The following is a 52,411-nucleotide window of genomic DNA, read 5'->3' on the forward strand; positions in this document are numbered from 1 at the left end:
ATAAAATGAGCCATGCCATTATCTTTCTCGCTTTCATATCTGCTTCCCGTGCCAATCAGGAATCCGCAGTAAACAATACCGCTTTTGGCAGTGGGAGTAAAAACGATACGCAGTCCGTTGGGCAACTCATAGAGATAAGTACCATCCCCATTATCATATTTTTTCCATAAACTATCCATCGATTCAGCCAATTATCTGTCAGAATTTACCCAAACAATTTTAAATTTTGAGTGCGAAGTTAGTGTTAATCAGCATGATTGACTGACTTTTTTTTAACACTTGTCTGATTTATCCACAAAATTAACAGTATTTTTGAGGTTGTTATGAAAACAATAATTGACCAAACAGGAAATGAAATCAGGGTGGCCGATGAAATTGAAAGCCTTGTTTCATTGGTACCTTCATTGACAGAGCTTTTGTTTTTCTTCAAAATGGATGAAAAAATCAAAGGTGTAACCGATTTTTGTGTTCATCCTGTCGATAAGGTCGCCCTCAAAACGAAGGTGGGAGGGCCACTCAATTTCGACATTGACAAAATTGAAAGTCTCCGGCCTGATATAGTATTTGCATCGAAAGGAGAAAACAGTAAAGGGCTGGTCAATAAATTAATGGAGAAAGTGCCTGTTTTTATCTGTGATATCAATAGTCTTGAAGATGCATTCAAAGCTATAGAAAAAATCGGATTTATATGTAATCAGACCGATTTGGCTCAAAACCTGACACAAAACCTATCGATAAGTTTTGACAAACTGAAAGAACCGACTGGTATCAGTGTCATTTATCTTGTTTGGGAAAAACCTTTTATCGTAGCGGGAAACAATACCATTGTTCATGATATTCTGACCAAAACCGGTATTAAAAATGCCTTTGGAGGGATTAAAGGTTATCAGAAAATCACCAACAAGCAATTAACTGAAGCTCAGGCAGATATCGTTCTTCTCCCGTCTGAACCTTTTCAGTTCGGGCAACATCATATTGAACAATACAAACAACTTCTCCCCCATTGTAAAGTACTTCTCGTTGACGGACAGTATTTCTGCTGGTATGGCAACAGACTTTTACTGGCTGTCAACTATCTGAAAAACCTGAAGTTACTCATGCAATCGATTTGCAAAAAGCTTTAAACTGTAAACAAAAGAAAATGAGACAATTATATAAATCATTTCATTACCCGCCTGTAACACTGATGCTGGTTACGCTTGTAAGCAGCATTTCTGCACAGGATATCCAACAGGGTATTCAAAAATTCCCCCTTCAAAAAATTGTCAATCTACAAAACATTGACCATGATTATTATTTTTCACTGATAACCACAGAAATGCCTGTACCCGGAGATGAATTAACATATCTCGAAAAAATCAAAAAGAATATTCCGCCAAAAGATTACAGCAGCAGAAGAGAAAACACGCTGGTATTAAATGAAAAACCAGCGGTATTGATCAATTTTGAAGGAAATAAATTTCACGGACATGTACCAAACGACAATCATCTGGCTGTTTCAAATGAAGGCAAAATTATTTCGGTAACCAATTCCATCATTCATTTTTATTATAACGACAGTCAGATTCATTCCCCTGTATCGCTCGACACCTTTGGTGCACTTATTCAGCATCCCCACGGGAAATATGACCCACGTGTGATTTACGACCCGAAAAGAGACCGTTTTATCATCGTTTTTCTGAATGGATTTACCGATCAGACAAGTTTTATTTATGTAGCCTTTTCTGAAAGCAACGACCCCTTAGGCAACTGGCATTTATATACGCTCCCGGGCAATCCTCTTCAGGACACAAGCTGGTCGGACTTCCCCATGATTGCTGTCAACAATCATGAACTTTTTCTGACCATTAACCTTTTGAAAAATATCAGCGGAAACGAAACATGGAAAACCAATTTCAAACAAACACTTATCTGGCAGGTTGACCTGAACAGCGGATTTTCTGGCGATTCGCTTCTGGCCAAGTTTTACGATAATATTGATTTTGAAGGAAAAAGACTAAGAAATATCTGCCCGGTTCCTCATTATACAGGTGCATCTGGTGAAAATATGTTTTTTCTCTCCAACATGAACTTCAGCCAGCAGACCGATTCATTTTTTCTGCTCGAAATTACCGGAAAAATGGACAATCCGTCAACAAAGCTTAACATTCATTACATAAAGGCTGATAATAACTACGGAGTAGCTCCTTCAGCCGACATGCCTTTCAACCGCCTGCTCGAAACCAATGATGCACGCATTCTCGATGCTGTCGTCTTTCCTGACAATTCCATCCGCTTTGTCGGAAATTCCATTGATTTCAGCAACAATAAAGCAAGTTTTTATCATGGCAAACTAAGTAAATCAGGCAACAATTATCAGATAAAACTTGACATCATCCATCATCCAAAACTTGAATTTGGTTATCCCAATATTGAATATACAGGAGATGGCAGCAATGATGAAGGCATTATTCTGGTAAACCACAGTGCGGATAGTACCAATCCCGGAATATCGGCATTCTTTTATAAAAATGGAGATTTTTCAGAACCTGTCGTGGTAAAGGAAGGCCAAACCACCGTAACCGTTCAGACCGGAAAAACGCAAAGATGGGGAGATTATACCGGCCTTCAGCGAAAATATAACGAAAATGGAGTCGTATGGGGTTCAGGTTATTTTGGTAAGTTTATTTCTGCTTCACAGCGTGTCAACGGAACATGGATTGCCCAGTTGAAAAGTCCTACTTACTTGTCTGCTCATGAATCTGCTATTTCACATCCACTACTCACATACCCCAATCCTTTTGAAGATCAGGTAATTGTAGAATTTGACAATCGTTATCTCCAGAAGTACTTATTTCAGATTTTCACACAGGATGGCAAGCTGGTCAAGCAATTGAGGGAAGATTATGTCAAACCGGGAAAAGCCAGAATTAGCTTTTATATGGATAATATGCCAAACGGAACCTATCAGTTGGTAATCTCAAACGAAAGAGGAGAAAAAATTGTCAGGTCCCTTCTTAAGAAATAAACTCAGAACGGATAACCAATTCCAAGGTTAAATTGAATATCCCTGAATTTAAAATCCCTGATCACCCATCGGCTTCCTGCATCTTTTGAGGGATCATGCAGCGGAATACCAAAATCAGTTCTGAGGATAAAGTAGCTGAAATCATACCTGAGACCCAGACCTGTACCGGCAGCCAGTTGCCTGTAAAACTGATTCAGGTGAAAAGCTCCACCCGGCCTTGAGTCTTCCTGCCTTAGCGTCCAGATATTGCCAGCATCCAGAAAAACAGCAGCTTTAAGCATTCCAACCAAATCGAAGCGGTATTCGATGTTAGCTTCTAATTTTATTTCGCCTGTACGTAAAAAAGGAATTCCACTTGGATTTTTATATTCTCCCGGCCCGATTCCCCGAAGCGGCCAGGCTCTGATGCTGTTGGCACCTCCTATAAAATATCTTTTTTCAAAGGGCAGAATTTCAGAATTGCCAAAAGGCACGCCTACACCTGCAAAGATGTGTCCGGCTATTGAAGACCAATCGGTAAGCTTCTGGGAATAACTGGCATCTACATCTGATTTAAGGTACTGGTAAAACGGGACTTTAAAAATTTCATAAACAGTTGTGTCACTTGCGCTTTTATTGCCTTCTGCCAAAACAAATAACATCCGGGGAAGATTTCCTGCCGTTTCTATCAGGTTGACTTTTATCCGCCAGATGGCCGAGTATTTAGGGTCTTGCCCTTTGTAAACCAAACCATAACGGAAGGTATTGATTAAATGGGTTTCGTAAGCATTTTTCAGCAATTCATCTTCCGTTGAATCAAGCAAAGTAATAAGCCTGGGGTTTAATATTTCAGTTTTGATTCTTCCAATTTCAATAGGTGTGAGAAAATGCTGAAAATCAGGGCTTTTATAGGAATAGGAATAGGAAAAATTGAGTGACGACCTTTCATAGTCAATGTTTCTCTCAAAATATTGTGACAGACTCAGAAAAGTTCTGGAAGTTGTAAAAATACGGTCAGTGTATGTTTTTGCAAAAAAATATGCTTCCGGAAATGAAAAAGAAGTGGATAGTTCAAACTGATAGTTGTTCGATGATTGTTTTCCCTCAAATACATTTGCCTGAATATCAACAGCCCCGCCAAACCTGACATTCCATAGTACTGCCCTTCGGAACAAATTCCGGTTACGGTAGTTCAGGCTCCCTGAAACTCCGAAATAACGGTAATGTTCTGCTGTAATATTCTTGGTTTCTTCTGTCGTATTTGCCTCTACTTCAAGCGAATACGATTGTTTTTCCATAGGGGTCAGCTTGATAAGACAATCCAGTAAGGATGTATCTGAATATATATCTTTCTTCTCAAAAAAATCAATATCGATAAACTTATAGATTTCCAGATCATTATAATTAATGATTGATTCCTTTACCTTTGACATGTTGAAAGCATCTCCCGGCCTGAATTCAAGCCTTGACAGAATGATTTCGGGCCTGACATAGTAATCTTTTCCAAGAAAATAATAATCCTTGATTTTCAGGGTGTCTTTATTCAGGGTGTCAAAAATGTTGTAATTGGGATTGAAGTTTATCCGGTTAAAAATGTATAACTTGTGGGCTGAGGTATCTCCCGGATTGTTTATAAACAGGTTAATATTGACTTTTTCCTCCCTGATGGAAGAAGTATCGACTTCATAATAGATAAAGTATTTGCTGAACTTAAAATAGCCATAGTCATTCAAAACTTTGGCGATTCTTTCCCTTTCAGCAGTCAGGTTTTCGCTGTCATAAAAATCCCCGCTGCGAATAAAAGACTGTGAGCGGTGAAGTGAAACAAGGCTGTCAATTTTCCTGTCAGGGATGTAGTAATTCACCTGATCTATTTTCATCCTTTTTCCTGCATAAATGTAATAATAGGTTGAAGCCTTGAATTTCCTGAAATACACCCTGTATTCAACCCGGGGTCTGAAATAGCCTTTATTGACAAGATAGTCAAACATCTGAGCGGCTGATTCATAGGTGAGCGTGCTGTCGAGAAAGAGAGGATGAACACCTGTCAGATTTTTAAGTGTACGATTGTACCAGTTGTTTTTCTTTCTGTCAAGATGAAGATAAAGGCCGGTCAGGGGTAAATCAATCCCAATCAGTTTTTTCCTGACTTTTTGCTTCATTAATTCTGAAAGCTCGTATTGCAGGGCACTTTCGGCATTGGCCACTTTAGTTTTTCTCAGAAGATACTGATTTTCATTAAGATACTTTTTTACAGAACAGGAAGATAAAATCAGCAATATTGTCATTGCCACTGTAAATTTGCCCCATAAGCTTTTAGCCGATGCTTTCAAAGTCTCAAATAAATTTTATCAAATCACTCGAACAAAAAAAACAGCGCAAAGCATTTAAACTGTTTTTAGCCGAGGGCGTAAAAATAGTCAATGAATTGCTTATATCCAATTACAAAATCGATTCAGTTTTTGCAACAAAAGAATGGCTAAAAAACAATATCGGCAAGTTATTATCTAAACAAATTGTGAATGTTTTTGAAATTACCGCTGACGAACTAAAAAAAATAAGCCTGCTTACCACCCCTAATCAGGTGCTTGCATTGGTAAAAATGCCGGATGAGTCCGATCCTGTTGAAAGCGACCTGATTGTAGCACTCGAAAGCATCAGAGATCCCGGAAATTTAGGCACTATTATCCGCATTTGCGATTGGTTTGGTATCTCAACCCTTATTTGCTCTCCCGACTGTGCCGATTTTTACAATCCGAAAGTCATTCAGTCAACCATGGGAAGTTTTACAAGAGTACAACTAATTGAATATGAACTTCATCAGTTAAAAAAACTCTACCCTGACCATCATATTTACGGAGCATCTCTCAACGGAAATAATATTGTTCATTGCAAACCGGAGAAAAAATCCGTTCTTGTCATCGGGAATGAATCAGCAGGTATCAGCGAAAGTTTAATGAAACACTTAGATTCATCCATCATGATTCCTCGTTACGGAAAAGCCGAATCACTCAATGCTGCGGTTGCCTGCGGAATTATCGTCAATTATTTCAGGTCAAACCTGCAATAGACTTCATTCAACAACAAATTCATCTTCCTTTCTCCAGGGCGGATCAACAATTACCAAAAAACAAAGCGGTTCATTACCAGTGTTAACAAGATACTGACTGCATTCCGGTGGAATATAATAGGAACTCCCTGAACAAACCTCGACCGGCTGATGATTGATATACATTACACCTTTACCTGAAACGATATAATAGGTTTCAGATTGCTTCAGATAATGATCAAGGGTTTTGCCCTGCGGATCAATCCATGCATAAGCCAGACTGTGATGAGTATTTACAGAATTTCTGCCGGGATGAAAAATTTCCTTTAAAAAACAATGATCGCCCGCTATAATAGCCTCAATATCATTGATATGACGAACTACAGGCTCCCCCTTCATTGAATTAAAAAGATTTTATCTTTTGCTTTATTAAGGGTAATGAGGGTAACGTTCATTTCGAGCGTCTGACTGGCAACTTCCTGAATAATGGTGTAGGGAAAAAGAATTCCTTTTACCGGCTGGTAATTTTTATAAGAAGTTATGATTTCCAGTTTACCTTCAGGGCTTTCAATTTTGGCAACATTCATGATTTTTAAACCGCTTTTAACATCATAATAATCAAAAACAGGATTGCCGCTTCTGGGGGTGATTTTAATTTTATAGGCCTGCGTTCCATCTTCCAGTTCGGCAATGCCAAGAAGCTCAATATTATCTCCCAACTCATTGTATTTCATCTCTTTAAATAAAACAGCTTCGTATTTCATTCTTTCCAGTTGTTCACCCTGAAGTTCCATTTTATTGCCCATGGCTATCACCATTCCTTTCTGTCCATCAAATATTTGCTTCTGAATGGAAATGTCGGGAGTAGCCATTTCAAAATAGAACTTATTAGGAACTGCATTGTGTATCGTAATTACAATGTCATTTCCCTGAATGGAGCTTTTTGCCCATGTCGAAATACTCTTGACCGCATTCAGTTTTTCTTTTCCGCCAATGGCATTGACATAGTTATCTATGACAGTCTGAGGTGTAAGTCCATCGGGAGCAGGTTTCATTTTTTCCAATTGTGGATAAGCATTTAAAAATGCACCTGAAAAGAAAATCAGAATAATAGCTTTTATAGTTCTCATAATTTTTTTTAGGCAAAGGTACTTAAAATGTGAATGTAAATTACCCAAAAACAGGTTTTTCAGGATAGTAATTAACGAATCAATAAAGGTAGAATAAATGGATTAACAAAAACTGCCAAGATCTAAACAAGCTGTAAATCCGGGATTTATAAACCATTTTTACAAAAGTACTCTGATATTCAGAATCATAGACTCAATAATGTAAGGAACTCTTATGCAGATTTTTTTATCAGCCAGAAAAGGATGTTTGATTAACTTTGCAAGTTGAAGAATGTATTGACCATGGAGAAAGAATCTGTTTCAGAGAATTTGGTTCTGGAAGATCTGGTTGTTTATATTGCTAAAAATGCAGAATAGCAGCTTAATGAAAATTTTAACCACACCATGGAAAAACGATTTTCTTGAGCTTGTGAGCCAATCCAGAAAATCAATAAAAATAACTTCCCCATTTGTAAAAAATGATGTTTGTTCTGAATTAATCAGTGCAAAAAAAAGCTCTTCGAAAATTGTTTTAATTACTTCGATTAAACTGATGAGCATCTATTCGGGAGCACTTGATATTTCTGCAATTGAAAATATTATCAACAACAATGGAACAGTTAAGAATTTTCCCAGACTATATTCCAAGATTTATCTGTTTGATGATAAAAAAGCAATTATTACATCAGGCAATCTGACTTATGGTGGGTTGATTAAAAATTATGAATATGGTTTATACATAGATGATCAGACTGTAGTTCAAAACGTTGTCCGTGACTTCAACTCATTATCCAAAAATGAAATAACAGGAATTGTCAGAAAATCTGATCTGGAGACGGTAAAAAGCATATTGGAAAAAATAAAGGAATCAGTTTCTCCTAAAATTCCGAAATTTGAAGCTGAAACACCGGAAGAAAACTTAGATGTAATAATGACCGATATTGAACCCATCATTAATTCTTTGTCAGGCTGGAAATTAGAAGTATTTAAGTGTGTTAACTCAATTCCCGGTCAAATTTTTACATTAAATGAGATTAATAAATTTGAAAACCATCTTAAGAAGATTTTTCCTGCCAATAAACACGTTACAGACAAAATCAGACAACAACTTCAATTTTTAAGGAATTTGGGATTAATAGAGTTTTTAGGTGAAGGCAAATACAAAAAATTATGGGAATAAGTTGGTTTTAAAAGACTTCCAGATTTTAAACATAACCTCAGAATCCGAGGCGGTATCTTAAAGGAGCCATCATATATTTTCTGTGGGTTCCCCATTAACTCATTTTGCACCCCATCCAATATGAAAACCCATCTCAAATACATATTCTCGTTAAGCCTTGAGCCTTTTCCTTTCAAGAATTTGAAATTTTATTTTTCCTGTTAAAAATAATTTATACCTTTGCAGCCGAAAAAATTTAGTCATGAAAGAAGGAATTCACCCAAAAAAATACAGATTTGTCGTTTTTCAGGATATGTCGAATGGTACGTCATTCCTGACTCGTTCGTGTGTTGATACCAAGGAAACCATTACATGGAAAGACGGAAAAGAATATCCGTTTTTTAAACTTGAAATCAGCAATACTTCGCATCCATTTTTCACCGGGAAAAAGGTATTTGTTGATACCGCAGGACGTGTCGAAAAATTCTTTTCCAAGTATAAGAAAACAGAACCCAAAAAATAACTCTTGTTTTATACTCAAAAAAAGGCTTCTTTTGAAATTCAAAAGAAGCTTTTTTATTTTTAATCTATGGCAAATTACATTCTGTTTGACGACCATCAGGTTTGGGAAAACTTGCTCCCCCTAACCTATACAAGGCCGGTCTCCGAAATACGTACCGGAATTCTTACCATCGCTGAAAAATGGAATTACTATCTGAACACATCTGTATCAAAATTAACTGAAGACTACCTCAGCAGAAAGTTCCCGACAAAAATCAGCGGAGACGACATCTATATCAATTCTTCCATTCTTCCTGACAATGAGCTTGTTGAAGCCATCCATAATCTTAAGCCAGGTGAAGTGTTGCTTTCCAAAAATGAATGGCTTGCCTCCTACGGACATCCCAAAACTTTCTTTAACCAACACAATCAATCTGAAAAGAAGATATTTAGTGGTAATTATCAGGCAATCAGACATTTATGGGATATTTTTCTGCTCAACGGGAAAGAGATTAATCGCGATTTCGGGATTCTGACAAAAGGGAAATCATCAGTTACTTTAAGTTCAAGTAACCGTATATTCGGTCAGCATCCGGTTTTTGCCGAAGAAGGAGCAAGCGCTGAATGTGCCATTTTCAATACTACCTTTGGTCCCATTTACCTTGGGAAACATTCACTGGTCATGGAGGGGAGCATCATTCAAGGACCTTTTTCGCTTGGTGAAAGCTCTCAGGTCAAACTGGCTGCAAAAATTTATCCCGGCTCCACAATCGGACCTCAGTGCAGGGTAGGTGGAGAACTTAATAATGTTGTATTTTTAGGTTTTTCCAACAAAGCCCATGATGGCTTTCTGGGAAATGCTGTCATCGGTGAATGGTGCAACATCGGAGCAGATTCCAACAATTCCAATCTGAAAAACACCTATGAAAATGTGAAAGTCTGGAATTACAGCCACAAATCATTTATGGATAGTGGTTTACAGTTTTGCGGATTATTCATGGGAGACCATTCAAAATGCGGGATTAATACCATGTTCAACACCGGTACCAGTGTCGGGGTTTCCGCAAATATTTTCGGAGCGGGCTTTCCGCGAACCTTTATCCCATCTTTTGTATGGGGAGGAGCAGCAGGATTTACCACCTACAAGCCCGAAAAAGCTTTTCAATCCATGGCAGCCGTAATGTCGAGAAGAAATTGTGAGCTTAGCGAACTGGATAAATCGATTTTAAGCCATATCTTTGAAATCACAAAAGAATTCAGGAACTAAACTCTTTTGCCTTATTTCATTTCACATTGACAAAGTTTTTCGGTATGAAAAGGTTCAAAATTGCAGCAGGAAACTGGAAAATGAATACTACCAATGCTTCTGCAGAATTGTTTTTAAATGAACTCACGAATTTATTGAAAGGAGCAAAACAGGATGCTGATAAAAAAATCATCATTTTCCCCCCCTATACCCACCTTAATTTATTTTCCAAAATATTGAAAAACAGTATGATAGAATATGGAGCACAAAATCTCCATCAAAACGACCATGGTGCTTTTACCGGAGAAATCTCAGCTGAAATGCTGACTGAGGCAGGTTGCCGTTATGTGATTGTCGGGCATTCAGAAAGAAGACAATATTTTCATGAAACCAATGAACTACTGGCTCTGAAAATCAGGCAGGCATTAAAATATCAACTCACGCCCATTTATTGTATCGGTGAAACCTTCGATCAGCGTCAGCAAAATATTTATTTTCAGGTTATTGAAGAACAGTTAAACACAGGTCTTTTTCATCTTTCTGAAAATGAATTGCTTCAATGTATTATTGCTTACGAACCGGTCTGGGCTATCGGAACCGGAGTCAATGCCACCCCCGCTCAGGCCCAGGAAGTACATCATTTCATACGTCTGAAAATCGCTGAAAAGTACAATGAAAACATTTCACAGCAAATCAGCATACTTTACGGAGGCAGTATCAAACCTTCCAATTCAGCCGAACTCTTCTCTCAACCCGACATTGACGGTGGCCTAATTGGCGGGGCTTCTCTGCAGGTGAACGATTTTTTTGCCATCATTAATTCTTTTTAATGCGCAGCCTCGAGTTTGAAATACATTGTCCTGAAAATTATCATGAACTTCTGATTTATGAACTTTCTCAGGATACAGAAATCAGTTTTCTTCAAAGTGAGCATATATTAAAGGCCTACATACCTGATCATGAGAAAATAAAAAACCGGATTGTTACTGTTTTAAGCAGCTATTCCAATGTCATTCCCGACTTTTCCTTCAACATAATTCCTGTTCGTGAAGAAAACTGGAACAAACTGTGGGAAAGTAATTTCGAACCTGTGGTACTGGCCAATAAATACATCATCATCGCTCCTTTTCATCATTCATACGATCAGCAATATCAATCAGTTTTAATACAGCCGGAGATGGCATTTGGTACCGGGCATCACGCCACTACAGCCCTGATGACAGATTTCCTGATTCAAATGAATGTGAAAGGAAAGAGTATTATTGACTTCGGATGTGGAACCGGAATTTTATCTATCATAAGTGAAAAAGAAGGTGCCGGTAAAATTCTGGCTATCGACAATGACAGCAGGGCTGTGGCAAGTGCGGGAAAAAACATCAGACTCAATCATTGTAATAGGATTACTGTAAAAAAAGGCACATTGCAAAGTATCGGAAATGAAAAATCTGATATGATTCTGGCAAATATCACAAAAAACACCATTCTGCGTTATTTAAAAGCAATGGGTAATATTCTGAACAAAGATGGAAGCGTGATATGCAGTGGTTTTCGCCCGGAAGACTTTTCTGATATTGAGCATTCTTTTCAGCAACATGGATTCAGGCTACTTGAAAAAGCGCAAAAAGACGGATGGGGAGCAGCAAAATTTAAAATTTAAAAATCTGTTCATGGCAGGAAAAAGAAAAATAAACTTTCAGTGGAGTGTTTCAGGAATCATATTTTTACTACTGACACTCTGTATTTTCAAATCATCAGCTCAGGTGTATGATTTTTCAAAGGATCCTGAAAAGTTTCAAAGCGAAATCAGGACTTTATTTAAAGGAATTCAGGTTGAAAAAACGAATAAAATTGTTGATGAATTCCTGTTAAAATTAAAAAACGATCAGTTTTCCGCAGAAGAATTTTTAAAAATTGTGAACACCTGCAATTTCATGTTAAAACTTCACCTGAAGGCACTTCCTCATTTCGAACAATATCTTGAACTTTTAAATGCCTACAAGAACAATTTTATTACTATCGACAAATTTAATCAATGGGATGAAGTGTACAGGGAAGTTGCCAAAAACAATAAACGCTATCTGGACGATTTCAATGCCTGTATATTAGCTCTTTTTTCTCAGAACGCTGTTTACAGTGAAGTCAGCAAAACATGGAAAATCAATACTTTCGACTACAACATTATCTATGAAAAAGTTCCTCAGATAGTCGTAGAGCATCCCATTAGCCTCACCTGCCGGACAAAGGAAGACACCCTGATTATACACCAGACGACAGGTATTTATTATCCTATTGATTATAAATGGCGAGGTTCAAATGGTTTGGTCAACTGGAGAAGGGTTTTACTTGACACGACAGAGGTATATGCCAAAATCAGGAACTATGTCATCAATACCAAATCCGCTGAACTTGAAGCAGATTCGGTTGAGTTTTGGAATAAAAGATATTTTTCCAACAAACTTTTTGGCAAGCTGTGGGATAGGGCTATGACCACCTATTCCGGTGTAAATTCCAAATATCCAAAATTCAGGTCATATAAGGCTGTTTATATTCTGGATAAATTATCTAAAAACGTACTCTATATAGGGGGATTCACGCAGGAAGGAATTGATATGCTGGGCTCGAGCAGTATGGATATTCCGGGGGAACCCAAAGTCAAAGCGAGAGTAATTATCTCATATAAAGGGAAACCTACCCTTAGAGCAGAATCAGATGCTTTTCTAATTACACCTGAAAAAATTGTTGCCAGCAATTCCACGGTTTCGATTTATTACCAGAAAGATTCTTTGTTCCATCCAAAAATTATCTTCAACTATTCGATCCTAACGAGAAAAATAATGCTTACCCGTGGAGACAATGGCATGTACCGGAGCCCCATGTACGATACCTATCACAAGCTTGAAATGGAATTCGACCAGCTTGAATGGAATATTGACGACCCAAAAATGGATATGCGTCTGTTCTATGGAAGTGAAGGTTCCGCATGGTTTACTTCTTCTGACTTCTTTACCGCTGAAACTTTCAATAAAATTCAGAGTGTCCTTGATTTTAATCCTGTTGTCAAGCTAAAGGAAATTTCTGTCAGAAAGAGGACTAAAGTCATTTCACAGGCAGAATTTGCCGACTATATCGGGGTTCAGCCCGAATTTGTTACTTCATTGCTGATTACCCTCACCATGCAGGGTTTTATCATTTACGATGAAGACAAAAAAACAATCTTAATCAGAGACAAAACCATACTGTATGCCAATGCAGCCGATAATAAAATGGACTACGACCTGCTGCGAATTGAATCTATCATTAAAAAAAGTAATGCAGTTTTTAGCCTCGAAAGCGGGAATCTGGACATTGAAGGAGTGGGAAATGTATTATTCAGCGACAGTCACAAGGTTTACATTTATCCGCAAAACCAGAAACTAATTATCAAGAATGACAGAAACATGGAGTTTAACGGATATGTCAGGGCAGGGCTTTTTGAATTTTTCGGTTCCAATTTTAATTTTGACTACCAGACCTTTAAAATTTCCATGAACAACATCGACTCCCTCAGGTTCTGGGTAAGAATCGACCCCACCAAGCCAACACTTATCGCATTGATACAGAGTGTTCTGCAAAATGTCAGCGGATATTTATACATCGATAATCCCAAGAATAAATCAGGGCGAATAAATTATCCGGAGTATCCCATCTTTGAGTGTACGAAAAACTCCTTTGTCTATTACGACCGAAAAGAAATTCTGGGAGGAGTGTATTCCCGCGACCGGTTTTATTTTGAAATAAAGCCTTTTAAGGTAGATAGCTTATATACTTTTACCATGGAAGGCCTTACTTTTGACGGCACCTTTCATTCAGGAGGCATTATGCCTGTGTTTGACTACCGGCTGGTTCCCCAGAAAGACAGGTCGCTTGGATTTACCAAAACAGATGTTTTTCCGCTCTACATCAATCAGGGGAAGCCAAAAGGAGAAGGTGATGTTACTATTTCATTGAGCAACAAAGGCTTAAGAGGAACCGGAAGCATAGAATACCTGACTTCGATTACCAAATCACCAGATTTTATTTTCTTCCTCGATTCTGTGAGAGCAAACAGTACCTCGTTCAACCTTGAACACAATGCCATGAACAAATATCCCAAGGTTATTGGCCAGGATGTTTTCACCCGATGGTATCCCTATAAAGATACCATGATCATCGAAAAGCTTCAGATACCCTTTAAAATCTATGAAAAAGGATATGATTTTTCCGGAAATCTGGTTCTGACGCCAGCCAGACTTAGCAGCAGCGGAACTTTCGATTACCTGAACAGTACCATTTCCTCCGGAGAATTTGTATTTACCCCCACAAAACTGCTTTCAGAAGATGCCACCCTGCGTATCGAAAGCGATGACCCGAACCTCTCAGCCATTATTGCACCCAACATTAAGCTCGATCTTGATATTGAAAAAGATGTGTTAAAAGGACAATCTATCAGCGATCAGCATAAAATCCTTTTTCCTCTTAACAGGTATCTGACCAGCATGAAAAAATTTGTGTGGTACAGCCTCGAAGACAGGGTTGAACTCAATAAGGGAGATTTTCAGACAGATAAGGATTGCTACTTTATGTCAACCCATAAAGATCAGGATTCATTGCAGTTTCAGTCAACCTATGCTGTTTATGATTTAAAAAAATACTATATCAATGCTGAGAAGATACCTTATATTCCCGTAGCCGATGCACGAATTTTCCCCTTTGAAGGCAAGGCAGTTATCGAACGTGATGCCCTGATGCAATCGCTGAAAAATGCTAAAGTTAAAGCTGATACCATTAATTTTTACCACGAACTCTATGATTGTTTAATCAATGTTTTTGGTAAATATAAATATACGGGATACGGAAAATATGACTACATCGACAAATACAAAACCAGGCAGGTGCTTAACTTTTACCAGATTCGGGTGGATGAAAGCCGAAGGACCTATGCCCGTTCAAAGATTACCGACAGCATGAATTTCAAACTCAGTCCGCAATTTAAATTTACCGGATATGCCGATTTGAACGGAAACATCAGAGAGCTTGATTTTGACGGATTTGTATTCCCCGATCATAAAAGACCGGAATTCCGCACCGGATGGTTTTCCTATCACAACCGCATCAATCCCGACTCTGTCTATTTTGCCCTCTCCTATCCAAAAGGCAAAGAAGGGCGTGAACTTTACACAGGTATTTATTTAGGCACCGATTCTCCCTATGTTTACAATCTTTTCCTTGGCTATAAAAAAGCTTTTGCCGATCAGGAGATTTTTACCGTAACCGAAGGCATCCTTTATTATGATGAAAAGAAAGCTTCTTTCGTCTTTGCTGATAAAGACAAAATCTATTATGAAGAATTAAGGGGAGCACTTTTCTCGCTGAAGCCTGCTAACGGTGATGCTTACGGGGAAGGAAAATTTGATTTTGGAGAAGATATAAAAGCTATCGACATAGCAACTGCCGGAACTTTTAATTATTTTGCCGAGAACGGTAAATTTATTTTTGATATTGTGATGACTATCCAGTTCCCGTTTGATGAAAAAGCAATGAACCAGATGATAGATGTGGTGGTTCAGTCAAGCTATTTCAGAAAAGACACACGAAACAAACGGGATGCTGTCCAGAAAGGGATAGCCGAACTGGTTCCGGATGAAAAAGAGATGCGAACGATTCTGGCAGAAATTGAAAACTTCGGACAAATTCCGATTACAAAAAACCTGACCAAAACCTTTGTCCTTTCTGATCTTAAAATAACTTTTGAGCCTGAAGAAAGAGTATTTCAGTCGGATGACAACATGCTCGGATTAATCAGCATACGCAAAGCCACTATTAACAAATACATAGGCGGAGCCATGCAATTAAGTAAAAAACGAAGTGGTACTTCATTTACATTATATCTCGAGAGCGATAAGGAAAACTTTTATTTCTTCAAATACAACTACGGCATATTCAATGTAGTTTCGTCTGACAAAGAATTCAATAAAATTTTCACTTCAACGCTGACAAAATACTCAGAAAACAAATACCGTCTGAAACGGGCAGCCCCACGTGATCTGGAAACCTTTAAAAAGAAAATGAAACTGTATTAGCATGATTGAAATTCTCATACCCGTCATCGCTTATTTATTAGGCTCAATTCCAACGGCCGTGTTGATAGGCAAATATTTTTACGGAATCGATGTCAGAGAGAAAGGGAGCGGAAATGCAGGCGCTACCAATACTTTCAGGATTTTAGGAGCAAAAGCCGCCATCCCCGTCTTGTTTATCGACATTCTGAAAGGATTTCTTGCCGTCAAACTGATTTTAATTTCAGGTCTCGGCCATCAGCCGGAAGCCCTCAAAATCCAGATGCTCTCAGGTATTCTGGCTTCTCTTGGTCATATCTTCCCTGTATTTGCAAAATTCAGGGGCGGTAAAGGTGTGGCAACCCTGACAGGCGTTGTTCTGGCTATTGAGCCCAATGCACTTTTGTTTGCATTGCCCGTTTTTATTCTGACCGTTCTTATAACCCGTTTTGTTTCTCTTGGCTCTATTCTGGCCACCGTCAGCTTACCCTTTGTTTTTCTGTTTATCCTGCATCTTACCCGCTTCGAATATCTTGTTTTTTCGCTGATAATCATCACTATTGTCATCTTTACCCATTGGAAAAATATTCTCAGATTGATGGAAGGAAAAGAAAATGCCTTCAGTTTAAACAGAAAATCACATGACAGTAAATAACCCTGATAATCAGTCAGAACGAATCAATATCCACAAAAATCATCAACTCATTCTGCACAATGATGATGTAAACACCTTTGATTTTGTCATTAAAACCCTGATGGATATTTGTCACTTTGACGAGGTTCAGGCAGAGCAGATTGCCCTTCTGACCCATTTTAAAGGAGAAATAGTCATCAAACATGGTGATAAAAACTATCTGACCGCCTTAAAGCTCTCCCTTGAAGAGGCAGGACTAACAGTTTCTATCGGATAGAAAGTTTATTTGAAGCCAATCGCCATCTGCATCTTGTCTTTTGTCTTAAACCAATGATCGAGAAGGTTGTAGAGCTCATTCGGTTGAAATGGCTTAGTAATGTAGTCATTCATTCCCTGATAGATACAGGATTCCAATTCATCACGCATGGCGCTGGCTGTCATGGCAATGATAGGTATTTTAAGGTTGAATTCTTCCCTGATAACTTTTGTTGCTTCATATCCATTCATGACAGGCATCTGAAGATCCATCAGAATAATATCATAGCTTTTCTTTCTGACCATTTCGGTTGCTATTTTACCGTTTTCTGCCACATCTATATTTAAACCCCAGTTTTTAAGAACCTTTAATGCCAGCAACTGATTGATCTTGTTGTCTTCCACAAGCAAAACATGATAATTGGTCCAGTCTTCTTCCTTGACGCTCTTAATGACAGTTTCTTCTTCTTTTTTCACTGCATTTGTGTTTACTTTAAATCCTAAGGTAAATGAGAAAGTACTTCCAACTCCCACCTTACTTTTCACCCATATTTTACCTCCCTGAAGTTCAACAAGCTGCTTGCAGATGGATAATCCCAGACCGGTGCCACCATATTTTCTTTCAGTATCGGTGGTAGCCTGAGTGAAAGTTTCAAAAATATAGGCAATTTTATTTTCAGGAATGCCAATGCCGCTATCCGACACATCAAACTGTAAATACTGTTTCCCTGATTCTTCATGTAGCAGATTTACTTTCAGCCTTACTTCTCCCTTTTCAGTAAACTTAATGGCATTTCCAATCAAATTGACAATGACCTGATTCAAACGATAGTAATCTCCCTTCAGTGATTTTGCAATATTGTCATCGAAGTCAAAATTCAGACTGATATTTTTCTCTTCAGCTTTAACACGCAATATTTTTAAAGTGGTCGAAAGCTGGTCATACAAATCAAAATCAATCTCTTCGAATTTAATTTTACCTGATTGAATCTTTGCCAGATCGAGCAAATCATTGATAATTACCAGGAGGTTGTCTCCGCTGCTTTTGATAGCTTTCAGGTAATCAATCTTCTCCTGATTGGTTTCCATTCCCAGTAAAATATTGGTCAGCCCGATGATACCGTTCATGGGCGTACGAATTTCATGGCTGATATTCGCTAGAAAACGCTCCCGCATGGCCAGCGATTCCTCAGCTATTTCTTTGGAATGCCTGAGTTCAGCCTCGATTTTCTTCCTTTCCGTAATATCCTGAATAGTCCCCAAAACGGTGTATGAATTGCCATTGTCCGGATTGCTGACAAATAATCTTGTATTGATAAATTTATGGCCGGTTGGAGTATTAATCCTGAAATCAATATCCTGCGGCTCAGCTGTTTTTATGGCCATATCGAGTGCCTGCATGACAGCTGAATAATCATCTTTATGAATTTGCTTTAAAAAATGTGAAAAAGATACATCCTCCGGGCTAAGACAAAAGATTTTTTGCCCCTCTTCCGTCATGATAAGTTCACGTGTTTCCGTATGATATTCAAAACTGCCGATATGTGCCAGTTTCTGGGCTTCTTTCAGCCGCATCTCGCTTCTGACAAGCGCCTGCTCTATTTTCTGGCGTTTCTTTTCAGTCTCATAATTTTTCAGGGCATTACGAAGACTCATCGACAAACCTTCCGGAGAAATCAGGCTTTTCGGAATATAATCGGATGCTCCCGCGCGGATAGCCTCAGCCGCCACCCTTTCGTCCCCGTAGCTTGTCAGGATGACTACAGGTATTTTTATGCCTTTTTCCCTGATGGTTTTCATCAATGTTATCCCATCAATATCAGGGAGTTTTAAATCTGAAAATATGCAATCAAATTCTTCTTTTTCCAGCATCTGAAGTGCTGTTGTAGCATCGAGGGCATAATCAATACTTAAATATGCCTCTGATTGCATTAACGACTTTTTAATTGACAATGCGTCAATACGGTCGTCATCAATAATAAGAATTCTTAGCGTATTCATGGCAATTCAATTATTTTCCAATAACTTTTCAAGGTGCCTACTGCGGCAACAAATTTTTCAAAATTTAAAGGTTTCAAAATATAACCGGCTACATTGAGGTTATAAGCATTTATCCTGTCGCTGTCTTCGTTGGAAGTGGTCATGATAAAAACCGGTATGGATTTCAGTTCCTCATCTTTTCTGATTTCACGCAAAAACTCAATCCCGTTCATTTTTGGCATATTGATATCGAGCAGGATAATCTTTGGCAACGGATTTATTTTTTCGACCCCATTTCCTCTGAGCATATTTAAGGCTTCAAGCCCGTTGTTGGCAATTATCAAAGGATTTTGCATGTTATTCTTTTTGAATGCCCTCTGTACATTCATCTGATCAACCATGTCGTCTTCAACGAGCATGATGCTTACGAGTCTTTCTTCCATAGTGTTCTGCATTTATCTTTGTTTATTAGTTTGTTACATTTAATTCTTTCGGCCAGGTAAAGATGAATTCACTTCCCTCTCCCTGTTTTGATATTAACTGAATATTTCCCCCTACAAAATCCAGAATTTTTTTTGCCAGTGTAAGGCCTACACCTGTTGTTTCCCTTACGTCTTTTGAATTGACCGTATAAAAGACTGTAAAAACCTTGCCCTGCAAATCTTCTGGTATGCCAGGACCGTTGTCTTTTACGGAAAACACATAACAATCCTCTTTTTCTTTACAGGAAATCCGGATATGGCCATCTTCCTTATCATGAAAAACAACAGCATTTTCGATCAAGGCATACAACACCTTATATAATTTACTGTGCATGGTCCTGAATACAGGCATTTTTCCGGTTTCGACCTTCATCTTTTTACTGTCAGGAATCATTTCAAGGATTTCAGCTATCATTGCTCCTGTATTCACCTCCGCCATGTCCAACTCCATCCGCCTGACTCTCGACAACTCTGTAAGGGCATTCATCATGTTTTCAATGCGTTTTACCCTGTTTTTCAATAGGTCAAAATTCTCTCTTACATCGCCAGTTGTTCCGTTTAAATCTTCATCAATCCACTCAACAAGATTATTGATAGCCCTCAAAGGTGCCTTCACATCATGCGACACGATGTAAACAAAAGACTCTAATTCTTCTGTTTTCCTTTTCAGTTCTTCTTTTAATCTGTTGATTTCTTCTGTCATAGCTGTTTATTTTTTAGGCCATGTAAAATGAAAGGTCGTTCCTTTCCCTTCTTTCGATTCAATCCATATTTTTCCGCCTTTTTCTTCAATAATCTTTTTTACAATAGATAGCCCTATACCTGTACTTTCCACAGTGTCGCGTGCTTCTATGGTTTGAAATATTCCGAAAATCTTTTCATGATATTCTTCCGGAATTCCGGGACCATCATCCTTAACCATAAATTCAACCATATTGTCGTTTTCGAAACACCTGATTTCAACATTACCTTTTGGCTTATCGTGGTATTTTACCGCATTGCTGATTAAATTGCTAAATACCTGCTGTAGGGTAATTTGTTCGGTTTCCAGAACAGGTAAACCCTGTTCAACATGAAAGGCAATCCTATCTGTAACAGCGAGATTATCAATCACATCTTTTACCAAATCCCTTACACTTACTGTCGATTTTTCTATTTTCTGGCGTCCGACCCTGGAATATTCAAGAATCCCGTTGATCAGATTTTCCATCCTGTTGACCCTACCTCGCATCAGACGTATATGGTTTTCAACTTCTTCCGGTACCTCTCCCAAATCCTCAATGATCCATTCCGATAAGTTGTTGATGGCTCTGAGCGGAGCTTTCAAATCATGAGATACAATATAGGCAAACTGATCAAGCTCTTTATTGGCTTTTTCCACTGCAATTAAAGATTCTTTGAGTTTCCTTTCGTTTTCTTTCTGTATGCTGATGTCCTGAGCAACAATGACGATAAAGTTTTTATTAAAATCTTTCAGATGATTGACAGAAACAAGTACCGGTATCTTTTTCCCGGTCTTTGTCATAAACTCTGTTTCAAAAAGGCTTCCCTTCCCGAACCCATTCAGATTGAATATTTTACTGACATGATTCCCGATAATTTTTTCCGGTTCACAGCCTAACTTTTCACAGGTAGTCGGATTAACCGTTTTAATAATGTTGTGTTCATCAAGAACAATCAAAATATTCCCCATATTCTGGAAAATATCATTCAGGTAATTTTTAGCGCTGGCTGTTTCTATTAATTTCATGGAACTTTTAACACTTGCCCTGATAACCAGAAAAACAAACATGGCACCTCCGAGAAAAACCATACCCGTTATAAATGCCATTATGTCCATTTTGTCTAAAAAAACCAACACCAAAGCACCAATGTAGCCTAATAAAAATGAAACAATGAAATAGGAAAGTATCTTCCATGATTTGAACATCTTACCTTCCTGAAGGCTAAGAAGCTGGCGGGTCTGAAAGATGGATAACACCATGAAAATAATACCGCCTCCGATTAAAACTGCTGATATTGTCTGCATCTTCTTAAATTTTTAAAATTATTCGGTTTTAATTTCCGATTTTTGCTCAAAAATAAAAAAAACGGTTGGGGCAAATGCAAATTTATTTTAATTTTCATAAGACAAAAAACTGATAATCATTCATTTACAAATAAAACTTTTAACATGTTTCTGGAAGGAAATTTATTCAAACTTGCTGCTGAATACAACGACCCGGTCAGCTATTGGCTCCCGCTGAATGAAAAACTTGTTTATCTGAATGAACTCATTGGGCATTCAGTTAAAATTCATTATCAAGGGATTATTAATTGTATTAAATGTGGCAGAAGGACACCGAAGTCATATCAGCAAGGCTTTTGTTACCAATGTTTTATGACCGCCCCCGAAGCTGATCCCGGCATTATAAACCCTGAACTGGACATGGCTCACGAAGGGATATCTCGTGACATGGAATGGGCAAAAACCTACAGCCTGGTCGAACACACCGTCTATCTGTCGATCACAAGCGGAATAAAGGTGGGCGTAACACGAAGCTCTAATGTTTATACCCGTTGGATTGATCAGGGTGCAAGCCAGGCCATTTCGCTGGCAAAAACTCCCTACAGACATCTGGCAGGAATTATTGAAGTGGAACTTAAAAAACACTTTAACGACAAGACCAACTGGCAAGACATGCTATGTGGCAGAACGAACGGAAATACCGATCTGATTGCCGAAAAGAAGAGAGCTGCTATGCTCCTGCCTGAGGAATTAAAAACATATCTGACTGAAGATGATTCAATTACGCATATTAATTATCCGGTTACCCGGTATCTCGACAAAGTTAAAAGCATTGATATTGAAAAGCTGACAGGATTTAGCGGCATACTAACCGGAATTAAAGGACAGTATCTGATGTTTGACGACATGGTGCTTAATGTCAGAAAGTATGGCGGATATTTGGTCAGTTTTGAATACTGATGCGCACAGAAAAAAATATTTTATTTCTGTCGTTCAGCCATTATTTTCTTAATGTTTTCATCAAATTCGGGATATTTGCTCCTAAGCTTATCAAAATTTTCCTTTGAAAGCCTGTACAGGTCGCAATAGGTAACTGCCTTGACACTTGCTGTCCGTTTTTCATCTTTCAGCAATGCTGTTTCACCAAATGGAGAGCCTGCGCCAAGTTTGTTGATTACCTTATTATCTATCAGTATTTCCACTTCGCCTGAACTTAAAAAATACATACAATCACCATATTCTCCCTGCGTGATGATGTAATCGTTAGGTAAGAATACCACGGGTTCCAATAACTGAACAATTTCTTTGATGAAGATTTCATCGGTATGTTGGAAAAGCGAAACTTTCGCAATAATGTCACGGTTGAGGTGCATTAAAATCTCAGTGGAAAGGGTATGCGGCAGGTCTGTAAAGAGATTGCCTGTATCAAATCCTTTTCTGGTTTCCCATAGATAGTAATAATAGTTTTTAACTTTGTTCTGAATGGAAATTGGCAGATTTTTCGACTGCATACTGACATTTATTTCTTCCATGTGTTTCATAAACTGAGCCCTTGCCATATCAATATTGGCAATTAAAAGGGAAATATTACCAATGATATAGCCAAACACACCCACACCAATAATCTCTACAATAATGGTATAGATAATCTGAAGATTACTGTTTTTATCAGGGGAATAATCTCCATAACCAATGGTGGCAATGGTAGTCAGTGTCCAGTATATTGCCCTGATATATTGATCGAAAAAACTTCTGTCTTTTTCACTTGCACCGATTCCACACCAGCCCAATGCAATAAAATTCACACCGATTATAAACCAAAATCCCAGAGCAATCAAACGCCTGACATTTGGATTAAAATTAAGGCTTTCCTGTATTTCTCCGAAAATATGCCTTATTTTATACAGTTTAAGGATGGGAAAGCCATACAAGACAAGCATGAAATAATGCAGAAATGTCTTATTCTCCTGTTGCCCAAATATGAGAAAAGCAAGAAAAAAAAATGGTATAAAAGCAAGAAAATCAGTAATAAAAAATGTTTTTAAATAATTTCTGGCAATCATCCTCTGATCGCAGATCACTTCATATTTAATCCGGATATCCATAAAAAAGCTCAGAAAAACATCCATGGCAAACACAAAAACAATTATCCAGTAATAAATATCAGGTCGTATCAACCCAAAACTAATCCGGTAAGAAATAACTATTGATGAGAAAAGAATAAAAATCAAAATAAATATGTTCCAGAATACATTAAATCTGCATTGATTGGTAATGACAGGAATTTTATTCAATAATGATTTCAAAAGCATGATTTTTATAAAATTTCAGTGATTTTTTGAGAGCTAAAGATAACGATTCTAACTAAACTAGTCTAATTGGTTGAATGACCTGTATGCATTTTTCTTTTTCCCCTTGCCAAAGAGGCAAAAACACCGGCAAAACAAAGGACAGCAAATAACAGTAACGATACATTGACGGTTTTCATAAATGCCGGTAAAGCAGCAGGGGTAATTTTAATTTTGCCAACAAAAAAGTTGATGAAAAACATTACTATCACCATGCTGATCATTTGACCGAGCAAACGCATGGTACTCAGGGTAGCCGAAGCAATTCCCAGAAAACGTTTTTCCACAGAACTCATCACTGCATTGGTATTCGGAGAAGAGAAAAGCGCAAAACCCAGCCCCAGAAACATCAGAAAACCAATTATATAGGTCAAACCAATATCCTTGTCAATAAAAGACAAAAAGAACAAGCCGACAGAGCTGACCGCCATTCCGAGAGAAGCCAGAATTCTGGGATCAATTCTGTCAGACAACCTGCCAAACAGAGGGGTAAAAACAGCCATCACAACAGGCTGTGAAACCAGTATCATTCCGGCTTCTTTAGGTGTAAAACCTTTGGCATACTGAAGAAAAAGGCTCAGAATGAACCCAACCCCGAAAGTAGCTGAATAGTTGATAAAAGCAGCCAGATTGGAAAAAGCGAATATTTTGTTTTGGATCAACATCCTGATATTCAGGAGGGGATGTTCGTTTTTATATTGGAGATAAACAAAAACACTTAATAACACTAAACCAGAGAGTGTAAAAGTAACCGAATAATCAGAAGGCAGATGAGAAAGGCCATAAATTAAGCCAAGAATTCCAAATGAATAAAAAACAGCACCTTTCCAGTCAAATCTTTCACCTTTCGCCTCTGCCCAGTCCCCTTTCAGAAAAAGCAGAATAATCAGAATAATTACCATGCCGACAGGAATCATCAGATAAAAAATGCTTTGCCACCCAAGGTATTCAGTCAGAAATCCGCCAAGGGAAGGTCCTAAAGCCAATCCTACGTATGTAGTTCCTGTTACATAGCCAACAGCCCTTCCACGCCTTTCTTTAGGGTAAACTGAAAGAACCAGTGCGAGCGAAGTAGTAAACATCATAGCACTTCCCAAACCCTGTAATGCACGGGATAAAATAAGCATGCTCCCGGTATAGGATAATGCGCATAAGGTGGTAGCCAAAGTAAAAACCAAAACACCTGTCAGATAAACTTTCTTCCTGCCGACAAGATCGGCAATTCTGCCAACAGGTACAAGAATCATGGATGAAGCCAGTAAAAATGCACTCGCTACCCATCCCAGTGAAACAGCATTCATCCCGAGCTGTTTCCCGATAACAGGCAGAGCAATGTTGATGGAAGACCCCATAAAAGGAGTAAAAAAGGAGCCGATTACGGCTACGGATAAGGCAGCCCTCAAAATGGTTTTTTCGTTGCTCAACTTTTAATGTCTGTTTTCTTTTCATGGCAAATGTATTTATTTTGAATCATCAATGAATGTCCCGCCAATCATTTATCTCTGGCTGAATAAAACCCAAGCATGAATATTTTCTATCTTTGCGGTAAAATAATTTATTGCTAATAAATGACCCCACAGGAATTAACTGCCATCTATCTGGCAACAGCAACAGCCATTTTCATCGAAGGTGAAACTGCCCTGATTGCGTCTTCCTTTGCTGCTAAAATCGGTTATTTAAATTTCCCGCTTGTATTTTTCATTGCTTATTTCTCAACTATATCTTACGACTGGGTCTGGTTTTTTATAGGCCGGTGGAGAGGCAGAAAATATATTGAATCCAGAAAAGGGCTTCAAAAAATGAAAATAAAAGTGGACAACTTCCTCAATAAAAGGCAAACCTTGTTTCTGCTTATTTATCGTTTTCTCTATGGATTCAGAGGTGCTATTTGTCTGATTGTAGGCCTTAGCCAGGTGAAGGCAAAAAAATTCATTTCGCTCAGCCTCATTACTACCCTGATATGGACTGCTATTTACTCCGGACTTGGGTTCTTTTTTGGAAAAGTATTAGAAAAAAAGCTGAGCAATTTTCAAAGCTCAGCTCCTTTTATTTTGCTTGGAATAGCCTGTCTGGGGATTATTCTTTACTCCATTACCACTTACTCTACCGGTAAAAAGTTTTTTAAAAGTAAAGAATAAAAATCACCACATAAACAGTTTTTTGTTGTCAATATACTGACTGATGTCGCCATCCAAAGCCCCTAAAAACAAGACTACGGTATCGACTATCTGCAGGATTCCGCAGCCTCCGCCTGTAAGCAGATAGGCAATAAAAACCCCGGTACCAGACCCCAGATAAATTCTGTGCAGGCCAGAAATACCGGTAACATAAAATACCATGCTCAGGGCAAATGCCACCCATGGATCCTTCTCGTAAACCATTGATTGTGAAGCATTCGGAAGATTAACCGATAAAACATTATTCATGTTCAAATCAGTCGATTCCTCTGCTACATTGAACATCTGGTTTAATTCTTCATCATTTATTTTATAAGGAGATGAAGAAAGCAACGGAATAGCCGCGAAAAAGGCAATAACGGTTAATAGCACATTTTTCATAAGCTCAAATTTAAAATTTCCCCAATTTAATTGTAAATGAATAACTTAAACCATTAAAGGCGTTTGATTCTGTTTCATAGAGTTTCAGGTCTTCGACAAGGCGGTAATTTACCCCTATTCCAAAGCGAAGATTTTTGACAAAATTCAATTCAAGATTTATTCCCGGCTCAATTACCAGAAACATATCGGAGTCTTCCCTTTTGTAGCTGAAACCAATCTCCGGATCCCAAAAAAATGTTTCGTCAATATAAATAGCACCACCACCACCCAATAAACATGGGAAAGAAACATGGACAGGAAATTTTGGCATCAAGGTAGGTTCAATGTAAAAGCCCCCGTAAGTCATATAGAGGGACAATGACCTCGGATTTGACCCCGACCAGCCTAAATCCCGTTTCACAGTGGACGTCAGGCTGTAGCCTCCAAGCCCGAACGACATCCAGTGATTCATGATCCAACCTCCGCGAAAACCGGTAAAATATACCTGCCGGCCAAACATTTCAGGTTGAAAGGCAATTGACATCGACCCGAATCCACCTTTTGCCACTTCTTTATTTCCGAAAATCGTCTTTATTTCATTTTTCTGTGCCTGAGTGTTCATGGCAAACACCATAAAAACAGCCATCAAAATCAATCTTAACTCTTTCATATTGTTTATTTTAGAACTTATACAAAACTGAAAAACCTATATCAAAAACACTGCTGCCTAACTTTTTGTAAGGACCAAAAATATTCAATGCCGGCTTAAAATCAAGGCTGACAATCACGGGATAGGTTTCAAGCCTGTATTCAACTCCCGCCAATACATCAAAACCCAGATTGGGGAAACTCACTCTCCGCTCTTTGGTTATCTCATTCCCATTGTCATCAATAGCCTTGTAATATTCTTTTTCCCTGTAAAAACCAATATGTCCGCCAAATCCATAATGAAAAAAGAATCTGTCGCTATAAATCTGTGATAATGGATCATTGTAAAAGTACAATCCGGTCAGTAAAGCTCCTTTTTCTTTGTTGTAGGCAATCAGCTCAAAAGCATTTTCATAGTCCAGGTAGGATTTATAAACAAAGCCGGCCCCAGCACCAAATCGCAGGCCAATGGCCTGAAAATCCTGTCCTTTAGTTGTTTTTAACATCATGAATATCAGATTAAAAAACAATAACAGTAGTAATTTACCTCTGCCAAACATAAACTTGTATTAAAAATACCCGAATTTAAAAGAAGCATTAATAGAAAGACCTGACATATCTCTGTCATCAAGGTTTTCCAGGAAGGTACCGGAAATCAGGCGATAACTGGCTCCCAATGAAAAACGCATGAATGACAATAAATTGAGCTGAATATCTATTCCCGGTTCCAGTACAAAAAAAGTGGAGGATTCGATCAGGGCATTATCGAAAAATAAGTTGTAGTCGCGGTAATACAACTTTGCACTACCGCTTCCGATTAACAAAGGTATTGACAGATTGATTGCTTTTGTCGGGAAAAGCATGTATTCAAAAAGAACTCCTCCATAGCCAAAATTCAGCCTGCCGGTTGAATCATGTCCTAAACCATCAGAAAGAACTAACCTGACCGGTGTTGACAAACCCCATCCTCCTCCGCCAAGTACGAGCTGATGATTCAGGATGCAGCCCCCTTTCCCGCCCAGTAACAGTGAGGCATGGTTGGAAATACTTGTAAATTTCATATCAAAGGAACCATATCCCCCGAATTTAAGTTCATTCCCAAAAAGTGTTTTAATTTCGTCATCATTCTGACTGAATGCCGCAGTGGCATTTAGCAAGATAATTGCCAGTAAAAGTCTTTTCATCTTGATTTATTTTTGTCTGATTATTTTTCCTGTTCCCAGCGAATTTACTGTAATTTCAGCATCTCCGAAATAATAAATGTTCCCTGTTCCGAATATTTCAGCATCAATTTTTTTATTTGCTGCTGTAAATATATTTCCTGTTCCGATAATTCTTGCCTTGCAGGTATCACTGACCAATGAGGCAGTGTTTATTTCACCCGTGCCGTTTAACCTGAGTTGCGATTTCCGGCAGTTCCCCTGAAGCTGAATATTACCTGATCCGGTAATTTCCACCTGAATTTCTTCCGCTTCAACATCAAGCTCCACTTTCCCGCTTCCAGAGGCCTGTGTATTCAGAAACTCCACCAGCAATTCGTCAAGGTCGATACTGCCTGTTCCAATTAACTCAACTTCAAGCTTTCGGGCTTTTAATCCGACCGACTTGACCAAACCTGAACCTGTCATCTTAATTTTCCTGATTTCCGGGGCATGAACATAAATTTTAACAGGCTCACAGGATTTGATCCTTTTATTTTCAAGTGTCCCGATATTCAGTGTTTTGCATGCCACAGCAGTTTCAATGTCTTTCATGACGCTTTCTTCTGCCTCTATGTATAGCTCATATTTCTGATCCTGAACAATGTACAGCTCAAACGGGCCGTTCATCACCACCATATCAAATTCAGAAACCGACCGCCATTCTTTTGTTACCTGAGCAAATAAAGCAGGATTCAGCAAAACGAACAACAGAACGAAAAAAATCAGCTTTTTCATTTTTCTCAATTTTACAACCTGATAATTTTACCACTGCCACTGATATTCATATCAATAGCCGGACTTCCTTTATAATAGACGCTTCCACTACCACTAATTGTTACATCCAGTAACTGGCTTACATTTACCCATGCCGAACCTGAGCCACTTATTCTAACTTTACAATAATCCTGCATGAGGTCAACCAGACGATAATCACCCGAACCTGAAATCAGCAAGTCGGTAGTCTCAGCATAGCCTTTGGCTTTAATCATGCCTGAACCACTAATGACTGATTCAAAATAATCTGTTTCAAGATAGTCAAAATTTGTATATCCTGAACCTGAAACATTGGCTTCAGTGTTATCTGCAATCAGCTTTTCTATTTTTATATCCCCTGACCCCGAAATTACCGTTTTCATATCTCTGACATTCAGGCTGTCGCTAAAAATATTGCCTGAGCCTGAAATGACTATCTTATTCAGATCGGGGGTATGAACAAATACTTTAATCGGATAGGTTTCCCTCAGGCAATAATTATCCCTTGTCTTAATAATCAGGTTCCCTCCGAGAATGCCCGTTAATACATAAGGAATCAGGTTCTCCTCTGCTTCTACTTCTACCCAGTAAGCTGTATCCTGAATAATGTAAGTCGTAAAGTCGGTTGTCAGGTTAACACTGGTGAATAATGGCAGGGATCGTGTTTCCTGATCCACTATTCCGTTTCCATAAATACATGGATAAAAATAATCATCACATGAACTTATTAACATCACTGCTGCACTGATGATTGTCAGTGCTAAACCAATTTTAAAATACCTTTTCATCGTTTTCATTTTTTCTCTTAATGACAATGTTTTTCATCATGGGTTGCATATTCCCTTTATCTGTATAAAATTTTTACCGAACCTTTTACTGCATTAATAATTACCTTAACTCCACTCTCTCCGGCATCACCAAAAACACCCGTTGTTTTATACTGTTTGGTATCTTTATTAATTAATTGTGTGTTTAGAACCATCTGTTGGGGATAATTAAACGAAACATCCGTGTGAGTAAGGTTAAAATTAAAGCTGCTCCCCGGCTGGAAAAACAGCGTAATATCAGTATAATTGGATTTAAGCTGAATACCCCTGAACATTTTATCAATCATTTCGAGATTGAGCGAGCCAAATGACGTTTCCATATTCATATCATCATCAAATCTGTAAACCATCATTTTGGTGAAATAAAGCTTTCCCTTTATAGTTCCGACCCTTTTCAACTCGATAACATCCCTCCTCGAATCAATTTCAAGTGTTGATACTTCAGAAAGATTTACATTGGATGATTTTGAAATAAGGTTAAGCTTCCCGGCTTTTTCAAGACTGATAGTAGAAAACTGGCAATTTAATGCTCCTTCCGGCATGTATTGTATAGAGGCTTTTCCAAACTTAATTTCAATATTGGAAAAAGAAGATAAGTCGGCTATCCTCAGATCTCCGTGAGCAAGGTCGATATCGAGCGGAGCCCTGACATTCCCTAAGTAAATATCCCCAAAACTATTTTTGATTTTCAGGCGGTTAGCAGAAGGGAGATACACGGTATAGTCAATCACGGCTTCGGCACCTATGGTCATAAAGGCATTGGTGATATTATCTATTTCTGTTTTTATAGTATTGCCCGAAGAACCTATAAGCGTTGTAGCCCTGACATAATATTCTGAAACAGAAAAGTTAAAGTTCAGCAATGTTTCAAGTTTTTTAATCTTATCCTGTGTTTTGGCAGTCATCTCAAAATTGATAACTATCCTGACAGAATCCTTTTCCCAGTTGATTACTTCAACTTTACCGAATTTATTGGTTATTTCAACAATCTGTTGTGGTGTAAGCTTATACGACCTGATCAGCCGCCTGCTTTCTTTGAGTGTCTGAGCCGGCAGCATCAGCGCTGTCAGGACTAATGCCGTTATCAGCAGGAGTATTTTCAAGTTCCTCATAATGATATATTTTTATTGTCTGATGACTTATTTTCACTTTCTCTGGCTTTCCGCAACTGAAACAGTACTTCTTCGAGTATATTCAGTTTAAGGCGGTAATTTTCAATAAGTTTCACGATTATTTCTTCATTATTAATATTGTTTCCAAGCTCAGCCTTCAATTCTTTGCAGGCTTGGTCAAGCTCTTCCAGATCGGCTTTAACATCTGCTTTCACTGATTGAAATTCAGGGTAATTTCTATTGAGTTCATCCAGCATTAAGTTGACCTGATGATTGTAATAAACCTCAGCTTCAAGGATTTCATTTTTTTCAGCTTCCATAGTCTTTTCTGACTCTGCCAATGACTGATTATCTGTGGTGTTCCTGATAAACTTTTCATACACAAATACAGAAACAAATGCAATGGCAAGCACTGCGGCAATCCTGAGCGGATAATACCAGATGGTTTTGCTCTTTTGCAGGGGAGTTTTCAGCTGATGTGCAATATTTGACCATACTTCAGGTGATGGCTCATAGACATCAAACTCATCGCGATGGTCTTTTACAAATTTTTCAAAACGCTCACTCATTTCAGGCTGATTTTAAAATTTCCTTAATTTTATTTTTTGCTCGCATATACTGTGTTTTCGAGGTCGATTCCGAAATGTTCAGAATCTCCGCAATCTCTTCATGGTCGTAGCCTTCAAGCAGGTAAAGGGATAAGATGATCCGGTAGCCATCGGGCAATAGCTGAATGGCTTTTCTTACTTTTTCCACTTCGTACATTAATTCATCCTCATCCATGCTTTCATCAGGTAAATCTTTTTTAAATACATTCTCCTGATATTCTATGTCAATCTTTTTCTTTTTAATGGCATTGATGCACTTATTGACCACTATCTGCTTGAGCCATGCACCAAAAGTTGATTCAAACCGGAAGGTATGCAGCTTAAGAAAGGCATCAGTAAATGATTCCTGTAAAATGTCTTCAGCTTCTTCCCTGTTATTCAGCATACGCCAGCAAATACTAAACATTCCCCGCGAGTAGTTTTGATACAACCGGTATTGTGCCTGACGGTTGCCTTTCATGGCCTTCTCGACAAGCGCACGGTCGTTATGAACAAAATCTACCTGCAAGTTATGTTTTGTTTTCAATGTTTAATGACAATCATTCAGTTCTCAGGTTGCATGCAGCTGTGAATATTTCTTAAGAAAAGCAAATTTCCTGAATTATTCCGAAAAATAAAAAGCTCATTTCTCTGATTCAGTCTCCGGATTTCCCCCATTTCCCTTATGATGACAAAAATTTGTCAAAGTTTCACCCAAATTGAAATTTTGTCTTTCCAGATTTGAAATTTTGTCTATATGTATCTGACAATGAGAATATTAGATTGACAAATTGTAATTTTCCAGGTCATTTCTTCAGCAATTTTTCAATGGCATTTTGATTGAAAATTAATGGGCAAATTAAAAAATGATTGTTAAACAATAAAAAATAAAGGAGGACAAAGCTATGGCACTCGTTAAATGGAACAGGGACGACAGATTCCCGGTATTTTCAAGGTTTTTTGAAGACTTTTTCAATGATGAACCCTTTTTCCCAAGCAGTTGGATGAACAGGGTTCCTGCTGTTAACATTCTGGAAAACAAAGATTCTTTTTCGGTCGAACTTGCTGCTCCGGGATTGAACAAAAACGATTTTAAAATCAATCTCGAAAACAATCTGTTGACGATTGAATGCAGCAAGGAAGATAAAAAAGAAGAAAAAGACGAACGTTTTACCAGAAGAGAATTCTGCTACTCCAGCTTCCAGCGTTCATTCACGCTGCCCAACACCATCGATACCAATAAAATTGACGCTAAATATGAAGATGGTGTCCTGAAAATCAATCTGCCAAAGAAAGAAGAAGCTAAAGAAAAACCTGCCAGACAGATTTCTATCAAATAACAACCCTATTCACTATCCAGCATAAGCCGGGGAAATATCCCGGCTTTTTTTATTTTGAAGGCTTCAGTTCCAGCATCTGCCCCTTAAAGGTGGCATCAGGGTAAAGCAAATATTTTTTTCTGATCAGCAGGAACTGATTTATATCTGATTGCCAACTCTTTCTGATATTTTCCGGCTGCTCCCCTGCAATTATCTGCTTTCTGAGCTCATCAGTTCCGGCAAGTTTATCAAAAAAGGAATTGAAAAATGTCTCCTTATCGGGAGAATTGTCATAAAAACCAATCAACCAATGTAAATACAGCATATCTGTATTGACAACAAACTCATTGGCAAAATCAGTCAGCTTAAAGCCAGAGCAGGTTTTTCCCTCATAGAGGGGTTTATCAGCAATTCCCGGAATTGATTGAGGAGTAAAAGTAAAATTTCCCTGAGTGAAACCTGGTTTACCGATAACTTCAAAAGGGAAGCCGGTACCTCTGCCAACACTCACATCCGTGCCCTCAAAAAAACACAATGATGGGTACAAAATCATGGCTTCACGTGTACGAAGATTGGGGGAGGGTGGTATTTCAGGATAATATCGGGTATCATGATCATATCCTGACAGGCTGATTACCTTCAGCTTACATCTGATTCCGTTTTTCAGCCAGCCTTCTCCGTTCACCATCAGGGCATATTCGCCTATAGTCATTCCATAAACAACCGGAACTGGATGAAGACCGACAAACGATGTATAAGCAGGTTTTAAAACAGGTCCGTCAACATAATAAGCATGGGGATTTGGTCTGTCGAGTACCATCAATGAAACATTGTTCTCCGCACAGGCTTCCATGACGTAAGCCAAGGTTGAAATATAGGTAAAAAACCTCACGCCCATATCCTGGATGTCAAAAACAACCAAATCCAATCCTTTCAAATCTTCTGGAGCGGGCTTTTTCTTATCACCATAAAGAGAAATAACCGGAATCTTTGTCTTGCCATAGTAGCTGTTTCCTACCTTCTCCCCAGCCGACACATTTCCCTGAAGTCCATGCTCAGGCGTAAAAATTTTAACCACCTGCATACCCGAATGTAAAAGACTATCAATCAGTTGTGTTTTGCCGATCACTGAAGTCTGATTAACAACAAGGCCAAGTTTTTTACCACTGAGAAAAGGAAAATATTCATTTGTCTGTTCTGCACCGGTTTTAACCTGAGCATTCACTAAATTTGCCAGGCAAATAATCATAAAAAGAACCAACAAAAAACTGTGTTTTACCATATTAACCGGAAATTAATTTAACGAAATCATTGAATCTTGAATTATACATAGCAAAAAGGCTTACTTTCAGGTCAAAACGAACATTTTCAAAGACTATTGTTTTCATTGCCATCTTTGCCATTGCCCTGAGTATTGCCATCATGATCATTTCCATCTCTATTGTCAAAGGGTACCAGAAACAAATCAAGGAAAAGCTCACCGGCTTTGCCTCTCATATTCAGGTAACGCGTACAAAATTAGTGTACACCTATGAAAGCGAACCCGTAGATTATTCACAAAACTATGTACGAACGATTCAGAAACACCCGGGTTTTGATCATATTCAGGTGTTTGCCAATAAACCGGGTATCATTTCAACTGCCAGCGATATTGAGGGTATCATTTTAAAAGGCGTTTCAGCTGACTTTAAACCTGATTTTCTGAAAAAAATGATGGTTTCGGGAAAGATTCCCGATTTCTCCCGTTCTTCCGCTGAAAACAGCATCGTGATTTCCGAATTCATTGCCAAAAGGCTTCAAGTTAAAACAGGAGACCCGCTTATTGTTTATTTTGTTCAGAATCCACCCCGGACCCGTAAATTCACCATTTCGGGCATTTACAGTACCGGAATAGAAGAACTGGATAAGGTTTTCGCCATTTGCGACATCAGGCACATTCAAAAACTGAATGGATGGCAGGAAAATCAGATTGGCGGTTATGAAATATTTATCAATGATTTTAAACAAATTCAATTCCTGAACGAAATTTCCCGCGCTGCAGCCCCCTTCGACCAGGACTCAAAAATGATTACCGAAATTTACCCTCAGATCTTCGACTGGCTTAATTTACTGAATGTCAATGTAAGGGTCATTCTGATTCTTATGATTCTCGTAGCAGTCGTAAACATGACAACAGCTCTGCTGGTGATTATTGTCGAAAAAACTTCCATGATAGCCATACTTAAATCACTGGGAGCAAGGAATTTCTCTGTGTCAAAAATTTTCATTTATCATTCAGCCATGCTTATCTCTGCTGGTATTCTGATTGGAAATATCTTTGCCTTTACCCTTTTATTTCTTCAATATCAGTTTCATTTTTTCACACTTCCTCCCGAACATTATTATTTGAGTTATGTTCCGGTGATGTTTACCTGGGATCTTTTTATCATTCTAAATGTTCTGTCATTTTTGCTCTGTACGCTGGCAATGCTCATGCCTGCTGCTTTCGTTTCTCGCATCTCACCCATCAGGGCACTGCGATTTCAATAACTCCTTCCTTTTAATTATTCCTCAGTAGTCTTCATTCCTGCTATTTTTCAATTAATCAGAGTTATTGCTCATAAAAAAAGTAACCTCTTTCTTTTCAGCGGAATTATCCTGTAAGCAAAAGAATGATCTGATAAATATCAAGTTATATAGATGTGACTGTTTTAAATACGATGGCTATGAAAAAGATTGTAACTCAAGGGATTCTGCTGTTTATATCAAGCTATTTCCTGATATTGGTAAATGTCAATGCACAAAGTGTCAGATTCGACAGAGACAACAATAACGGAATCCATTCAAAAAGCAGTTCTGCATTAAATCTGACCACACAAGGCACTGTTGAAGCATGGTTTTATCTGGATAATTACGATAATTTTGCCGGAATTGTCCATAAAGGCGACAGAAAAGATTTCAGTGATGAGGCTTACACCCTTCAGTTATGGAATAACAATAAATTATATTTTGCGCTTGTCAACGGGGCCAATGAGGTATCATTGCAGACATCTTCTTCGCTCAGTACAGGCAGGTGGTATCATGTTGCAGCATGCTGGAACCAATCCGGTATTGATTTATATTTAAACGGACAACTTGAAAATACAACCTCAAGCTCTCTTACCTTATCTTATTCCAACCTGAGCGACACCACCCGCAACGGATTAAACATTGGCATGCAGTTAAATGAGGATTACGATAAAACGTACAAGAAACTTAGTTTAAGTGGCTATGTTGATGAGGTAAGAATCTGGAACACCAAATTAAGTGCTTATCAGGTTCAGAAAAGGATGTTTGAAGAAATCACCAGTTCTGATTCTCTATGGAATAATCTGATTGGATACTTTAAAATGAATGAAGGAACAGGAAAAATGGTTTATGATATTAAAAACAATAGTAACCCGGGTATTTTTATCCCTAATACAACAAAACGTCCTGTATGGTATTCAACAGCCTTTCCGAAAGAAATTACTTGGACAGGAACAAGCTCAGACGACTGGGACAACGAAAACAACTGGGATATTAAAATTAAACCTCATGGTTATGCAAAGGTAAATATCCCTTCTTCAGCCTCAAACTATCCTAAAATTCAAAACTCCAACTCAAAGGCAAAAGACATGAATATCGAATCAGGGGCATGCCTCCGGGTTTCAAGCAATAAAACGCTGAATGTCAATGGAGACCTGATATTGAAAGCAGGGAATAATAAAACTGCAGCCATACTGGATGAAGGGAATGTTTCTGTTACAGGAAATATTATTATTGAAAGAATTATCACTGCAAACGGGTGGCACTATGTTTCGTCACCGGTTGCAAATGCAAACAGCAACTATTTCTGGGGGTCAGCATTGTACTACTATAATGAACCAACCTCTGAGTGGGTAAAAGTAACCAATAACCAGACACTGACCACAATGAAAGGATATGATGCATATATCAAAACTAACAACAAAACCATCAACCTTCAGGGCAACCTGAACAAAGGGAATTACAGCATATCACTGACAGCCGCAAAAGATGGATACAATCTTGTCGGGAATCCCTACCCCTGCACCATTGACTGGGATGCAGCCAGCGGATGGACAAAAACAAATATCACAGGTGCTATATATATTTGGGACCCTGCCATTAACAATTATATGAGCTATGCAAACGGTGCTGGCACAAATGGTGGTTCGAGATATATTCCGGCTACTCAGGGATTTTTTGTAAAAGCTAATGCCGGAGGTGGAAGCCTCGCCATTAATAACAACGCCAGGGTCTCCACTATGTCGGTCAATCACAGGTCAACGGCTTCCAATGTACTTTCCCTTAAGGTTTTGAATGAAAATTATTCCGATGAAACCATCATCAGGTTTAACTCCAATGCTTCATTTGAATTTGACGATCAATATGATGCAGACAAATTACTGAGTTTCGACCTGAATGTTCCTCAAATCTTTACTGTCAATTCTGACCAGAGAAATTATTCTATCAATACCATCCCTGAACTGGTCAACTCATATTCTGTTAATCTTTCATTGATTGCCAATATAACCGGTAACTATCAGATAAGTCCGGATTTTCTAAACATGGATCCGGGGATTGAAGTATTTCTGGAAGATAAATTCAACGGCAATATTCATAACCTTCGCCAGGGAAATTATTTATTTACATCAACCAATATCGACAATCCCGACCGCTTTGTCCTTCATTTTATTCAGTCAAAGAAAATTACCGATCTTTCGGAAAACGCAGATAATCAGATTCGTATCTTTAACAGCAGCCATCATCTTTATCTTATTTTCCCTGAAAATAAAATGGAAGCTGAAAATGTTACGGTCAATATTTTTGACATGCTGGGTAAAAATGTTTATTCACGGAAATTAAATAACCCTTACGGCCAGATGATTATTGAAGTTCCGTTATTACATGGAAATTACATCGTTCAGTTAATGACTTCCGGTCAAACGATAAATAAAAATCTCTCTTTCTGAGGCTCGTTGCTGTAAACCATTGTTCACCAGGCTGTCTGTTACAGGCAGCCTTTTTTATTTGACAATAATCTGACGATAAACTGCACCATATCCGCCCCAGATACCCAGCCCCCCTTTAATATTAGATTTGATCTGAACAGGAACCGCATAAGGACCTCCGCTTGAAACCGAGTTTTCAAAAGTGCTCCAGAAAGTATAGTGATCAAAATCAATCGTACATAGTTTAACACTCACAGTATCACCTACTTTGTAAACGCCATAGGTCAGCGGATTAAAATCTGCCACACGGGGTTCACCTCTGACAACTGGTACAATCAGACTTTGCCCATCTACCAGTTTGTCGTCAAATACGGAACGGAAACGGTTAGGATAATAGGCTCCGTTGTTGACACTTGTAAAATACCGGTAATAGTTTTTTTCTCCTGCCCTGTCGGTTATGGTCATTTTGATAAGCTTCAGACTATCATTCTTCGGGTCCGGATGATGTTCAACCCAAAGAGAATCAGGAACAACAGGCTTGGGGATGGTGGTTTTTGCCTCCAATCTGAAAGTATCTTTAACTATGGAAAGAGAATAGGTTTTACCTGTTTCTCCAAACATTGAAATCGTGGTATATATAACAAAATCCAGTTTTTTCAGGTCTTCTACCGAAAGTTGCAAAAAGGCAGATAAAAATCCGGCAATGGAATCAGGAAGGTTTTTAAAATTAAGCTCAAAAAGATTGACTGTTTTAGTCCCGTCCGAGACTTTTATATCTGCACCTGAAACATATATTCCTGAAAGAGTACTGACATCTGTTTTTGAAAAATAAGGCATTGTTCTGGTCAGAATGACAATGGGAGGCATGTTGGGTTCGATGAAGCCCTCCACAACAAGCTGGTCGGCTCCTTCAGGCAATTTAATTGTTATTTCCTCCTCACAACCCATTAAGATGATCAACCCTGAAAAAATCAAATATTTAAGCCATTTTCTTATCATCCTGTTAAAATTTAAAATTCCATGTTACGGAAGGAATAATCGGGAACAGGCTCACCTTTTTCGCTTGTATGTCCAAGGTTCCCTTTAACGGATCTCCTTCTGTATCTATATAAAGGAAATAAACATTTTTATGGTTATACACATTGTAAATGGAAAAAACCCACTCACTGTCTATTTTTCGCTCTTTTTTCGATTTGATAGTGGCTGAAATATCAAGCCGGTGGTACGGTTCAATCCGGTAGCTGTTTCGGGGCATATATTCGTTAACCAACGTATTTTCAATGATATATCTTCTCATGGGCAAGGTAGTAGCCACACCTGTTCCGTAAATAAATGTCGCCCCGAAAGAAATTCTGTCATTCAGCTGATAAAGTAATACAACAGACAGGTCGTGTGTACGGTCAAACTTTGCAGGAAAATCTTTGGTTACCAGATCTTCAAAATGGCGGGTGGTCTTTGATAAAGTGTACCCGATCCAACCCGTAAAGTCACCATATTTTTTATTGATAAACAATTCAAGTCCATACGACTTACCTTCTCCAAAAACAAAATCCCATTCGAGTTCCCTGCCAAGTTCTTCAATATATCCATCCCTGAACTCTATCTGATTGAACATTTTTTTATAGTAAACTTCAACTGATGTCTCAAAACTGTTATCGAGGAAATTTCTGAAATAGCCGGCAGAAAACTGGTAGCCGCTTTGAGGTTTCACCATTTTCGAACTGGGCACCCATACATCAGTCGGCAATGTGGAAGTGGAGTTTGAAACGAGATGAATGTATTGTTTGTTGTAATTGGCTGACAGCTTGACCGATGCCTTTTGCGACAACATAATTCTGATATTGATTCTGGGCTCCAATCCACTGTAGGTTTTATTCCCGTCACCGGCTCTGAAATACTGAGTATCGTAAATAACTCCCTCATCATTTTTAAGCAAAACCGAATAGGGAGGAACTATCGTAAACGTTGAAAATCTTAATCCAGATGTTATTTTTAACCAGTCATTCAGGTCGTAGTCGTCTGAAAAGTAAACTGCTGTTTCGTGGGCATATTTTCTTTTCAGGTCATCCGTATTGATATTAAGTCCGTCAGCAGTTGAAGCACGTGCTGTACTGGGAATAAAGGTATGATAAACGTATTCTGTACCAAAATTTATTTTATGCAGCAAACCGGGGTAATATCCGAAATCTGTCTTGACATTAATATCTTTTATTCCTGAAAAGAAATTGACCTTAAAATTGTCATTATCCACATCCAGCCTGAAATTGTAATCATTGTAGATAAAAGACGCATTCATAAACAATTTGTCACTGAATAAATGATTCCACCGGAGGGTGGTTGTATAGTTACCCCATGGGATGCTGACTTTGAAATCATTGTCGGGGCTGTGGAAAGTAAATACATCATCCCCCAGATAGGCTGATAAAAAGAGCCTGTCTTTCTGACTGAAGAGATAATTTACTTTTGCATTGAAATCATAAAAATAATAACCATTCCCGGAAAAATTTGTATTTTTGATAAACGGCTGAATCAGAAAATCGGCATAGGTTCTCCTTCCCGCAAACAAAAAAGAACTTTTATCTTTTACAATCGGGCCTTCGAGCATCAGTCTCGAAGAAATAAGTCCAATACCTCCTGAGGTATGATAACTTCTGTTATTTCCTTCTTTCATGGTTACATCCAAAACGGATGAAAGCCTTCCTCCAAATTCTGCAGGCATCCCTCCTTTGTAAAGGCTCAGGCTATTGACCGCATCCGCATTAAAAACAGAAAAGAAACCGAACAAATGGCCTGTATTAAATACAGGAGCCTCGTCAAGCAAAACCAGATTCTGGTCAGCTCCTCCTCCCCTGACATAAAATCCGACATTCCCTTCCCCTGCCGACATCACACCCGGCAAAAGCTGTATGGTTTTTAGTATATCCACTTCTCCAAGTATGGCAGGTAGTTCTTTTATTACTTCAGGCTTCAGGTCAATTTTTCCCACATCACCACTGGTAACATTTTCATTTTTACGCTCAGCCTTGATTTCTACTTCGCTTGCAACCACCACTGTTGGCTGAAGCTCAATATTTTGCTGAATATTTTTGGAAAGAGAAATTGTCATCTCCTTTGCTTCATAACCCACATAAGAAATCTTCAGATGGTATTTCCCGGCAGGCAACTGAAGGGAATAAAATCCATAATGGTTGGTAATAGTACCTTTCTCTATTTCAACCACATAGATGGATGCACCCAGTAAGCCTTCTCCTGATGAAGCATCTTTCACATACCCGCTGATCGAGTATTTTGATTGCGTAAAACCAATAAATGGCAACATAATGAAACAAAATGCCATCAGCAGGTTAATTTTTCCTCCGGAATTCATAATTTTATAAATCGTCAGAATTATTGCAAAATCTTAACCATATTAACAAAAGGCAGTTTGTTTTTGTTCAGTTGTCATATTTTGTCAAAAAACAATTTTTCTGCTTCAGGTATCATGATGTAATAACCTAAATTTGCCTTAAAATTAACAGTTAAATTAAATTGAATATGGACAAGAAAGGACCCGTCAGCCGGTTTATCATTGAAAATTTCAGGCATTTCAATGCAGCCACTTTGATTGATGCTGCCCGTGCCTATGAAGAACAATTAAATCAGGGTAATAAAATGATGATTACGCTGGCCGGTGCTATGAGTACGGCTGAGCTTGGAATTACTCTGGCCGAAATGATCAGGCAGGACAAGGTTCACATCATCACCTGCACGGGTGCCAACCTCGAAGAAGATGTCTTTAATCTCGTGGCACATGACTATTACAAAAGAGTGCCCCACTACCGCGATTTATCTCCTTCCGATGAATATGATTTACTGACAAATCATTTCAACAGGGTTACCGACACCTGCATTCCTGAAGAAGAAGCCATGCGGCATATCGAACATCACCTGGTTGAAGAATGGGTGAAAGCAACTAAAAATGGTACCAGACACTTTCCACATGAATTTTTTTACAACATCCTGCTTGGCGGAAAGCTGAAAGACAATTATCAGATTGAACCTAAACATTCCTGGTTGCTGGCAGCTGCTGAGAAAAATATCCCTGTTATAGTCCCGGGCTGGGAAGATTCCACCTGCGGAAATTTCTTCGCTGCTCATTGCATTGAAGGCCTTATCAAACCTGAAATCCTTAAACATGGTGTTCAATATATGATGTTTCTGGCCGACTGGTACCAGAAAAATGCAGGGAAAAACGGAATAGGTTTCTTTCAGATAGGTGGCGGTATTGCAGGCGATTTCCCCATCTGTGTGGTTCCCATGCTTCACCAGGACCTTCAACTGGAAAATATTCCGGTATGGTCGTATTTCTGCCAGATCAGTGATTCAACGACCAGTTACGGATCATATTCCGGTGCAGTACCCAATGAAAAAATTACATGGGGAAAACTTGGTATTGACACACCCAAATTCATCATCGAGTCTGATGCAACCATAGTTGCACCTTTGATTTTTGCCTATCTCTTAGGTTTATAATCTTACGGGAATAGTGTTCCCATCATGCGCGGGAAGGGTATGCTTTCTCTGACATGCTGAAGTTTGCACATCCACGACACAAAGCGTTCCAGCCCTAATCCAAAACCAGCATGAGGTACCGAGCCGAAACGCCTCAAATCAAGATACCATTCGAAAGCACTCATAGGTAGTTTATGATGTTCAATGCTGGATATCAGCTTATTAATATCAGTTTCCCTCTCTCCTCCACCGACAATTTCCCCATAGCCCTCAGGAGCCAGCACGTCCACACCTTTTACCAGGCAGGGATTATCTTCAACTTCTTTCATGTAAAAAGCCTTACATTCTTTCGGCCAGTTGTAAACCATTACAGGCACATCAAAAATCCTTGTCAGCACTGTTTCATCAGAGCCGCCAAAATCATTTCCATATTCGAAATTTGCAGCAGATTCAAGCCATTGGGGAATATTCCTTTCAAGCTCCTGCAACTCTTTTAACTCAACTTTCAGCAACCTGATTTTCTCTTCATTAAAAGCCATTGCACCTTTCTTCAGTCCACCCGCTTTCACCAGCTTCTCTTTATCTTCAATTTCAGCTTCAATATCCTTCATTCTTTGCTTTGCCTGTTCCAAATCGTTTTTCAGCAGTTCTATTGAATTTTTCCCATTGACTGATTTTTCACCTTTCAAAATCTTAACGGCTTCATCATAGGTAATTCTTTCAAACGGATTAAGCACATTTTTCAGGTAAGTCAGGTCACGCTCAAGCACCTCAAGCTCAAATCGGCAGTTTTCCAACACATTGACAACCAGAAAGCGGATGAAGTCTTCAATTAAATCCATGTTTTTCTTCAGGTCATAAAAGGCCATTTCCGGCTCAATCATCCAGAATTCTGACAAATGCCTTCTTGTTTTTGATTTTTCAGCCCTGAAAGTCGGCCCAAAAGTATAAATGAGCCCCTGTGCCATAGCCATAGCTTCACCATACAACTGCCCCGACTGGCTTAAATAGGCAGGTTTATCAAAAAACTCCGTTTCAAACAGTGTGCTGGTTCCCTCAACTGCATTACCGGTGAAAATCGGGGAATCCATCTGCACAAAACCTCTTTCCTGAAAAAACCTGTGAATGGAAAAAATTACCTGGTTTCTGACCCGCATAGCCGCCCACTGCCGTTTTGACCTTAGCCACAGGTGCCGGTTATCCATCAGAAACTCAACCCCATGCTCTTTTTTGGTAATCGGATAATCAGAAACATTCTGATAAACTTTAACATCCTGAATATGAACCTCATATCCGCCAATCTGCCGATCATCCCTGACCACTTTTCCTTTTAGCCAAAGTGAAGATTCCAGTCCGAGGCTTTCAAGCAGGTTAAACTTTTCATCTCCAATATCCGACTGCGTTCCAACACATTGAATAAATCCGCTCCCGTCCCGAAGTATAACAAAAACAATTCCTTTGCCTGAACGCCTGTTCATCACCCAGCCCTGAAGCTCAACCGTTTCTCCTTCAAAACCGGCAATATTTTTTATCAATATACTGTTTTCTGAAAATAAATGCATAAAAAATTTTTGTGCGAAATTAGACTTAAAAAAGTATTATGAAAACTTATCTTTTCCTGTCTGAAAGATTTTCAGTATCATCCATTTATTGTACAATTTGACTTTTTCATTCAATGAAGAATGATAAATAAAAATTTCATCGTAAATTCGCACTGAGTTTGAAACAGTTATAAATCAAATTTAGCTTAATCTATGTTAAAGCAGACACTCAGTCAGAAGTTGCAGCAAAAGCTATCGCCTCAGCAAATTCAATTTGTCCAGCTTCTACAACTGAACACCTCTGAAATAGCCAATAAAGTGGAGGAAGAATTGTCTGAAAATTCTGCCCTTGAACAGAATCAACCGGATGAAGAAGAGGAAATCAAAGCCGATGAAGATACCGTTCTGGCTATTGATGAAGACAATGAAGAATCTGAGGAAGACTTTGTTGCCGAAGAGTATGAACCCGATATTTCTGAATATCTCGGAGATGAAGACAATTATCAGCAATATACACCTGAATATTCAGGGAATGAAGATAAAAAAGAAATTCCCCTGGCAAGCCATAAAACTTTATACGACTCATTGCTGGAACAATTAAACTCTTTCGACCTGGATGAACGCCAGCTCAATATTGCCAAACATTTAATCGGAATGATAGAGGAAGATGGTTACCTCCGAAGACCTCTGAAAAGCATTTCCTACGACCTTGCCTTTATTAACAACATTAAAACCGATGAGGAAGAACTTGAACAAATACTTAATATCCTTCAAAGTCTTGATCCGCCTGGTATAGCTGCCCGTGACCTCCGCGAATGCCTACTCATTCAGCTTGAAAGAAAAGAAAACAAAGACAGATATACCCAACTGGCTATCCGCATCATCTCAGATTATCTGAACGAACTGGCTAACAAACACTATGACAAGCTCACCAAAGCATTGGAAATCAGCAGAGATGAATTAAAAGAAACCATTAATATCATTACTAAACTAAATCCCAAACCTGGGGAATCACAAATCAACATCAAATCCCAATACATCATCCCTGATTTTATTGTTACTCAAATCTCCGAAAATGACTTTGATATTTCTCTTAACTCTCATAATTCTCCCCAATTAAGAATTAACAGAGACTTTCAGGAAAAACTCGAAAAATACAGCGAACAGAAAAAGAAATCGAGGAAAATGAGGGAGGAGATGCAGTTTATCAAGCAAAAACTGGATAGCGCAAAATGGTTTATAGAGGCCATCAAACAAAGGCAACAAACACTCCTGATGACCATGAGTACCATTGTGGAATATCAAAAAGAGTTTTTCAAAACGGGAGATTACACAAAACTCAAACCCATGATTCTCAAAGATATAGCCGATAGGATCGGCATGGATATCAGTACGGTCTCCCGTGTGGTGAGTTCAAAATATGTCCAGACCGATATTGCCATTTATCCTTTACGCGAATTTTTCTCCGAAGGCATTATGAAAGATGACGGGAATGAGGTTTCAAACAGGGAAGTCAAACGAATTCTTTCAGAACTCATTGAAAATGAAAGCAAAAAGAAGCCTCTGACCGATGAAAAACTTACTGAATTGCTGAATGAAAGAGGTTACAACATCGCCCGGAGGACAGTGGCTAAATACCGTGAACAACTGAACCTTCCTGTTGCCCGCCTCCGCAAGGAACTTTAGAAGTTAACGATGCTGAAAATATTCTTTCGTACTATCTCCATTCTCCTGCATCCTGTATGGTACGTATTCTATCTGACTGTTTATCTTTATTTTAACACACCTTTATTTTATCACTACAGGGGTGTACGTTCATTTTATCTGCTTTGTTCTGTTGTGTTGATTAATACTGTTTTACTTCCGGTAATTTTTACATTCTTAACACAAAAAGATTTATACCTTGAATCGAAGGAAAAACGCCCTTTTATTTATGTTGTAACCGCTTTCTTTTACTTGCTTTTTCTTTTCCTTTCTGGCAAATTTGCCTTACCGTCCCTTCTTATTTTTTATCTGAGATTCAGCATCTTATCACTAATTTTTCTGCTATTGCTGAACTTCAGAATGAAAGCCAGCCTGCATTTAGCAGGTAGCGGTAGCATACTTGCCATTCTGTTATTTCTTGCATCACAAAACCCACAAATACATGGAATAAGCTTAATCATCTGGATTGTTCTATGTGGAATTTCAGCCAGCGGAAGGCTTTATCTTCAGCAACATTCATTAAAAGAAATTATCTGGGGCTTTCTTGCAGGTTTCTTACCACTTTTAACGTTATTCTTCCTGATATAGCCGAAGCATGTCTTTAAGCAACGGCCATTTTTCAGATGAAATTTTAGCACCTAACTCCTCTACCACATGTCCGGCCATTAAAGCTCCGATTTCACCGCAGTTTCTGACACTCAGGTTTTTTGATAACCCATACAAAAATCCGCTTGCATACAAATCACCTGCTCCGGTCGTATCAATGCAGGTGGCAGGATAAATCCCGATCTGATCAATTTTTCCTGAATGATAAACCAGAGAGCCATGGCTACCAAGCTTCACTATGGCATAATCACATTGCTTCCCTATCTCTTTCAATGCTTTTTCAGATTCAAGACCCGTATAGGCTTTAGCTTCTTCTTCATTGGCAAAGACAATATCTGCATAATCTTCTATGAAATCCTTTAAAAAGCCTTTATTTTCATTGACCACATTAAAGCTGGCCAAATCAATGGAGATGGACAAACCATTCTCTTTTGCCATCTCCGCTGCCTTTATTATAAGCTGATGATTCTGAACAAGATAACCTTCAACATGAAGCAAATCATAATCTTCAAAATCTTCTTCCCTGAGATCACTGGCCGTCAGTTCAACTGCAGCTCCGAGATAAGTTGCAAATGTCCTTTCGCCATCAGGACTAATAAAAGCAATGGCAAAACCGCTTTCAGTATCAGAACGGTGAAGAATAGGGTTAATATTGCTTCTGATCAGGCTTTGATGAAAAATTTCACTTACCTCATCCTGCCCGACTTTTCCGATAAAACCTGTTTCAATTCCCAGTCCTGAAAGCCCATGAATTGTGTTGGCAGCGGAACCACCGGCAGTTATCTGTTCGGCATTTGTGCCAATCGCCTTGAAAATAAAGCCGGCATGCTGTCTGTCAATGAGTTGCATACTCCCTTTGGGAAGTTTGAGTTGATCCAGTGTTTCGTCAGTTTCCAGCCGAAAAAGATAATCTGTTAAGGCATTGCCGATTCCAAGAATACGCATCATATTGATTTTAAAATGAAAAAGGCGGGAAATCCCGCCTTTTCAGCTCCCCCAGCTGGACTCGAACCAGCGACCTATTGATTAACAGTCAACCGCTCTAACCTACTGAGCTATGGAGGAAAAAATTTTCGTGCAAAAATATATGCTTTTTCAAACTCTCAAAAATTTTTTTTCATTTTTCTTTCCTATGTGATTTTCAGCAATCTATTGTTTATTGACGTATGGTCAGCACTCTCTGCTACTGAGTCAGAAATGGAACGACTTACGCATTGCTGAATTCCTTTCCATTTTCATATTCAACAGCATTCTTTTCGAAAAAAGACAGTCTTTACCCTCTTTGATCATTCAAAAAATATTGATAATCAAATACTTAAAAAAAAACTCTGTTAAAATCCGAAATTAACTCCGAAACTCCAGGTTGAATTTTTCCCCTGATAATAAGCCGGAGTATATTTATTCAATAGGGTCTGATTAATGGCTGATATATCAGAATTTGAATATTCAAAATAAATCAGTGCATCATGAAACAGTTCGTATCCGGCATATAAACGCCATATTTTAGCCGTCCATTCAACATTTCTCATGAATTTTTTTCCACCTGCAAAATAATTGGGATCATTTCTGACATCAGGATAATCCGGTCCTTTTACAGCAAAGGTATAATCAAAATTCAGGTGTAATTTTTTCAAAGGCCTGTATGTCAGACGGATGTAATATTCCTGTGCATTGTCTCTAAGATAGCTTCCTAAACAATAATGATTGGATTCAAAGGTGGAGGTTGGATAATAATGCTTATATACCATTGGATTTGTCCGTGTCCATTCAAACAGAAAAAATAAGTTTTGTATGGGTAAATCAGATATTTTAACTCCTGCCTTATAGGCAAACCAATTGGAATGTTTGGCCGTATCAAAAAAATTACCGAAATTCACTTCATCCACATAAAAGGTACCGTAAAAATGCAGATGTTTAATATTTCTCGAACTTACATCAATAAAAATCTGTGCATTGTTTTCGTTACTGGCAGCAATGGTATGCTCAATGGGTTTAAAAAACAAAAATGGTATCAGATAAGCCATTTGTGCTCTGTAACTGGAATATACCATAGAATTTCCGGCTGACAAATAAAGATATTTGAAGGGTTTCACCGTATAGATATTGGCAGCAAGGAATTTAGGATAAAAACTCTTTCTGACTGCCCCTCCTCCAAAATCATCAATAGAACTGCTATCTACCACTTCCGAGACCAGCCATGCATGTATATAATTGAATTCAAACCATTTAACAGGCTTAATATTCAGTTTGAGATAAGGAATTGATAATATTCTTCCGGAAAATATGACCGAACCATGATAATTACTCCCCCAGATAAAATGGTCTTTTCTGAAAGCAATTGAGCCCCATCTCCATGAATAACTTGCACCACCCCTGATATCACTGAAATCAGTTCCGTTTCCTTTATTATCCCTCCCGGGTAAATTAATCAGATATGATTTATCCACCAGTCGTTCACTTGCCCGGTTATCCCTGAAATTCACATAAAATCCCCATCTTTTATCAATGTAAGCGTTGGCTTCCAATCCTGTCCACTGATGCATCAGGCTGTTTTTCTGATTAATATAATACCTGAACCCGCCAATAGGATTTATAGATAAATTAAAAAGTGAATCCCGGTAATAAAATAAATCTGCCCGTTGTTCCTGTCTGTCCCTTATATGAGCAATTCTTTTAATCAGATGATCGGAATAAGAAAACTCATTGATCTCTTTGACAAACTCCTTCAAATAGAATTCAAGCTCTTCTGATTGCCGTTTATTCAATAATGATTTATTATTGTTGACCTCAGACAAAAGTCCGGAAATAGTAGCTCGCGAAAAAGGTTTGACAACCGAATTAATTTCTATTAACTGAAGGGAAGCCATTTCATCAAGAAATTCATATATCCTCTCACTTGACGGATGAACCGGTATGTCTTGTGAATACAGATGCTTGGCAAAGCAAAGAAAAAAGAGTAAGATAAATCTTATATATTTCATTTATTGGGAGTTACTTGCTTCTTGCGTTTTTAAAGATGATATTATACATCGCAAGGAAAAAATATTTAATATCTGTCAGAATTGGATTTTTAAAATACTGCTCCAGATAATTCAACTCCGATTTCTGAATTTCCTCCAGAGTTTTTGGCATATCGGCATAATAAGGTGGAATTAAACCTGGTTTGGTTTTCAGTCGTTTGTTTCTGACCTCTTCGCTGTAAAGATTAAGATAATGTGCACTCAAAGGCCTGACTCCGACAAGTTTCAGGTCGCCCCTGAAAAAATTAATAAACATTGGCAATTCATCCAGCCAGTATTTCCGCATAAAACGGCCTAAAGTGGTAATGCGGTAGTCATTGGCAAATTTTCCGCCTTCTGCCAGATTAAATCTTTCATAAACAAATTCCTGCAGGTATTCTGAATACGGATACATCGTCCGGAATTTATAGACATAAATCACCTTTCCGTTTTTCCCGATCCTTCTCATTTTAAAAAGTGCTCCATACGATGGATTAAAGTCATAAACCGGCTCCTTTATTTTCTTTGCAACAAAATACAGTAAGCCATTCATCACTTTTTCCTCCAAAAGTTTAAAACCACAGGAATACAGGCGCCCAAACATTTCCTGCTGCGACAACACCCTGTTGTGCCCCTGATTCAGAAAAAAATATAGTTTTCTTGTCAGAAACAGCTTAGGCATTACTCTTTTATAAATAAAATCAAAGAAATAATAAATATGGCTGATTCCAGGAGGCAATTTTGAAAATATTCTTCTCTTCCTCAAATCCTTTGTTTCCAGACATCCAATAAATATTCCCCCATTCCTTAACTTCTGATTAACTGCCTCCAAAAATTTATTAATTCTTCTGACATCATTTATCCTGTGCAGATTAATTAACGATTCATAATCGTTAAATGGTTGTTTTTCAATATTAAAAGTTGAAGTAGTTGAAAATATCAGATTGCGTAAGGAAGTGATATCAATAAATCTGGAAATAAACTGGTAAACATTTTTGCCAGATTCACGTTCGATAAGCTGCCTGTTCAGATCAACAATTTCCTTTATTTTCTCTTCGGGAACAGTAATCGCCAGAATGCTATTTATGGCATTTGTAATGGATGGATCGCTGGTAAGAATATTGATCCCTTCTTTACCATTTTCCTGTATCAGAGGTGGCCTGCCAATATCCTCCAGATCAATCTCAAGCTCGGCAGCTTTATCTGCATCAGCTGTCAGTCTTTTGTTGTAGAAAAAGAAAAGTGTCAGCACAATTTCAAGAAAGAATGACGAAAAATAAGTCCCGAAAAAAACCAACCTGGAATAGGATAACTTCTGCGAGGCAATCATAATGATAGAGATGATGGCAATTATTACTACATTGCTTCTCAAAATCGGACTTAGCGAAAGAATATAATTGTTCTTCTTGACGAATTTGTATTTTCCGAAAACTACCGAAATTAAAACCCAGAAAAACAGGTAAAACAAGAAAGAAGGCAAATAGTTGGGTAAATAGGTAGTTAGTGAAGCAGGCTTCAGGTAAACGAAAAATAAAAATGAGGCCGTAACTACTATAATGTCACCTGAAATAAATATCAACTGCCTATTCTTCATCCCCTCATTTTTAATTGTTTATTATCCGGCAAATTTAGGCAGGCAGCATCATAAAAATCAATCATCATTATCATTTTTTTAATTCTGAGATAACCAGATCAAACATGAAATCAGTCAGGCTGATGCTGTCTTCTACTAATTTCTTTGACTTTTCCCGCCAGTATTCCCTGCTATGAGGGGAAGTCAATATCTCTTTAGCCTTTTCAAGGGCTTTATCAAGATCATACTGATTCCTTGTAAAATTAAATACCAGCCCGTATTTTTCTTCCTGTTCCTGAGTATAATACCTGCCAATCTTATCGAAAAATACTGAAGGTGTACCCAACACTGCTGCCTCGCTGCTCATGGTCGCACTTTCCCCGAATACCAATGAAGCATGATAAATGGCATTGTGAATTTCAGAATATGGAATTTTAAGCTGAAAAGGTTGAAGTTTAGATGGAAGCGGCCTTTCTGAGGTAATAAATACTTTGGCAAATTTTGATAATTCTTCAGCAACTTTTATTTGACCTTCAGCGGTTATTCCTTTTATCCCAACATCATGGCTGGATACTCTTGAAACGAATCGAATCAAAATATATTGCTGCCCCTCAGGTAAATTTAATAACCCAAAAATATTATTGACGGGGACAAAATAATGAGGATGGAGATAGGCAAGCTCATGATAAGCTTTATAACGTTTTTGCTTTCTGCCATAGTTTTTCCTGAGGCATTCAGGAGTCAGAATAATATCTGTAAATGGTCTGTAAAGTAAACTTTGATCTGCATTCCCTGTATCTTCAAGTGTTATGCACTTTTTCCCCAGCAAAAATGCCGTATGGGCAGCATAAATTGAACTATGGCTGATAAAAATATCGGGTTTAATCGATTTAGAATACTTATAAAGTAAATAATCGTATTCCAGCAGGTTTTTTAATTTTCCTGTAAGCCCGGGGTGGTTATTGCCCAAATGCTTAAATTCAATTTTCTCTTCTTCAAGCAATTCAATTGAAATATCTTTCTTCCGTGCGGTAACGAAAACCTCTACACCATGTCTTTGCAATCTCTTGATAAGGTGTTTAAACAGATGAACGTGAGCAGGATGACCAATATCAACAAGAACTGAAGGCAAATCTTAAGTATTTTTTAACAGGCACCATCATTGTTTATTTTTGTCATTAGAATATTTTCGTATTAACCCATTATATATTTCTGTTATTTTTTCATAAAAGATATCAGCACTGTATTTTATCATAGTAGAATGATAATCTGTTGGATGAAATTCCTCAAGTAAATAAATTATTTTTTCAGCAAAATCTTCAGGTTCACCTGAAGAAATATAGCAATAAGGCATTCCTTGAATAACTGATTTTACATCCCCGACATCTGTACTGATCACAGGCAAGTTACAGGCAAGTGCTTCCTTGACCACCAGAGGCCCGCCTTCATTAAAAGAAGTTACTATCAGGACATCAGCAGCATTGTAATAGTAAACCATTTCATTTTGTGGCACATCATGTTTAATGAAAACATTATCAACGGAATATGTTTTAATCAAATTCCTCATTTCATCTTCCTGATCCCCTGATCCAAGCATTAATAAAATACAATTTTTATATTTTGCTATCACTTTTCTAAAAACATCTATCGCTAATTTAGGATTTTTCTGCCTGACAAAACGTCCTGCAAACAAAATGATTTTTTGTTC

At 38.2% G+C, this 52,411-nt stretch carries 47 protein-coding genes and 1 tRNA gene; 19 read left to right on the plus strand and 29 right to left on the minus strand.

Going from position 1 to position 52,411, the window contains the following annotated elements:
• Positions 1 to 191, minus strand: a 191-nt coding sequence (locus GX437_02780; protein ID NLJ06576.1) for an insulinase family protein, incomplete at its 3' end; no start/stop codon positions are given.
• Positions 192 to 323: 132 nt separating this feature from the next.
• On the opposite strand from GX437_02780, the gene GX437_02785 reads away from it, so the two are divergent.
• Together GX437_02785 and GX437_02790 are read left to right on the plus strand one after the other, a co-directional pair.
• Entirely contained in the window at positions 324 to 1,124 is an 801-nt protein-coding gene (locus tag GX437_02785; GenBank protein ID NLJ06577.1) for an ABC transporter substrate-binding protein, read from the plus strand.
• A 17-nt stretch (positions 1,125 to 1,141) separates the two neighbouring features.
• On the plus strand, positions 1,142 to 3,007 hold the full coding sequence (locus GX437_02790) for a T9SS type A sorting domain-containing protein (protein ID NLJ06578.1): 1,866 nt from the start codon (positions 1,142 to 1,144) through the stop codon (positions 3,005 to 3,007).
• Positions 3,008 to 3,009: 2 nt separating this feature from the next.
• Here GX437_02790 and GX437_02795 read toward each other — a convergent pair whose 3' ends face one another.
• The gene (locus GX437_02795) at positions 3,010 to 5,274 is read right to left on the minus strand and encodes a BamA/TamA family outer membrane protein (protein NLJ06579.1); all 2,265 of its coding nucleotides are present in this window, start codon (positions 5,272 to 5,274) and stop codon (positions 3,010 to 3,012) included.
• A 35-nt stretch (positions 5,275 to 5,309) separates the two neighbouring features.
• Between GX437_02795 and GX437_02800 the strand changes: the two genes are divergently transcribed.
• Positions 5,310 to 6,056 (plus strand): RNA methyltransferase, encoded by a 747-nt coding sequence (locus GX437_02800; GenBank protein ID NLJ06580.1) that lies wholly within the window; start codon positions 5,310 to 5,312, stop codon positions 6,054 to 6,056.
• Between the two features lie 3 nt (positions 6,057 to 6,059).
• On the opposite strand, the gene GX437_02805 is transcribed toward GX437_02800, so the two are convergent.
• Complete coding sequence (locus GX437_02805) at positions 6,060 to 6,434, minus strand: cupin domain-containing protein (GenBank protein NLJ06581.1); 375 nt, start codon at positions 6,432 to 6,434, stop codon at positions 6,060 to 6,062.
• A complete protein-coding gene (locus GX437_02810; GenBank protein NLJ06582.1) occupies positions 6,431 to 7,165 on the minus strand; it encodes a hypothetical protein in 735 nt (244 codons plus the stop codon). The genes GX437_02805 and GX437_02810 overlap by 4 nt, the downstream gene beginning before the upstream one ends.
• A gap of 364 nt (positions 7,166 to 7,529) precedes the next feature.
• On the opposite strand from GX437_02810, the gene GX437_02815 reads away from it, so the two are divergent.
• The 8 genes from GX437_02815 to GX437_02850 all read left to right on the plus strand — a co-directional run bounded on the left by GX437_02815 (position 7,530) and on the right by GX437_02850 (position 17,035).
• Positions 7,530 to 8,324 (plus strand): hypothetical protein, encoded by a 795-nt coding sequence (locus tag GX437_02815; protein NLJ06583.1) that lies wholly within the window; start codon positions 7,530 to 7,532, stop codon positions 8,322 to 8,324.
• A 241-nt stretch (positions 8,325 to 8,565) separates the two neighbouring features.
• Positions 8,566 to 8,826: a type B 50S ribosomal protein L31 gene (locus GX437_02820; GenBank protein ID NLJ06584.1), complete on the plus strand. Its 261-nt coding sequence runs from the start codon at positions 8,566 to 8,568 to the stop codon at positions 8,824 to 8,826.
• Between the two features lie 66 nt (positions 8,827 to 8,892).
• On the plus strand, positions 8,893 to 10,071 hold the full coding sequence (locus GX437_02825; GenBank protein NLJ06585.1) for a glucose-1-phosphate thymidylyltransferase: 1,179 nt from the start codon (positions 8,893 to 8,895) through the stop codon (positions 10,069 to 10,071).
• A 44-nt stretch (positions 10,072 to 10,115) separates the two neighbouring features.
• Positions 10,116 to 10,880: a triose-phosphate isomerase gene (locus tag GX437_02830; GenBank protein ID NLJ06586.1), complete on the plus strand. Its 765-nt coding sequence runs from the start codon at positions 10,116 to 10,118 to the stop codon at positions 10,878 to 10,880.
• Positions 10,880 to 11,707 (plus strand): 50S ribosomal protein L11 methyltransferase, encoded by an 828-nt coding sequence (prmA, locus tag GX437_02835; GenBank protein ID NLJ06587.1) that lies wholly within the window; start codon positions 10,880 to 10,882, stop codon positions 11,705 to 11,707. The genes GX437_02830 and prmA overlap by 1 nt, the downstream gene beginning before the upstream one ends.
• A gap of 10 nt (positions 11,708 to 11,717) precedes the next feature.
• Positions 11,718 to 16,148 carry a hypothetical protein gene (locus GX437_02840; GenBank protein NLJ06588.1) on the plus strand — a complete coding sequence of 1,477 codons (4,431 nt, stop codon included), beginning with the start codon at positions 11,718 to 11,720 and terminating at the stop codon, positions 16,146 to 16,148.
• A 1-nt stretch (position 16,149) separates the two neighbouring features.
• Positions 16,150 to 16,779, plus strand: a complete 630-nt coding sequence (gene plsY, locus GX437_02845) for a glycerol-3-phosphate 1-O-acyltransferase PlsY (GenBank protein NLJ06589.1) — start codon at positions 16,150 to 16,152, stop codon at positions 16,777 to 16,779.
• Positions 16,766 to 17,035: an ATP-dependent Clp protease adaptor ClpS gene (locus GX437_02850; protein NLJ06590.1), complete on the plus strand. Its 270-nt coding sequence runs from the start codon at positions 16,766 to 16,768 to the stop codon at positions 17,033 to 17,035. Before plsY ends, GX437_02850 begins: the two co-directional genes overlap by 14 nt.
• Positions 17,036 to 17,040: 5 nt before the next feature.
• Here the strand turns inward: GX437_02850 and GX437_02855 are convergent, their stop codons facing one another.
• The 4 genes from GX437_02855 to GX437_02870 are packed head-to-tail and all read right to left on the minus strand — an operon-like array spanning position 17,041 to position 21,504.
• Complete coding sequence (locus GX437_02855; protein ID NLJ06591.1) at positions 17,041 to 19,014, minus strand: response regulator; 1,974 nt, start codon at positions 19,012 to 19,014, stop codon at positions 17,041 to 17,043.
• Positions 19,011 to 19,436, minus strand: a complete 426-nt coding sequence (locus GX437_02860) for a response regulator (GenBank protein ID NLJ06592.1) — start codon at positions 19,434 to 19,436, stop codon at positions 19,011 to 19,013. Before GX437_02860 ends, GX437_02855 begins: the two co-directional genes overlap by 4 nt.
• A gap of 25 nt (positions 19,437 to 19,461) precedes the next feature.
• On the minus strand, positions 19,462 to 20,178 hold the full coding sequence (locus GX437_02865) for a HAMP domain-containing histidine kinase (protein NLJ06593.1): 717 nt from the start codon (positions 20,176 to 20,178) through the stop codon (positions 19,462 to 19,464).
• 6 nt (positions 20,179 to 20,184) lie between these two features.
• The gene (locus GX437_02870; GenBank protein ID NLJ06594.1) at positions 20,185 to 21,504 is read right to left on the minus strand and encodes a PAS domain S-box protein; all 1,320 of its coding nucleotides are present in this window, start codon (positions 21,502 to 21,504) and stop codon (positions 20,185 to 20,187) included.
• Positions 21,505 to 21,648: 144 nt separating this feature from the next.
• Here GX437_02870 and GX437_02875 point away from each other — a divergent pair, with 144 nt between their 5' ends.
• A complete protein-coding gene (locus GX437_02875; GenBank protein NLJ06595.1) occupies positions 21,649 to 22,443 on the plus strand; it encodes a DUF2797 domain-containing protein in 795 nt (264 codons plus the stop codon).
• Between the two features lie 20 nt (positions 22,444 to 22,463).
• Here the strand turns inward: GX437_02875 and GX437_02880 are convergent, their stop codons facing one another.
• Positions 22,464 to 23,789 carry a cyclic nucleotide-binding domain-containing protein gene (locus tag GX437_02880; GenBank protein ID NLJ06596.1) on the minus strand — a complete coding sequence of 442 codons (1,326 nt, stop codon included), beginning with the start codon at positions 23,787 to 23,789 and terminating at the stop codon, positions 22,464 to 22,466.
• 68 nt (positions 23,790 to 23,857) lie between these two features.
• Positions 23,858 to 25,237 carry an MFS transporter gene (locus tag GX437_02885; protein ID NLJ06597.1) on the minus strand — a complete coding sequence of 460 codons (1,380 nt, stop codon included), beginning with the start codon at positions 25,235 to 25,237 and terminating at the stop codon, positions 23,858 to 23,860.
• 162 nt (positions 25,238 to 25,399) lie between these two features.
• On the opposite strand from GX437_02885, the gene GX437_02890 reads away from it, so the two are divergent.
• On the plus strand, positions 25,400 to 25,969 hold the full coding sequence (locus tag GX437_02890; GenBank protein NLJ06598.1) for a DedA family protein: 570 nt from the start codon (positions 25,400 to 25,402) through the stop codon (positions 25,967 to 25,969).
• A gap of 3 nt (positions 25,970 to 25,972) precedes the next feature.
• Here GX437_02890 and GX437_02895 read toward each other — a convergent pair whose 3' ends face one another.
• The 9 genes from GX437_02895 to GX437_02935 are packed head-to-tail and all read right to left on the minus strand — an operon-like array spanning position 25,973 to position 31,978.
• A complete protein-coding gene (locus GX437_02895; GenBank protein ID NLJ06599.1) occupies positions 25,973 to 26,389 on the minus strand; it encodes a TM2 domain-containing protein in 417 nt (138 codons plus the stop codon).
• A gap of 10 nt (positions 26,390 to 26,399) precedes the next feature.
• The gene (locus tag GX437_02900) at positions 26,400 to 27,038 is read right to left on the minus strand and encodes a hypothetical protein (GenBank protein ID NLJ06600.1); all 639 of its coding nucleotides are present in this window, start codon (positions 27,036 to 27,038) and stop codon (positions 26,400 to 26,402) included.
• A 10-nt stretch (positions 27,039 to 27,048) separates the two neighbouring features.
• Positions 27,049 to 27,525 carry a hypothetical protein gene (locus GX437_02905; protein NLJ06601.1) on the minus strand — a complete coding sequence of 159 codons (477 nt, stop codon included), beginning with the start codon at positions 27,523 to 27,525 and terminating at the stop codon, positions 27,049 to 27,051.
• A gap of 60 nt (positions 27,526 to 27,585) precedes the next feature.
• Positions 27,586 to 28,200 (minus strand): hypothetical protein, encoded by a 615-nt coding sequence (locus GX437_02910; protein ID NLJ06602.1) that lies wholly within the window; start codon positions 28,198 to 28,200, stop codon positions 27,586 to 27,588.
• A 6-nt stretch (positions 28,201 to 28,206) separates the two neighbouring features.
• Entirely contained in the window at positions 28,207 to 28,953 is a 747-nt protein-coding gene (locus tag GX437_02915; GenBank protein ID NLJ06603.1) for a DUF2807 domain-containing protein, read from the minus strand.
• Between the two features lie 11 nt (positions 28,954 to 28,964).
• Positions 28,965 to 29,759 (minus strand): DUF2807 domain-containing protein, encoded by a 795-nt coding sequence (locus GX437_02920; protein NLJ06604.1) that lies wholly within the window; start codon positions 29,757 to 29,759, stop codon positions 28,965 to 28,967.
• 56 nt (positions 29,760 to 29,815) lie between these two features.
• The gene (locus tag GX437_02925; GenBank protein ID NLJ06605.1) at positions 29,816 to 30,910 is read right to left on the minus strand and encodes a hypothetical protein; all 1,095 of its coding nucleotides are present in this window, start codon (positions 30,908 to 30,910) and stop codon (positions 29,816 to 29,818) included.
• Entirely contained in the window at positions 30,907 to 31,479 is a 573-nt protein-coding gene (locus tag GX437_02930) for a hypothetical protein (protein ID NLJ06606.1), read from the minus strand. Before GX437_02930 ends, GX437_02925 begins: the two co-directional genes overlap by 4 nt.
• 1 nt (position 31,480) lies before the next feature.
• Entirely contained in the window at positions 31,481 to 31,978 is a 498-nt protein-coding gene (locus GX437_02935) for a sigma-70 family RNA polymerase sigma factor (GenBank protein ID NLJ06607.1), read from the minus strand.
• A gap of 424 nt (positions 31,979 to 32,402) precedes the next feature.
• Here GX437_02935 and GX437_02940 point away from each other — a divergent pair, with 424 nt between their 5' ends.
• On the plus strand, positions 32,403 to 32,837 hold the full coding sequence (locus GX437_02940) for an Hsp20/alpha crystallin family protein (protein ID NLJ06608.1): 435 nt from the start codon (positions 32,403 to 32,405) through the stop codon (positions 32,835 to 32,837).
• A 49-nt stretch (positions 32,838 to 32,886) separates the two neighbouring features.
• On the opposite strand, the gene GX437_02945 is transcribed toward GX437_02940, so the two are convergent.
• Positions 32,887 to 34,098, minus strand: coding sequence for a DUF1343 domain-containing protein (locus tag GX437_02945; protein NLJ06609.1), 1,212 nt, complete (start codon positions 34,096 to 34,098; stop codon positions 32,887 to 32,889).
• A 29-nt stretch (positions 34,099 to 34,127) separates the two neighbouring features.
• On the opposite strand from GX437_02945, the gene GX437_02950 reads away from it, so the two are divergent.
• On the plus strand, positions 34,128 to 35,345 hold the full coding sequence (locus GX437_02950) for an ABC transporter permease (protein ID NLJ06610.1): 1,218 nt from the start codon (positions 34,128 to 34,130) through the stop codon (positions 35,343 to 35,345).
• A gap of 176 nt (positions 35,346 to 35,521) precedes the next feature.
• Positions 35,522 to 37,810, plus strand: a complete 2,289-nt coding sequence (locus GX437_02955) for a LamG domain-containing protein (protein NLJ06611.1) — start codon at positions 35,522 to 35,524, stop codon at positions 37,808 to 37,810.
• Between the two features lie 54 nt (positions 37,811 to 37,864).
• Here the strand turns inward: GX437_02955 and GX437_02960 are convergent, their stop codons facing one another.
• Together GX437_02960 and GX437_02965 are read right to left on the minus strand one after the other, a co-directional pair.
• A complete protein-coding gene (locus tag GX437_02960; GenBank protein ID NLJ06612.1) occupies positions 37,865 to 38,788 on the minus strand; it encodes a DUF4249 domain-containing protein in 924 nt (307 codons plus the stop codon).
• Between the two features lie 4 nt (positions 38,789 to 38,792).
• On the minus strand, positions 38,793 to 41,126 hold the full coding sequence (locus GX437_02965) for a TonB-dependent receptor plug domain-containing protein (protein NLJ06613.1): 2,334 nt from the start codon (positions 41,124 to 41,126) through the stop codon (positions 38,793 to 38,795).
• 197 nt (positions 41,127 to 41,323) lie between these two features.
• Here GX437_02965 and GX437_02970 point away from each other — a divergent pair, with 197 nt between their 5' ends.
• On the plus strand, positions 41,324 to 42,301 hold the full coding sequence (locus GX437_02970) for a deoxyhypusine synthase family protein (GenBank protein ID NLJ06614.1): 978 nt from the start codon (positions 41,324 to 41,326) through the stop codon (positions 42,299 to 42,301).
• 2 nt (positions 42,302 to 42,303) lie between these two features.
• On the opposite strand, the gene GX437_02975 is transcribed toward GX437_02970, so the two are convergent.
• Entirely contained in the window at positions 42,304 to 43,842 is a 1,539-nt protein-coding gene (locus tag GX437_02975) for an asparagine--tRNA ligase (GenBank protein NLJ06615.1), read from the minus strand.
• Between the two features lie 192 nt (positions 43,843 to 44,034).
• Between GX437_02975 and rpoN the strand changes: the two genes are divergently transcribed.
• On the plus strand, positions 44,035 to 45,507 hold the full coding sequence (rpoN, locus tag GX437_02980; GenBank protein NLJ06616.1) for an RNA polymerase factor sigma-54: 1,473 nt from the start codon (positions 44,035 to 44,037) through the stop codon (positions 45,505 to 45,507).
• 9 nt (positions 45,508 to 45,516) lie between these two features.
• A complete protein-coding gene (locus GX437_02985) occupies positions 45,517 to 46,113 on the plus strand; it encodes a hypothetical protein (protein ID NLJ06617.1) in 597 nt (198 codons plus the stop codon).
• On the opposite strand, the gene GX437_02990 is transcribed toward GX437_02985, so the two are convergent.
• The 6 genes from GX437_02990 to GX437_03015 form a co-directional block, all read right to left on the minus strand.
• Positions 46,096 to 47,079 (minus strand): adenosine kinase, encoded by a 984-nt coding sequence (locus tag GX437_02990; GenBank protein ID NLJ06618.1) that lies wholly within the window; start codon positions 47,077 to 47,079, stop codon positions 46,096 to 46,098. The genes GX437_02985 and GX437_02990 overlap by 18 nt on opposite strands.
• 43 nt (positions 47,080 to 47,122) lie before the next feature.
• Positions 47,123 to 47,196, minus strand: a tRNA-Asn gene (locus GX437_02995).
• A 266-nt stretch (positions 47,197 to 47,462) separates the two neighbouring features.
• Positions 47,463 to 49,112, minus strand: a complete 1,650-nt coding sequence (locus GX437_03000; GenBank protein NLJ06619.1) for a capsule assembly Wzi family protein — start codon at positions 49,110 to 49,112, stop codon at positions 47,463 to 47,465.
• A 10-nt stretch (positions 49,113 to 49,122) separates the two neighbouring features.
• On the minus strand, positions 49,123 to 50,724 hold the full coding sequence (locus GX437_03005; GenBank protein ID NLJ06620.1) for a sugar transferase: 1,602 nt from the start codon (positions 50,722 to 50,724) through the stop codon (positions 49,123 to 49,125).
• A 70-nt stretch (positions 50,725 to 50,794) separates the two neighbouring features.
• Positions 50,795 to 51,835, minus strand: coding sequence for a DUF354 domain-containing protein (locus tag GX437_03010; protein ID NLJ06621.1), 1,041 nt, complete (start codon positions 51,833 to 51,835; stop codon positions 50,795 to 50,797).
• Between the two features lie 27 nt (positions 51,836 to 51,862).
• Positions 51,863 to 52,411: glycosyltransferase family 4 protein (locus GX437_03015; GenBank protein NLJ06622.1), on the minus strand; the 549-nt coding region annotated here is incomplete at its 5' end.

This window comes from Sphingobacteriales bacterium, assembly GCA_012517435.1.
Classification (GTDB): Bacteria; Bacteroidota; Bacteroidia; order CAILMK01; family JAAYUY01; genus JAAYUY01.

Excerpts from the sequence above, each read along its gene's own strand:
- GX437_02910 (NLJ06602.1), bottom strand. The coding sequence starts at position 28,200 with ATGAAAAGACTTTTACTGGCAATTATCTTGCTAAATGCCACTGCGGCA.
- GX437_02850 (NLJ06590.1), top strand. The coding sequence starts at position 16,766 with ATGACAGTAAATAACCCTGATAATCAGTCAGAACGAATCAATATCCAC.
- GX437_02825 (NLJ06585.1), top strand. The coding sequence starts at position 8,893 with ATGGCAAATTACATTCTGTTTGACGACCATCAGGTTTGGGAAAACTTG.
- GX437_02875 (NLJ06595.1), top strand. The coding sequence starts at position 21,649 with ATGTTTCTGGAAGGAAATTTATTCAAACTTGCTGCTGAATACAACGAC.
- GX437_02905 (NLJ06601.1), bottom strand. The coding sequence starts at position 27,525 with ATGATGTTAAAAACAACTAAAGGACAGGATTTTCAGGCCATTGGCCTG.
- GX437_02990 (NLJ06618.1), bottom strand. The coding sequence starts at position 47,079 with ATGATGCGTATTCTTGGAATCGGCAATGCCTTAACAGATTATCTTTTT.
- GX437_02870 (NLJ06594.1), bottom strand. The coding sequence starts at position 21,504 with ATGCAGACAATATCAGCAGTTTTAATCGGAGGCGGTATTATTTTCATG.
- rpoN (NLJ06616.1), top strand. The coding sequence starts at position 44,035 with ATGTTAAAGCAGACACTCAGTCAGAAGTTGCAGCAAAAGCTATCGCCT.
- GX437_02945 (NLJ06609.1), bottom strand. The coding sequence starts at position 34,098 with ATGGTAAAACACAGTTTTTTGTTGGTTCTTTTTATGATTATTTGCCTG.
- GX437_02815 (NLJ06583.1), top strand. The coding sequence starts at position 7,530 with ATGAAAATTTTAACCACACCATGGAAAAACGATTTTCTTGAGCTTGTG.
- GX437_02985 (NLJ06617.1), top strand. The coding sequence starts at position 45,517 with ATGCTGAAAATATTCTTTCGTACTATCTCCATTCTCCTGCATCCTGTA.
- GX437_02795 (NLJ06579.1), bottom strand. The coding sequence starts at position 5,274 with ATGACAATATTGCTGATTTTATCTTCCTGTTCTGTAAAAAAGTATCTT.
- GX437_02900 (NLJ06600.1), bottom strand. The coding sequence starts at position 27,038 with ATGAAAGAGTTAAGATTGATTTTGATGGCTGTTTTTATGGTGTTTGCC.
- GX437_02800 (NLJ06580.1), top strand. The coding sequence starts at position 5,310 with ATGCTTTCAAAGTCTCAAATAAATTTTATCAAATCACTCGAACAAAAA.
- GX437_02810 (NLJ06582.1), bottom strand. The coding sequence starts at position 7,165 with ATGAGAACTATAAAAGCTATTATTCTGATTTTCTTTTCAGGTGCATTT.
- GX437_02890 (NLJ06598.1), top strand. The coding sequence starts at position 25,400 with ATGACCCCACAGGAATTAACTGCCATCTATCTGGCAACAGCAACAGCC.
- plsY (NLJ06589.1), top strand. The coding sequence starts at position 16,150 with ATGATTGAAATTCTCATACCCGTCATCGCTTATTTATTAGGCTCAATT.
- GX437_02965 (NLJ06613.1), bottom strand. The coding sequence starts at position 41,126 with ATGGCATTTTGTTTCATTATGTTGCCATTTATTGGTTTTACGCAATCA.
- GX437_02860 (NLJ06592.1), bottom strand. The coding sequence starts at position 19,436 with ATGGAAGAAAGACTCGTAAGCATCATGCTCGTTGAAGACGACATGGTT.
- GX437_02935 (NLJ06607.1), bottom strand. The coding sequence starts at position 31,978 with ATGAAAGGCAACCGTCAGGCACAATACCGGTTGTATCAAAACTACTCG.
- GX437_02820 (NLJ06584.1), top strand. The coding sequence starts at position 8,566 with ATGAAAGAAGGAATTCACCCAAAAAAATACAGATTTGTCGTTTTTCAG.
- GX437_02840 (NLJ06588.1), top strand. The coding sequence starts at position 11,718 with ATGGCAGGAAAAAGAAAAATAAACTTTCAGTGGAGTGTTTCAGGAATC.
- GX437_03005 (NLJ06620.1), bottom strand. The coding sequence starts at position 50,724 with ATGAAGAATAGGCAGTTGATATTTATTTCAGGTGACATTATAGTAGTT.
- GX437_02865 (NLJ06593.1), bottom strand. The coding sequence starts at position 20,178 with ATGACAGAAGAAATCAACAGATTAAAAGAAGAACTGAAAAGGAAAACA.
- GX437_02805 (NLJ06581.1), bottom strand. The coding sequence starts at position 6,434 with ATGAAGGGGGAGCCTGTAGTTCGTCATATCAATGATATTGAGGCTATT.
- GX437_02975 (NLJ06615.1), bottom strand. The coding sequence starts at position 43,842 with ATGCATTTATTTTCAGAAAACAGTATATTGATAAAAAATATTGCCGGT.
- GX437_02790 (NLJ06578.1), top strand. The coding sequence starts at position 1,142 with ATGAGACAATTATATAAATCATTTCATTACCCGCCTGTAACACTGATG.
- GX437_02895 (NLJ06599.1), bottom strand. The coding sequence starts at position 26,389 with ATGAAAAATGTGCTATTAACCGTTATTGCCTTTTTCGCGGCTATTCCG.
- GX437_02970 (NLJ06614.1), top strand. The coding sequence starts at position 41,324 with ATGGACAAGAAAGGACCCGTCAGCCGGTTTATCATTGAAAATTTCAGG.
- GX437_02925 (NLJ06605.1), bottom strand. The coding sequence starts at position 30,910 with ATGAGGAACTTGAAAATACTCCTGCTGATAACGGCATTAGTCCTGACA.
- GX437_02830 (NLJ06586.1), top strand. The coding sequence starts at position 10,116 with ATGAAAAGGTTCAAAATTGCAGCAGGAAACTGGAAAATGAATACTACC.
- GX437_02960 (NLJ06612.1), bottom strand. The coding sequence starts at position 38,788 with ATGATAAGAAAATGGCTTAAATATTTGATTTTTTCAGGGTTGATCATC.
- GX437_03000 (NLJ06619.1), bottom strand. The coding sequence starts at position 49,112 with ATGAAATATATAAGATTTATCTTACTCTTTTTTCTTTGCTTTGCCAAG.
- GX437_02940 (NLJ06608.1), top strand. The coding sequence starts at position 32,403 with ATGGCACTCGTTAAATGGAACAGGGACGACAGATTCCCGGTATTTTCA.
- prmA (NLJ06587.1), top strand. The coding sequence starts at position 10,880 with ATGCGCAGCCTCGAGTTTGAAATACATTGTCCTGAAAATTATCATGAA.
- GX437_02920 (NLJ06604.1), bottom strand. The coding sequence starts at position 29,759 with ATGAAAAGGTATTTTAAAATTGGTTTAGCACTGACAATCATCAGTGCA.
- GX437_02955 (NLJ06611.1), top strand. The coding sequence starts at position 35,522 with ATGAAAAAGATTGTAACTCAAGGGATTCTGCTGTTTATATCAAGCTAT.
- GX437_02915 (NLJ06603.1), bottom strand. The coding sequence starts at position 28,953 with ATGAAAAAGCTGATTTTTTTCGTTCTGTTGTTCGTTTTGCTGAATCCT.
- GX437_02785 (NLJ06577.1), top strand. The coding sequence starts at position 324 with ATGAAAACAATAATTGACCAAACAGGAAATGAAATCAGGGTGGCCGAT.
- GX437_02930 (NLJ06606.1), bottom strand. The coding sequence starts at position 31,479 with ATGAGTGAGCGTTTTGAAAAATTTGTAAAAGACCATCGCGATGAGTTT.
- GX437_02855 (NLJ06591.1), bottom strand. The coding sequence starts at position 19,014 with ATGAATACGCTAAGAATTCTTATTATTGATGACGACCGTATTGACGCA.